The 57671-nt window shown below is 35.1% G+C and carries 47 protein-coding genes and 1 pseudogene (2 of these 48 only partly in view); 19 read left to right on the plus strand and 29 right to left on the minus strand.

Annotated elements, in window-relative coordinates:
• From ACKXGU_RS13800 to ACKXGU_RS13815, 4 genes are all read left to right on the plus strand, one after another.
• Positions 1 to 860 carry the 3' portion of a peptide-N-glycosidase F-related protein gene (locus ACKXGU_RS13800; protein WP_463465849.1) on the plus strand. The gene continues 829 nt to the left of window position 1, outside the view, so only the last 860 of its 1689 coding nucleotides appear in the window; the start codon falls outside the window, past its left edge; its stop codon occupies positions 858 to 860.
• Positions 861 to 940: 80 nt separating this feature from the next.
• On the plus strand, positions 941 to 2947 hold the full coding sequence (locus ACKXGU_RS13805; RefSeq protein ID WP_463465850.1) for a M1 family metallopeptidase: 2007 nt from the start codon (positions 941 to 943) through the stop codon (positions 2945 to 2947).
• 1 nt (position 2948) lies between these two features.
• Positions 2949 to 3857, plus strand: coding sequence for a patatin-like phospholipase family protein (locus ACKXGU_RS13810; RefSeq protein ID WP_463467440.1), 909 nt, complete (start codon positions 2949 to 2951; stop codon positions 3855 to 3857).
• Position 3858: 1 nt separating this feature from the next.
• Positions 3859 to 4758, plus strand: coding sequence for a patatin-like phospholipase family protein (locus tag ACKXGU_RS13815; RefSeq protein ID WP_463465851.1), 900 nt, complete (start codon positions 3859 to 3861; stop codon positions 4756 to 4758).
• Here the strand turns inward: ACKXGU_RS13815 and ACKXGU_RS13820 are convergent.
• A complete protein-coding gene (locus ACKXGU_RS13820) occupies positions 4742 to 5263 on the minus strand; it encodes a DUF7935 family protein (protein WP_463465852.1) in 522 nt (173 codons plus the stop codon). The genes ACKXGU_RS13815 and ACKXGU_RS13820 overlap by 17 nt on opposite strands.
• Positions 5264 to 5496: 233 nt before the next feature.
• Between ACKXGU_RS13820 and ACKXGU_RS13825 the strand changes: the two genes are divergently transcribed.
• Together ACKXGU_RS13825 and ACKXGU_RS13830 are read left to right on the plus strand one after the other, a co-directional pair.
• Positions 5497 to 6819 (plus strand): leucine-rich repeat domain-containing protein, encoded by a 1323-nt coding sequence (locus ACKXGU_RS13825; protein ID WP_463465853.1) that lies wholly within the window; start codon positions 5497 to 5499, stop codon positions 6817 to 6819.
• Positions 6779 to 7102 (plus strand): T9SS type A sorting domain-containing protein, encoded by a 324-nt coding sequence (locus ACKXGU_RS13830; RefSeq protein ID WP_463465854.1) that lies wholly within the window; start codon positions 6779 to 6781, stop codon positions 7100 to 7102. The genes ACKXGU_RS13825 and ACKXGU_RS13830 overlap by 41 nt, the downstream gene beginning before the upstream one ends.
• 67 nt (positions 7103 to 7169) lie before the next feature.
• Here ACKXGU_RS13830 and ACKXGU_RS13835 read toward each other — a convergent pair whose 3' ends face one another.
• Positions 7170 to 8726: an FMN-binding glutamate synthase family protein gene (locus tag ACKXGU_RS13835; RefSeq protein ID WP_463465855.1), complete on the minus strand. Its 1557-nt coding sequence runs from the start codon at positions 8724 to 8726 to the stop codon at positions 7170 to 7172.
• An 87-nt stretch (positions 8727 to 8813) separates the two neighbouring features.
• On the opposite strand from ACKXGU_RS13835, the gene ACKXGU_RS13840 reads away from it, so the two are divergent.
• Both ACKXGU_RS13840 and ACKXGU_RS13845 read left to right on the plus strand, forming a co-directional pair.
• Entirely contained in the window at positions 8814 to 10337 is a 1524-nt protein-coding gene (locus tag ACKXGU_RS13840) for a hypothetical protein (RefSeq protein ID WP_463465856.1), read from the plus strand.
• A 91-nt stretch (positions 10338 to 10428) separates the two neighbouring features.
• Positions 10429 to 12762 carry an ATP-dependent helicase gene (locus ACKXGU_RS13845; protein ID WP_463465857.1) on the plus strand — a complete coding sequence of 778 codons (2334 nt, stop codon included), beginning with the start codon at positions 10429 to 10431 and terminating at the stop codon, positions 12760 to 12762.
• Positions 12763 to 12765: 3 nt separating this feature from the next.
• On the opposite strand, the gene ACKXGU_RS13850 is transcribed toward ACKXGU_RS13845, so the two are convergent.
• Together ACKXGU_RS13850 and ACKXGU_RS13855 are read right to left on the minus strand one after the other, a co-directional pair.
• On the minus strand, positions 12766 to 13734 hold the full coding sequence (locus ACKXGU_RS13850; RefSeq protein WP_463465858.1) for a hypothetical protein: 969 nt from the start codon (positions 13732 to 13734) through the stop codon (positions 12766 to 12768).
• Entirely contained in the window at positions 13731 to 14696 is a 966-nt protein-coding gene (locus tag ACKXGU_RS13855; protein ID WP_463465859.1) for an aspartyl protease family protein, read from the minus strand. The genes ACKXGU_RS13850 and ACKXGU_RS13855 overlap by 4 nt, the downstream gene beginning before the upstream one ends.
• Before the next feature lie 137 nt (positions 14697 to 14833).
• Here ACKXGU_RS13855 and ACKXGU_RS13860 point away from each other — a divergent pair, with 137 nt between their 5' ends.
• Positions 14834 to 15454 carry an L-threonylcarbamoyladenylate synthase gene (locus ACKXGU_RS13860; protein WP_463465860.1) on the plus strand — a complete coding sequence of 207 codons (621 nt, stop codon included), beginning with the start codon at positions 14834 to 14836 and terminating at the stop codon, positions 15452 to 15454.
• A 550-nt stretch (positions 15455 to 16004) separates the two neighbouring features.
• On the opposite strand, the gene ACKXGU_RS13865 is transcribed toward ACKXGU_RS13860, so the two are convergent.
• The 3 genes from ACKXGU_RS13865 to ACKXGU_RS13875 all read right to left on the minus strand — a co-directional run bounded on the left by ACKXGU_RS13865 (position 16005) and on the right by ACKXGU_RS13875 (position 18394).
• Complete coding sequence (locus ACKXGU_RS13865; RefSeq protein WP_463465861.1) at positions 16005 to 16865, minus strand: OmpA/MotB family protein; 861 nt, start codon at positions 16863 to 16865, stop codon at positions 16005 to 16007.
• A gap of 96 nt (positions 16866 to 16961) precedes the next feature.
• Complete coding sequence (locus tag ACKXGU_RS13870) at positions 16962 to 17951, minus strand: glycosyltransferase family 2 protein (protein ID WP_463465862.1); 990 nt, start codon at positions 17949 to 17951, stop codon at positions 16962 to 16964.
• On the minus strand, positions 17948 to 18394 hold the full coding sequence (locus tag ACKXGU_RS13875) for a type I restriction enzyme HsdR N-terminal domain-containing protein (RefSeq protein ID WP_463465863.1): 447 nt from the start codon (positions 18392 to 18394) through the stop codon (positions 17948 to 17950). The genes ACKXGU_RS13870 and ACKXGU_RS13875 overlap by 4 nt, the downstream gene beginning before the upstream one ends.
• A 26-nt stretch (positions 18395 to 18420) precedes the next feature.
• On the opposite strand from ACKXGU_RS13875, the gene holA reads away from it, so the two are divergent.
• Positions 18421 to 19425: a DNA polymerase III subunit delta gene (holA, locus tag ACKXGU_RS13880; protein WP_463465864.1), complete on the plus strand. Its 1005-nt coding sequence runs from the start codon at positions 18421 to 18423 to the stop codon at positions 19423 to 19425.
• 3 nt (positions 19426 to 19428) lie between these two features.
• Here holA and ACKXGU_RS13885 read toward each other — a convergent pair whose 3' ends face one another.
• From ACKXGU_RS13885 to uvrA, 11 genes are all read right to left on the minus strand, one after another.
• Positions 19429 to 19758 carry a hypothetical protein gene (locus ACKXGU_RS13885; RefSeq protein WP_463465865.1) on the minus strand — a complete coding sequence of 110 codons (330 nt, stop codon included), beginning with the start codon at positions 19756 to 19758 and terminating at the stop codon, positions 19429 to 19431.
• A gap of 2 nt (positions 19759 to 19760) precedes the next feature.
• Positions 19761 to 20339: a hypothetical protein gene (locus tag ACKXGU_RS13890; RefSeq protein WP_463465866.1), complete on the minus strand. Its 579-nt coding sequence runs from the start codon at positions 20337 to 20339 to the stop codon at positions 19761 to 19763.
• 13 nt (positions 20340 to 20352) lie between these two features.
• Entirely contained in the window at positions 20353 to 20832 is a 480-nt protein-coding gene (locus ACKXGU_RS13895) for a hypothetical protein (RefSeq protein WP_463465867.1), read from the minus strand.
• Positions 20833 to 21096 carry a DUF202 domain-containing protein gene (locus tag ACKXGU_RS13900; RefSeq protein WP_463465868.1) on the minus strand — a complete coding sequence of 88 codons (264 nt, stop codon included), beginning with the start codon at positions 21094 to 21096 and terminating at the stop codon, positions 20833 to 20835.
• Position 21097: 1 nt separating this feature from the next.
• The gene (locus ACKXGU_RS13905; protein WP_463465869.1) at positions 21098 to 22699 is read right to left on the minus strand and encodes a class I SAM-dependent methyltransferase; all 1602 of its coding nucleotides are present in this window, start codon (positions 22697 to 22699) and stop codon (positions 21098 to 21100) included.
• A gap of 81 nt (positions 22700 to 22780) precedes the next feature.
• On the minus strand, positions 22781 to 25192 hold the full coding sequence (locus ACKXGU_RS13910; protein WP_463465870.1) for an alpha-ketoacid dehydrogenase subunit alpha/beta: 2412 nt from the start codon (positions 25190 to 25192) through the stop codon (positions 22781 to 22783).
• Between the two features lie 171 nt (positions 25193 to 25363).
• Positions 25364 to 28156, minus strand: coding sequence for a gluzincin family metallopeptidase (locus tag ACKXGU_RS13915; protein ID WP_463465871.1), 2793 nt, complete (start codon positions 28154 to 28156; stop codon positions 25364 to 25366).
• 41 nt (positions 28157 to 28197) lie between these two features.
• Complete coding sequence (locus ACKXGU_RS13920) at positions 28198 to 29469, minus strand: T9SS type A sorting domain-containing protein (protein ID WP_463465872.1); 1272 nt, start codon at positions 29467 to 29469, stop codon at positions 28198 to 28200.
• 21 nt (positions 29470 to 29490) lie between these two features.
• Positions 29491 to 30180 (minus strand): LOG family protein, encoded by a 690-nt coding sequence (locus ACKXGU_RS13925; RefSeq protein WP_463465873.1) that lies wholly within the window; start codon positions 30178 to 30180, stop codon positions 29491 to 29493.
• A 167-nt stretch (positions 30181 to 30347) separates the two neighbouring features.
• On the minus strand, positions 30348 to 30518 hold the full coding sequence (locus tag ACKXGU_RS13930; protein WP_123912667.1) for a lmo0937 family membrane protein: 171 nt from the start codon (positions 30516 to 30518) through the stop codon (positions 30348 to 30350).
• A 53-nt stretch (positions 30519 to 30571) separates the two neighbouring features.
• The gene (gene uvrA / locus ACKXGU_RS13935; RefSeq protein WP_463465874.1) at positions 30572 to 33406 is read right to left on the minus strand and encodes an excinuclease ABC subunit UvrA; all 2835 of its coding nucleotides are present in this window, start codon (positions 33404 to 33406) and stop codon (positions 30572 to 30574) included.
• A gap of 112 nt (positions 33407 to 33518) precedes the next feature.
• Between uvrA and ACKXGU_RS13940 the strand changes: the two genes are divergently transcribed.
• Positions 33519 to 35009 (plus strand): T9SS type A sorting domain-containing protein, encoded by a 1491-nt coding sequence (locus tag ACKXGU_RS13940; protein WP_463465875.1) that lies wholly within the window; start codon positions 33519 to 33521, stop codon positions 35007 to 35009.
• Positions 35010 to 35015: 6 nt separating this feature from the next.
• A complete protein-coding gene (locus ACKXGU_RS13945; protein WP_463465876.1) occupies positions 35016 to 35543 on the plus strand; it encodes a hypothetical protein in 528 nt (175 codons plus the stop codon).
• 1 nt (position 35544) lies between these two features.
• Here ACKXGU_RS13945 and ACKXGU_RS13950 read toward each other — a convergent pair whose 3' ends face one another.
• From ACKXGU_RS13950 to ACKXGU_RS13970, 5 genes are read right to left on the minus strand one after another with little or no spacing between them, the layout of a single operon-like run.
• Complete coding sequence (locus tag ACKXGU_RS13950) at positions 35545 to 36261, minus strand: hypothetical protein (RefSeq protein WP_463465877.1); 717 nt, start codon at positions 36259 to 36261, stop codon at positions 35545 to 35547.
• Position 36262: 1 nt separating this feature from the next.
• Positions 36263 to 37165 carry an ATP-grasp domain-containing protein gene (locus tag ACKXGU_RS13955; RefSeq protein WP_463465878.1) on the minus strand — a complete coding sequence of 301 codons (903 nt, stop codon included), beginning with the start codon at positions 37163 to 37165 and terminating at the stop codon, positions 36263 to 36265.
• Positions 37162 to 37830 carry a DNA alkylation repair protein gene (locus ACKXGU_RS13960; RefSeq protein WP_463465879.1) on the minus strand — a complete coding sequence of 223 codons (669 nt, stop codon included), beginning with the start codon at positions 37828 to 37830 and terminating at the stop codon, positions 37162 to 37164. Before ACKXGU_RS13960 ends, ACKXGU_RS13955 begins: the two co-directional genes overlap by 4 nt.
• A gap of 2 nt (positions 37831 to 37832) precedes the next feature.
• Positions 37833 to 39530, minus strand: coding sequence for a gamma-glutamyltransferase (ggt, locus tag ACKXGU_RS13965; RefSeq protein ID WP_463465880.1), 1698 nt, complete (start codon positions 39528 to 39530; stop codon positions 37833 to 37835).
• Positions 39527 to 40135 carry an acyl carrier protein phosphodiesterase gene (locus ACKXGU_RS13970; RefSeq protein ID WP_463465881.1) on the minus strand — a complete coding sequence of 203 codons (609 nt, stop codon included), beginning with the start codon at positions 40133 to 40135 and terminating at the stop codon, positions 39527 to 39529. Before ACKXGU_RS13970 ends, ggt begins: the two co-directional genes overlap by 4 nt.
• Positions 40136 to 40207: 72 nt before the next feature.
• Between ACKXGU_RS13970 and glmM the strand changes: the two are divergent.
• Positions 40208 to 41597 (plus strand): annotated as a pseudogene (glmM, locus tag ACKXGU_RS13975) (phosphoglucosamine mutase).
• 28 nt (positions 41598 to 41625) lie between these two features.
• Positions 41626 to 43131: an aminotransferase class V-fold PLP-dependent enzyme gene (locus ACKXGU_RS13980; RefSeq protein ID WP_463465882.1), complete on the plus strand. Its 1506-nt coding sequence runs from the start codon at positions 41626 to 41628 to the stop codon at positions 43129 to 43131.
• On the opposite strand, the gene ACKXGU_RS13985 is transcribed toward ACKXGU_RS13980, so the two are convergent.
• Positions 43128 to 44009: a lysophospholipid acyltransferase family protein gene (locus tag ACKXGU_RS13985; RefSeq protein ID WP_463465883.1), complete on the minus strand. Its 882-nt coding sequence runs from the start codon at positions 44007 to 44009 to the stop codon at positions 43128 to 43130. The two genes, ACKXGU_RS13980 and ACKXGU_RS13985, sit on opposite strands and share 4 nt — an antisense overlap.
• Positions 44010 to 44071: 62 nt before the next feature.
• Here ACKXGU_RS13985 and ACKXGU_RS13990 point away from each other — a divergent pair, with 62 nt between their 5' ends.
• Positions 44072 to 44722, plus strand: coding sequence for a rhomboid family intramembrane serine protease (locus ACKXGU_RS13990; RefSeq protein WP_463465884.1), 651 nt, complete (start codon positions 44072 to 44074; stop codon positions 44720 to 44722).
• A gap of 11 nt (positions 44723 to 44733) precedes the next feature.
• Here ACKXGU_RS13990 and ACKXGU_RS13995 read toward each other — a convergent pair whose 3' ends face one another.
• The gene (locus ACKXGU_RS13995; protein WP_463465885.1) at positions 44734 to 45861 is read right to left on the minus strand and encodes a redoxin domain-containing protein; all 1128 of its coding nucleotides are present in this window, start codon (positions 45859 to 45861) and stop codon (positions 44734 to 44736) included.
• A gap of 111 nt (positions 45862 to 45972) precedes the next feature.
• On the opposite strand from ACKXGU_RS13995, the gene mnmE reads away from it, so the two are divergent.
• From mnmE to ACKXGU_RS14015, 4 genes are all read left to right on the plus strand, one after another.
• Positions 45973 to 47364 (plus strand): tRNA uridine-5-carboxymethylaminomethyl(34) synthesis GTPase MnmE, encoded by a 1392-nt coding sequence (gene mnmE, locus ACKXGU_RS14000; protein WP_463465886.1) that lies wholly within the window; start codon positions 45973 to 45975, stop codon positions 47362 to 47364.
• A 44-nt stretch (positions 47365 to 47408) separates the two neighbouring features.
• Positions 47409 to 48371 (plus strand): Fic family protein, encoded by a 963-nt coding sequence (locus ACKXGU_RS14005; protein WP_463465887.1) that lies wholly within the window; start codon positions 47409 to 47411, stop codon positions 48369 to 48371.
• Between the two features lie 85 nt (positions 48372 to 48456).
• Positions 48457 to 49017: a 2'-5' RNA ligase family protein gene (locus tag ACKXGU_RS14010; protein WP_463465888.1), complete on the plus strand. Its 561-nt coding sequence runs from the start codon at positions 48457 to 48459 to the stop codon at positions 49015 to 49017.
• Positions 49018 to 49189: 172 nt separating this feature from the next.
• Positions 49190 to 49588: a hypothetical protein gene (locus ACKXGU_RS14015; RefSeq protein WP_463465889.1), complete on the plus strand. Its 399-nt coding sequence runs from the start codon at positions 49190 to 49192 to the stop codon at positions 49586 to 49588.
• Between the two features lie 88 nt (positions 49589 to 49676).
• Here the strand turns inward: ACKXGU_RS14015 and ACKXGU_RS14020 are convergent, their stop codons facing one another.
• The 4 genes from ACKXGU_RS14020 to ACKXGU_RS14035 form a co-directional block, all read right to left on the minus strand.
• The gene (locus ACKXGU_RS14020; protein WP_463465890.1) at positions 49677 to 52274 is read right to left on the minus strand and encodes a DUF7619 domain-containing protein; all 2598 of its coding nucleotides are present in this window, start codon (positions 52272 to 52274) and stop codon (positions 49677 to 49679) included.
• Between the two features lie 247 nt (positions 52275 to 52521).
• Positions 52522 to 55944 (minus strand): 4Fe-4S binding protein, encoded by a 3423-nt coding sequence (locus ACKXGU_RS14025; protein WP_463465891.1) that lies wholly within the window; start codon positions 55942 to 55944, stop codon positions 52522 to 52524.
• Positions 55945 to 56026: 82 nt separating this feature from the next.
• The gene (locus tag ACKXGU_RS14030) at positions 56027 to 56581 is read right to left on the minus strand and encodes an OsmC family protein (RefSeq protein WP_463465892.1); all 555 of its coding nucleotides are present in this window, start codon (positions 56579 to 56581) and stop codon (positions 56027 to 56029) included.
• Between the two features lie 184 nt (positions 56582 to 56765).
• Positions 56766 to 57671, minus strand: the final stretch of a protein-coding gene (locus tag ACKXGU_RS14035) for a sigma 54-interacting transcriptional regulator (RefSeq protein WP_463465893.1). Its footprint extends 945 nt past the window's final position; 906 of the gene's 1851 nt are visible here — the last part of the coding sequence; the start codon falls outside the window, past its right edge — the gene reads right to left on this strand; the stop codon is at positions 56766 to 56768.

A 57671-nucleotide genomic window follows, 5' to 3' on the forward strand; every position in this document is an offset into this window, starting at 1 on the left:
AAGTGTTTAATTTGCATGATGATATATCGAATGTAGCTCAAATTAAAATGTACCTGCAAATAGACTGTCCAAGCACAGGCTGTGATGATTGGGACCGATTTGCAAATATAAAAGTAAAGGATTCGGATACGGGGAATTGGTTTGAAATAGGAAGATATATTACACCTTATTGGGTTGGAACTCAACAATTGGAAAGAGGTTTGGAGTTTGATGTGACTGATTTCAAAAGTTTATTAACTGGATCTGTAGAAGTCCGCATTTACATTGAAAACTGGACTCAAAAGGCCGATTTGATTACGTTGGAATTTGATTATATAGAAGGAACGCCAGATTTCCCTTATTATGCGGTATCTGAAGTACTAGGTTTTCATGCAAATTCTATTAGCGGCGTGCCTTATGGTGTTGCTCACGGGCTTGATTTGGATAAATCAGTATCTATCCCTGCCAATGCCGAAAGCACACACTTAAGGACTATTATTTCAGGTTGGGGACATGCTACACCGGCAGATTCGGACGGCAGGCCATGTGCGGAATGGTGTTATCGTGCTCACGATGTAAAAATCAATGGTGTCAATACTTTTGTTCATGATTTGGGTCCCATAGGTTGTGCGTCAAACCCTGTTAGTAATCAAGATCCGGGGAATTGGCAACCAGATAGAGCAGGTTGGTGTCCGGGTATGGCTGTGCCAGTAAGAACAGACAATTTTGCTGCGTCTATGGCTGGAAGCACCTTTACTTTTGAATATGATTTTGAGGACTGGACCAATAACAACGGTAATGGTGATGCGTATTATGCAACTTCTACTTATGTAGTTGTTAAAAGCAATACAGCTATATCGGCTCCGTCAGTGTCAGATTAAAATATAAGAGTTTTTAATAGAAAGGCACGTTTTTATACGTGCCTTTTGTATTTTGGTACTATCGTTGATAACGCATTAATATGAAATTCACCTTGGTTTTGTCTTTGTTTCTGTGGGCTGCGTCTTTGATGGCGCAACAAACGGATTATGTTGATTTTATTTCTGCAAAAGCTAATGTCTTTGAGATAGGCACTTCCGAAGGGTATATAGGTGGAGAAGTGGTTTATAATTTTACTGTTTTAAGGGACGTGGATTCTATTTTTGTTGATGCGATGAATTTTAAACATTCAGCAGTTTCGTTGGGTGATTTTGAGGCAAAAGAGCATGAATATGATGGAAAGCATATTATTGTGAGAGAGTCCTTCAAATCAGGACAAAGTTATAAGCTATCGGTAAGTTGGGTTGCAAAGCCCTCCAAGGCCTTATATTTTGTGGGTTGGGATAATGATGCGCCTGATCAGGTCTGGACACAAGGACAAGGAAAATACACGAGTAGTTGGTTACCGAGTATTGATGATATGAATGATAAAATTGAGTTTGATCTAACTATCACTTTTGATAATGATTATCAGGTTCTTGCAAATGGTAAGCTGATTGATAAAGATGTGGGGCAAGAGAAAACTATTTGGCATTATGATATGGAGCGCCCAATGTCCAGTTATTTGGTTGCTTTAGCAATTGGAAAGTATGATAAGTATGTTGAGACTTCTGAAAGCGGTATTCCTATTGAAATGTATTATTATCCCGAAGACTCCTTGAAAGTAGAGCCAACTTATCGTTACACAAAGCAAATATTTGATTTTTTGGAACAGGAAATAGGTGTGCCTTATCCATGGCAAAATTACAAGCAGGTGCCTGTGCATGATTTTCTCTATGCTGGTATGGAAAACACCAGTTTAACGATTTTTTCTGATGCTTTTGTAACTGATTCCATTGGTTTTAATGACCGAAACTATGTCAATGTCAATGCGCATGAATTGGCGCATCAGTGGTTTGGTGATCTCGTAACGGAAACATCGGGAACACATCACTGGCTTCAAGAAGGTTTTGCAACCTACTATGCGCTATTGGCTGAAAGGCAGGTGTTTGGTGATAATTATTACTACTGGCGATTGTATGAGTATGCTCAAGAGTTATTCGATCAGGATAATAATGGACAAGGAACATCTTTGTTGGATCCAAAATCCAGTAGCACAACATTTTACAAACGTGGCGCTTGGGTGTTGCATGCTATTAAGGAGCTTGTTGGTACAGAAGTCTTTAAGCAGGCTGTAAAAAACTATTTAAATGAATATCAGTTTAAAAATGTGGAAACTGCGAATTTTATTCAGGAGGTAGAAAGACTACACGAAAAGTCATTAGACGATTTTGTTTCTGAATGGCTTGAGGCTAAATCTTTTCCATATAATCAGGCTATGGCAAGTTTGGAGAAATCGGTTTTTATGCAAGAGTATCTCATGGCAGATTGTGAAGCTAAAACGTCTAAATGTGATTACTTTATGGAAGCTCCTTTGTCTGAAGAGGCTAAATCTAAAATTATATCTCAGGTTCCTGAACGAGTCACTCTAGAGGTTTTTAGGGATGGTTTAAAGGTCAGGCAAGCCATTGCTGAGCATGTTGTGGATATACCCATTTCTTTTAAAACAGCTTACGAATCGCTTTTGCATGATAAATCCTATATCACCATTGAGTATGCGCTCTATAACCTTTGGAATAGTTTTCCAGAAGAGCGTCCAAAGTATTTAAATGAAACAGTGGATATAACAGGTTTAAATGATAAGAATGTACGCTTACTCTGGTTAGTTTTGGCTTTATCGACAGCAGATTATCATGAAAGCGACAAACAGACTTATTTTGATGAGCTGGTCAACTATACGTCTTCGAATTATAGTTTTGAGGTGCGTATGGGTTCATTTTCCTATTTGGAAGCCATTGGATTATTTCCGGAACAGGCTTTGAGGCATTTGGTTGCTGCAAGTAGTCACCATAGTTGGCAGTTTAAACAGTTTGCGAATAGGCTATTGGATAGATTGTCAAATAACGAGACTTATGCCAGGCAAATTCAAAACATTAAAAACCAACAATAATATGAGGGCTTTGGTTATTTCTGGAGGAGGGAGTAAAGGTGCTTTTGCTGGAGGCGTGGCCCAATACCTGATTCAGGAAAAGAACCACCGATATGATATGTTTATTGGAACTTCAACTGGGAGCCTGTTGGTTTCACATTTGGCTTTGGGGCAAGTGGAAGCTATTAAACAGATTTATACAAATGTGACTCAAGATGATATTTTTGATAGTTGTCCGTTTATCATCAAAAAGAAAAAAGGATTGGAAACTATCGCAATCAATCATGTAAATGTGTTACGAAATATCTTAAAAGGTCAAAAAACCTTTGGGGAAAGTCATAATCTAAAGAAATTAATTCAGAACAGCTTTTCGGAAGAATCTTTTTTAGAACTTAAGAATGGAGCAAAAGACGTTGTGGTGACTGTTTCTAATTTATCCTTGAATCAGGTGGAGTATAAATCAATAAAAGATTTTGATTATAACGAATTTTGTGAATGGATATGGATTTCTTGTAACTACACCCCATTTATGACTTTGGTTAAAAAGAATGGTTGTGAATATGCCGATGGAGGACTGGGTTCCATGGTACCCATTGAGGAGGCTATTAGACGTGGAGCTACACATGTAGATGCGGTTATTTTGCAAACTGAAGTCACACAACTAAACCGAATGCCATCGCTCAATGCGTTTTCATTGTTAACAAATATGTTTGCGTTTATGTTGGATAGAATTGAAAGTCAGAATATTAGAATTGGCAAATTTGTGGCATCCAATCACGAAGCTATTATTGATTTTTATTACACGCCAACCGTCTTGACTACAAATTCATTAATTTTTGATAAAGAAAAAATGACCAAGTGGTGGTCCAGTGGCTTTGATTACGCCAAACATAAAAATCAGCAAACGAGTCCATTAGAGATAGCGACATAATATGAGAGCATTAGTAATATCTGGAGGAGGAAGTAAAGGGGCGTATGCAGGAGGTGTAGCTCAATATTTAATGGAAGAACAAGGGAAGGAATATGATATGTTCTTGGGTACATCAACCGGAAGTTTATTAGTGCCTCATTTGGCTGTAAACAATATTCCGAAGCTTTATGACATTTTTACTAACGTGCAACAGCATGACATTTTTAGCGTTAGCCCTTTTGTACAGAGAAAAAAAGGGGATCGCGAGTATGTTTCCATTGATTTTGTAAACTCTTTATGGCAATTTGTTCGTTTAAAAAGAACTTTTGGAGAAAGTAAAGCCTTAAGACGGAATATTAGAAAGAACTTTACGAGAGAGGAGTATGAGGTCATCAAATCAACTAAGCATGATTTAGTGGTAACAGTATCCAACTTGTCTAAAAACAGTGTAGAGTACAAATCCATTCAAGATTGTACTTATGAGGAATTTTGTAATTGGATTTGGATTTCCTGTAACTATATTCCGTTTATGTCCATTGCTAAAGTTAATGGTTATGAGTATGCTGATGGCGGGTTGGGTTGTGTAGTGCCTATCAGGGAGGCTATCAAGCGCGGTGCAACCGAAGTGGATGCTATTGTATTGGAAGCTGAAAACATGGAGCGAAATAAGGTGTTGGGTAAAAATCCATTTTCACTGATGCTCAATTTATTCGGCCATCTTTTGGATCAGGTTGAACGGAATGATATTATCATAGGTCAATTAGCTGCAAAAAATAGAGGTGTCAAGCTTAATTTATACTATACACCGACTGCTCTTACTGAAAACTCATTGATTTTTAGTAGACGGTTAATGGTTAAATGGTGGGAGCAAGGCTATGAATATGCTAAACTTAAACATGGCGATCCTACCACATCTCGCTGACTTCTTGTTTTATAAAAGACAAAGCAGCGTCACTAGGTGCACGCTTCTCCATCATTTCTGTTAATACAACCTCACGTAGTTTATTGGCTGAATCGGTTTTTTCTAAAAGGCCTGCTTTCCGAATTAGCTGAATGGTGGCATTTTTGGCGGCTGTAATAATGTTCCAGCACTCATCACTTAAATAGATTTGCTGTGATAAATTGTGTTCAAACTCCTGTTCAATTGTTTGTATAAGTAATGATTCGTAAATATCTTTATCAGAAGAAGTTGGATGCACTCTAATAAGTAATTTAGAAGGTGTTATTCGCTCTAAAAAAAGCGCCATACGTTCATAAGCTTGTAATCGTAATGGCATGGCATTCACTTGCATCTCCTTTTGCAGCAAAAAACGGCGTCTGCCATCTTCATTTTTGGTGTGTTCCTTAAAAAAATAATATGCAATCGCACCTGTTATCAGCGCTGGAATAGCATATAAAAATAAACCAATAATTTGTTCCGTATCCATAGTTTGTAATTTCAATAACAAACATAATGTGTTTTACAAACTAAACAAAATCATCTATAAACTTTATAATAGTGTAGATTTTCAGAAAAATGACAATTTTGTAAATACTTGAAAAACAGAATAATAAAAAATAAAAACGCATTTTATCGAAAAAATATGCATTTCATAGAGTTGTTTTTTGTATATTAGCACCCTAAAGTCTGAATATTTTAAAATTAGTAACCCCAAATCTAATGAAAAATAGGACCAACCTAAATCGTAGCATGGCTACTTATGTGAAATTGAGACTGCATCATTTTTGTCTCGTCGTTATGATGCTTTCATCCTTTTATGGATTCTCGCAATTTACTGCCATTCCAGATAGTCAATTTGAAACGGCTTTAATACAATTGGGATACGATTCTTATCCATTAGATGGACAGGTGCTATCACAAAACATTGCAACCATTAATTATCTTAATCTTAATGGTCGTGGAATATATGATCTAACTGGCATTGAAGACTTTAGTTCGTTGATTTATTTAAATTGCAGTAGTAACAATCTAACCGAACTGGATTTGACTTCAAATAACAATTTGATACAGGTTAAATGTTATTATAATCAACTTGAAACCATTGACTTCCCAATTAATTCTAATTTAACGAGTTTGATTTGTCATTCTAATGATATCTCGGAATTGGATTTATCAAATTTAGATTTATTAGATGAATTTGATTGTTCCAATAATACCATTCAGCAGATAGACTTGAGCCACAATACACTTTTGGCGAAATTAAACTGTAGTACCAATGAAATATATCAAATTGATGTAAGCAACAACCCTCTTTTAGAAGAGGTTATTTGCAAAAACAATTTGATTGAGGAAATCAATGTTGGCTCTAATAGTTCGCTTGAAATATTGGATTTGTCTTATAACCTTCTACAGGGTATTGATTTAAGTCAAAATGCATGGTTGAAAGAATTTAGCTGTAACAATAATCTATTGTCTGGTTTGGATCTCCAAAGCAATACTGCTCTTGAAGTTTTAAATTGTAATATGAACCGCTTGACGGCCTTACTTGTAGATGAAAACCTTGAACTTTTAAGCTTATCATGTGGACAAAATCAATTAACTGAATTAAATATTACAGCAAATACAAATCTAAATAACTTATCCTTCTATGATAATCAAATAAGTGATATTGATCTTTCAGAAAACACGTATTTAAGACAGTTATACGGATATAATAATTTGCTTGAAGAACTTGATATTACTAATAATGTATCCATTACGCATTTATCGATTGGTAACAATTTTTTGACAGCTTTGGACGTGACTCAAAATAGTATTTTGAATTACTTCAACTGTATCAATAATCAGATTACGAGTTTAGACTTGTCGAATAATGGTCAATTGAGACGATTGCTGTGCGAGAATAATGACCTCGAATTTTTAGATGTTGCTAATGGGAATAATACGGCGATTAGGGATTTCAGTGCTTACAACAATGCTGTTTTAACTTGTGTTATAGTAGATGATCCGGAATATAGCACCCAGTGCTTGGACTTTAATTGATGAGCAGACCGAATATAGTATTGATTGTGCTAGTTTATCGGTTGAAAATTTTGATTCCAACTCTATTTCATTGTTTCCGAATCCTGTAAATGATGTTGTTACAATTTTAACGGATCAGGATTTGAAATTTAATTTAGTAAGCGTCAATGGACAAATTATATTAAATGGGGAATTAATTCGAACGAATAAATCCATTGATCTTTCACAGCTTTCAGATGGTGTTTATTTCTTGAAATTGATTTCGGAATCAGGAAGTACTATTAAAAAAATTATTAAAGAATAAAGATATTTTATTTGAGTGTTAGTTAATGATGCTTCAGATTATTGTTGTAGGATAATTTGAAGCATTTTTAATAGTTACCACCTAAATATGGACATGTTTTTAGAGCGTTCACATTTGAAAATGTCACTTCTGTTTTTTCGTACATGTAGGTTCTATTTAAATTTTCCGATAAGTTGTGGTCATCTACATTCACATCTATATCTTTCATTTTAAACTGACATGGGTGTTCATAACCTGCAGCATGGGTTATCTCAATAAATTCTTTACGAAAGGTTCTAAAATACTGGGCTAATCGTTCAGATTTTAAAGGGATATTGATACCGCTTTGTAACCATTTGCTTTGAGTGGCTACGCCACTAGGACAACGATTCGTATGGCAGACTTGTGCCTGAATACAGCCAATACTCATCATGGCTTCTCGAGCAACATTAATACAATCTGCGCCCATAGCAAAAGCCATTGCCGCTTTAGCTGGAAAACCTAGTTTTCCACTGCCAATAAAAACAATGCGTTCTGTGAGCTGCTTCCTTTGAAATACCTTATAAAGATCACTAAAGCCATAAACCCAGGGTAGAGAAACATGATCCGCAAAACTCGGAGGTGCTGCACCTGTACCACCTTCGCCACCATCAACTGTTATAAAATCAGGTCCTTTGCCAGTTTTAATCATTAAATCTGCCAATTCTTCCCATTCATCCAGTTTGCCAATTGCTGCTTTGATACCAACCGGTAAACCGGTATGTTCTGCAATAGATTCAATGAATTCCATCATTTCGGGGACGTTTGAAAATGCAGAATGGTTGGGAGGTGACAAAACATCTTTTCCTAGAGGGACATGTCTGATATCGGCAATTTCCTTTGTGATTTTTGCTGCTGGTAAAACACCGCCTTTTCCAGGTTTAGCACCCTGTGATAATTTAATTTCTATGGCTTTAATAAATGGATTCTTTTGAACCAATTTAACCAGTTTGTCCATTGAAAAGTTTCCCTCTTCATCACGCACTCCAAAGTAGCCTGTACCAAAATGGAAAATAACATCGCCACCATGACTGTGATAAGGAGATAAGCCGCCTTCGCCTGTATTATGGTAGGCATGAGCAATCTTAACGCCTTTATTAAGCGATTCCACAGCTTTAGCAGAGAGGGAACCAAAACTCATAGCAGATACGTTAATAACGGAAGCTGGACGATATGGTTTTTTACGCTTATTGTAAAGCCCCATGACTTTGGCACACGGTAAAAAGTTTTTGTCTATAGCATTAGGATGATTTTTATCAATTTTATAAGGCATCATGGCATTATTGATAAAAATATGCTGGTGTGCATAAATGTCCCTATCCGTCCCGAAACCTTCATAATTGTTTTCTTTTTTTGCAGAGGCGTAAATCCAGCCTCTTTCAATTCTGTTAAAAGGAAGTTCTTCTCGGTTATTGGCAACAAAGTACTGTCTGATTTCAGGACCAATGCTTTCAAATAGATATCTGATATGGCCAATGATTGGGAAATTATGACTAATGGTGTGCTTTTTCTGAATAAAAATGTCTCGTATCGCTATTAAAAAAAGAATAATAACTAGCCACACCCACCAATTAACTCGCCAAAGAAATTCGAAAAAAGTACCCATTAAGTATTAATTTGAAGTAAATATATTTAAAATAATGGATATATTTAGTGTGTGCACAAGGCTTTAAAAACAATAGTAAAGATATTAATGGCTGCCATATTTGTTGTGGTGCTAACTGTTTTTTTTGGTGAAATGTATCTAAAGGGCAAAATAGAGAATCTGCTTAAAAATAGGTTGCCTGAATCTGTTAATTTGACATACTCCGATTTGCAGTTAAGCTTGATGCGTGATTTTCTTGAAATTCAAAACCTGGAATTTACTCGAATAGGTGAAATAAGCAATAAAACGAATTTGGAAATTAAGGTTAAATCATTGACAGTTGACAATATAAATTATTGGAATTATCTTTTTGGGGATACCATTCAAATTGAAGATTTGAAAATTTCGGAGCCTATAATAACATACTATCATAATAAACAGGTTCACAAAGAGGGGTACAGTGCTGAAAAAGTGATTCAATTAAATGAAAGTGTTTCAATATCCCATTTTAAAATTAGTAATGGATCTCTGGCAATTTATGATTTTGTTACAGATTCCATAAAAACAAATATTAAAGGTTTTAATTTATTATTAAACGAAATGACTTTGAATACTGAAACCCAAAAAGAAATGATACCTGTTAAGGTGGGTTCGTATAATTTGGAGTTAGATAGTTTGTTTTTCAAACTCAATGATTATGAGGATTTAACTACGGGAAAATCAAAGTTTTCCAATACATCATCTACATTAAAAAATATCAAGTTAAAAACAAAGTACTCAAAAAAGGAACTTTCTAAAATCATATCTGTTGAGAGGGACCACTATAATTTGGAAGTAGATTCAGTTAGCTTGCATAAAATGGATTTAGGTTATATGAAGGACAAGGTCTTTTTTGTTAAAATTCCTAAAGCGGTTTTTTATGAACCAGTTTTTGAAGTCTACAGAGATAAACTGGTTGCTGACGACCCCAAAATAAAAAGTTTGTATGGAAAAATGTTAAGGCATCTAGATTTTAAACTATCAATGGACACTATTAAAGTTAAGAATGCAAACATTAAGTACTCTGAAAAGGTTAGAGAAGATAGATCTGCCGGAGAAATTGTTTTTTCCAATTTTAATGCTGATATAGAAAATTTAGGAAATACATATTCAAGTCCTAATGAGACTATTCTACAAATAGATACAAATTTTATGGAACATGCGCCACTTCATGTAATGTGGAAATTCGATGTTAATAATACCCAAGATGAGTTTCTGTTTCAAGCGGAAATGGGCAAATTGAATGCTGACCAACTAAACAAATTTACACAGCCTAACTTTAATAAGCGTTTTGAAGGCGAACTGGATAAGACATATTTTACCATTTTTGGTAATTCGGAAAAATCTCAAATTGATTTTAAAGTAAAATATGATTTTTTTGATATTGTTGCGCTCAAAAAAAATGGTCAAGAAAAAAATCGATTTCTTTCGGACATTTTCAACATATTCATCACAAAAAGCAGTAAAAAAGGGACAGATGGTTTTGTTGAAGTTACACGTCATGACATCCAGCGCAATAAAACAAAATCTGTGTTCAATTATATTTGGATTAATACGAGGGCAGGTTTAGTTAAAGCCATGACAATTGAATAATATGTTTTCTTAAATTGTTTATAATTATTCATAATTCTAACGCCCAAAAACATGTACATTGGTTATTTTCACACTTTAAAAGATTTGAAGTTTGGAGAAGTATTTAAGCCAGCTAAATGATGCGCAATTAGCGCCTACTTTGCAGAAAGAAGGCCCCATGATTGTAATTGCAGGTGCAGGTTCAGGTAAAACGCGGGTATTAACTTATAGAATTGCCTATTTGATGAGTCAGGGTGTTGATGCCTTCAATATTTTGGCATTGACATTTACCAATAAAGCGGCGCGTGAAATGAAAGCCCGTATTGCAACCATTGTTGGTGAAAGTGAAGCCAAGAATTTATGGATGGGCACCTTTCACTCGGTGTTTGCTAAAATTTTGCGATTTGAAGCAGATCGATTGGGTTATCCCAGCAACTTTACTATTTATGACACCCAAGATTCTGATAAATTGATAGCATCCATTATCAAGGAAATGAATCTGGATAAGGATGTATACAAATACAAGCAGATTCGCTCACGCATTTCTTCTTACAAAAATAGTTTAATAACTGTAAAAGCCTATTTTCAAAATCCAGAACTAATAGAGGCTGATGCCATGGCTCGTAGACCCAAAATGGGTGAAATCTACAAAAACTATGTAGAGCGCTGCTTTAAGGCAGGTGTTATGGATTTTGATGACTTGTTGCTAAAAACCAATGAGTTATTGACCCGTTTTCCTGATGTTTTAGCTAAATACCAGGATAAGTTTCGATATATTTTGGTGGATGAGTATCAGGATACCAATCATTCACAATATTTAATAGTAAGAGCCTTGTCTGATAGATTTCAAAATATTTGCGTCGTGGGAGATGATGCGCAAAGTATCTATGCCTTCCGTGGTGCGAATATCAATAATATTTTGAATTTTCAACGGGATTATGACGATGTCAAAGTATTTAGGCTTGAACAGAACTACCGATCTACTAAAAATATCGTTAATGCAGCCAATTCAATTATTGACAAGAATCAAACTAAATTAGATAAAGTTGTATGGACTGCTAATGATGAAGGAAACAAAATTATTGTTAACAGGTCGTTGACGGATGGTGATGAAGGTCGATATGTAGCGAGTTCTATTTTCGAAAATAAAATGCAGAATCAATTACAAAATAGTGATTTTGCCGTTTTATATCGTACCAATGCGCAATCGCGTGCTATTGAGGATGCTTTGAGAAAACGAGATATCCCATATCGTATTTATGGTGGATTGTCGTTTTATCAGCGCAAGGAAATCAAAGATGTATTGTCTTATTTGCGATTGATCATTAATCCAGCGGATGAAGAAGCTTTGAAGCGCGTTATCAATTTCCCGGCTCGCGGTATTGGCCAAACTACCATTGACAGGTTAATTGTAGCTGCAAATGGTTATAATCGATCGATTTTTGAGGTTATGGAGCATATTGACAAACTTGAAATCAATATTAACTCTGGTACACGTAATAAACTCCAAGATTTTGTAACATTGATTAAGAGTTTTCAGGTCTTGAATCAAACGGCTAATGCTTTTGAATTAGCCGATCATGTGGTCAAAGCTAGTGGTCTAATCCGAGAATTTAATAAAGATGCTACACCAGAAGGTGTTGCCAGAATGGAAAATATTGAAGAGTTACTCAATGGGATCAAGGATTTTGTGGAAGGCCAGAAAGAATTGGCTGATGCCACTGCATCATTAGCCGAATTTTTAGAAGATGTGGCTTTAGCAACCGATTTAGATGCCGATAAAGGTGATAGCAATCATGTGGCACTCATGACGATTCATTTGGCAAAAGGGCTGGAGTTTCCATATGTTTATATCGTAGGGTTGGAAGAAGACCTGTTTCCAAGTGCCATGAGTATGAATACCAGAAGTGAACTGGAGGAGGAGCGTCGTTTATTTTATGTGGCATTAACGAGGGCTGAAAAACAAGCGTATTTAACCTATGCATTATCAAGATATCGCTGGGGTAAATTAATTGACTCTGAACCAAGTCGCTTTATTGAAGAAATTGACGATCAATATCTAGATGTTATTACCCCTATTGAGGAACGTCGGTTTAATCCCATGCTTGATGCTGATATTTTTGGAGATATTGAACCCAATAAAATTAGATTTAAAAAACCCGTTCAACCATCATTCAAAAATAAGGGCAAACCTATTGAGAGGATAGAAAAGAAAACGGTCACAACGCCTAAAAATCTGAAGCCGGTGGCTCAAGCAAATGGCAATACCAATTTGTTTGACAATAAGCTTTCAGTTGGAAATGTTGTTGAGCACATGCGATTTGGTAAGGGTGAGGTCTTAAAAATCGAAGGTGCAGGAGGCGATACCAAGGCTGAAATTAAGTTTGATAATGGTGGTGTAAAAAAACTATTACTACGCTTTGCTAAATTAAAGGTGATCAGTTAAGACTTATTTAACCATAATAACTGAATTGATATTGCCGTGACCATCGTATTCTTTTACTGGGTTATTAGGATCAACATACCATTCATCTTCAATAATAAACTTATAATGATGCTTTCCACCTGAAAGCCATAAGTTGTAGGTCCAGCCATAGTCTGTCTTTTTCATTTTATAAGAGTTTTCAGACCAGTCGTTAAAACTTCCAGAAAGAATGACTTTTTGAGCTTCTGTAAATCCTTTCAGATTAATAGTGACGAGTTTGGTAATGTCAATGACTGAATTAAATTCTCCAAATTCATTCTCCACTTTATTTGGATTACCAGGGTCTTCTATCCATTCTCCATCGACAATGTAGCGATACTCATAGACACCCGGATTAATTTGTAATGATAATTCCCAGCCATTTTCTGTTTTAGCCATTTTAAAATGATCTTCATTCCATTTGTTAAAGGAACCAGCAATAATAACTTTTTCGGCATCTTTAAATCCTTTTAGCCTGAAACAGGCATTTCCATTTTGATCTTGGTAGGCAGTGTAAAGCTTGAGATTGTAAACAGGAAGTTCAATTCCATCTTCAGTTTTGGCAGGTACAATGTTTGCAATTTCGTTATTGGGCTCTGCCCAGAATTTCCCATTAACCAAAAACTTAAATTCCCATGAAAATTCATCGGTGAAATCCGTTACTTTCTTTCGTAATTCGAAAATATTTTCATTAATCCGCTGCATTTTCCAATCGTCACGAGTCCAGTTGTTAAACTGACCGGAAACAATGACGTCATGGATTTTAAAGTCTTCAAAATCATCTGCAAACTGATATTTATCAGAGGTTATTTTTTCGTAATCTCGCTTATCAAAAGTAAATACCACATCATCACCATCAATGCGATATCCTTTAATTGTTTTTTCCTGGGAGAAACCTAGAAGCGATAAACAAAAAAAGAAACCAAATACAATATGTATTAAACCTTTTCTCAATGTTGTGTTATAGGATACTCTATAAAATAGAGCATTTCTTTATGATAGTTGATAATTGTTCGTTTTGATTTTAAAAATTCGTACCCTAATATACCATCTAAATCTGTACCAAATGCTTTATTCATTTGATTAAAATTTGTCAAGACCGTATTCATTGGACCGAAAAATAGTGTTTCGCTCAATCGGACTCTGTGCATTTTTCCGGCAATGACTTCAATTTTTTTATTACCAGCACCGACTAAAGTTAATCGTTTTTTAGGAATAAAGTTTTTTAAAATCTCTTTATTGAGATTTTTACTTATTTGATTGAATTCCGCTGCCGTATCCAATCCGAATTTCAACTTTTGGTTATCAACATCACCATAGAGAATGATTGTATGGTTTTTGAGGGTAAAATTGAGACTATCGACTATTTCTTCTAAATAAACATCTTTATCTAGCTTATTTCCATCTCGATCTACTTTTGATAATGTTATTTGATTTAGGTAGAGATCTATAAAAATTTCATATTCTTTGAGAACTGAAAAACCAATAATACCCAAAAGCTTTACTTTTTTACTGTTCTCGATATGAGACAGATCAATAACATCAGAATTTATGGATTCCAGTTTGAAATTCTCAAGAACAAAATCCTTGATTTGTTTTTCGTAGGGATTATCAACGGCTTCTAAAATGCCATAGGACTGATTGTCTTTTTTTTGATGTTTATAAAGGGTTTTAAAGTGAACCTTATTCAGGATCATGGCTTCAGATCCGGTATCAATGATGAAGTTTCCTTTCTGCCCATGAATTTCGGCTTCCACAACAATCAGGTGGTCAACCAGTTTGAAGGGTATTCGGGTAGTATGCTCATTAATTTTTTCGGACTTCGTAAAAATAATAGCCTTTTTCTTAATGACATCATTGGCCCTTAAAAAACAAGAACAGAATACAAGTAAGAGGAATAACAAGAGTCTTGGCATATTATAAAGACTCAAAATGACGGTAAATGTTACATAAATTCAGGCTTTTTTAATCAAAATTTATTTTTATTACCATTTAACCGACCAATTGAAACAAAAATATTTAATTTGTATGGAATCACTTAAAAGAATTGTCAATGGCAGAATTTATTAAGATTTATGAAGAAAACCCTAATCCAAGGGAAATAAAAAAAGTCGTTGAGGTTTTAAAACGTGGCGGATTGATTATTTATCCAACCGATACGGTCTATGGATTGGGATGTGATATTACCAATGTCAAAGCTTTAGAGCGGATAGCTCAAATAAAAGGTGTCAAACTTGAAAAAGCCAATTTTTCTTTTGTGTGTCATGACTTAAGTAACTTGAGTGATTATGTTAAGCAAATAGATAATTCTACGTTTAAAATTCTAAAAAGAGCCTTGCCAGGTCCTTACACGTTTATTTTACCAGGTGCCAAAACGTTACCATCGGTTTTTAAAAAGAAAAAGACTGTTGGGATTCGCGTTCCGGGCAATGCCATTGCACTGGAAATAGTTAGGCAGTTGGGAAACCCCATCATTTCAACATCCATTCATGATGAGGATGATGTTTTGGAGTATACTACCGACCCTGAACTGATTTATGAAAAATGGGATAATTTAGTGGATTTGGTTATTGATGCTGGATATGGTGATAATGTGGCATCAACCATTATTGATTTATCTGAAGATGTGCCTGTAATAGTTAGAGAGGGTAAAGGGAGTTTGGAGATTTTTTAATCTAATAGTTGAATGGATGAAAAATTGAATTTTAGAATTTTTGAAAAGCAGATGCTCTATTTTATTATAGCTTTTTTCTGCATTTTACTCTTATCATCAATTCTATACTATAACACAGTTTATTATGAAAGTATTTTAATCTTCCTTTTCACTCTATATTTTTTTGCAACTTTTTTTTCTAGCCCATACTTTGTTGATAGAAGAGTTTTTGTCAAAGGTTTTTTTTCGGTATGCCTACTGAACATTGGTTCTATTTATATACTAAATCAGTTTGATAATCTAAATAATAGAATTGTTTTTAGTTTATCAATGAGCTCTTTAATGTTTTTAATACTTTATAGAGTTTTATCAGTCATTTTTCATAAAATTTATGGTAGAAATATATCATTTCTCTTCAGGGATGATAATAAGTATAAATTTTTGGGAGCTATGCTGCTTTTTATTTCCTTTATTTTTTCTTTTGGAATATTTGAGTTGTTTGAAAATATTTTGTTCTAAAAAAAAAGCCCAACCTTTCGGTTGAGCTTTATAAACTTTATAGCTTCTGGAATTAGTTTCCGGCAGTTTCTAGATTTTTCATTTCCTTCTCGATCATATCGTAGAACTCATCAATTTTAGGAAGGATCACGATACGTGTACGTCTGTTGGCTGCTTTACCTTCAGCTGTATCATTAGAAGCAATTGGAACGTATTGTGAACGTCCTGCTGCAATTAATTTTCCAGAATTAACCCCTAGGTCTTCTAGTACACGAACAACAGATGTTGCACGCTTAACACTTAAATCCCAGTTATCAATTAGAGGAGGTTTGTTGTAAGGTACTGGATCGGTATGGGCTTCAACCATACACTCAAAATCAGGCTTGCTATTAACAACTTTAGCTACTTTGCCTAATACTTCTTTTGCACGATCGTTTACAACATAGCTACCACTCTTAAATAATAATTTGTCTGCAATAGAAATGAATACAACACCTTTCTCAACATTAACTTCAATGTCTGGATCGTTGATGCCAACTTCCTTCTTCAAACTGGTTACTAAAGCTAACATAACACTATCTTTTTTGGTGATAGCATCTTGTAGGCGCGATATCTTCAAGTCTTTTTCCTTCATGCTTTCCAACGTTTTTTCAACATTGGAAGCACCTTTTGAAGTTAAAATGGTTAGGTCTTTGTTACTTTGAATTAAGTTCTCATTAGATCTCCGTAAGTCAGCTATTCTATCTTCAAGGCTATTGGCTCTTGCTGTAGCAGAGGCTCTTTCTTCCAAACAGGTGTTTAGTTTAACGGTGGCCGTGTTCAATAAATCTTGAGTTTCTTTTTGTTTCGCTTCTAAAGCAGCATATTCTTTTTTAGAAACACAGGACCCTAAAAGAAACATGGCAGAGATACTCAATAAAATTAATTTTTTCATAATGAAATAATATGGTTTAGTTGTTATTAATTAACATACCAAAATTATAGAAAAGAACAATTCGTTTGAAGCTTATTAACAAAAACTTTAACAAATTTATAAACAATTAAATCGCTTATTTCCTTTCAAATAATACTGCCAAACAATAGAGTTTGTTTTAAAGTAGTTTGAACGCTTTTTTAGTTGTTTTCTTTGTTTGATCAATTTTGGTAAATGGCTGTAAAAATAAAGATGTGCTTTTAGAATTGAAGCTATGTGTCTTGGCTTTAAATCAAATAAAAATTTAATACCTGCTAAACCATCTAAAAGTAACCGAACAATTACCAGAACAAAAACGTCTCCTGGGGCATTTTTAACTAGCATAAAAAGACTGTTTCTAAAATTCAAATAGGTTTTTTGTGGATTACTCTCTTGAAGCGTGGCACCTCCAACATGATATACAACAGATTCATGGACAAATTTTGAAGTATATCCTAAATTAAATGCTCTCCAGCATAAATCGATTTCTTCCATATGTGCAAAAAAGGATTCGTCAAATCCATTTAAACTATCAAACACTTCCTTTTTTATGAACATGCAAGCACCAGAAGCCCAAAAGATTTCAGTATTGTCATCATATTGGCCTTCATCTTTTTCAATAGTGTTGAATATGCGACCACGAGAATATGGGTATCCAAATTTATCAATAAATCCTCCGGCAGCACCTGCATATTCAAAGCAGGATTTATTTTTGTAATCCAGAATTTTTGGCTGAATGATACTTGTTGAAGGATCAGCATTAAATTCTTTGATTACTGGGTCTAACCAATTGGGTGTTACTTCAACATCACTGTTGAGTAAGCAAAAAGCTTCCGCATCGACAAATTTCAATGCCTCGTTGTATCCTTTTGCATAACCACCGTTATCTGAATTTTGAATAATCTTTACGCTGGGGAATGTGGATTTTAAAAATTCTACGGAAGTATCGTTGGAGGCATTGTCGGCAACATAAATATCAGCATTTTGAGAATAGGAGAGTACACTAGGCAAAAACTGCTCAAGTAATGCTTTACCATTCCAATTCAATATAACAATAGCTACTTTCATTTGTAATAAACAGGAATATCCTTTAAAAAATTATAGCGTTCCGATTCCGTATCCATTTGACAATAATAATGATTTAATCCGTTGGTGACCATAAGATACGATGCATTCAAAGATAAGTTGTATCGGGCAATTTGATCAAATGTTTCTTGATTTATAAGGATATGGGGAGCTTTACATTCAACAACCAAATGTATGGAGCCGTCTGAATTATAAACCACAATATCATAACGTTTTTTTAAATCGTTGACTCGCAATTCCTTTTCTACATTTACCAGTGAAATAGGATAGCCTTTATCTTGGGTTAGATATTGAATACAATGTTGCCGGACCCATTCTTCAGGCTGCAAAATCACGAATTTTTTACGTATAGGATCAAAAATAGATACTTTATTTTCGTTATTTTTGAAACGAAACGTATATGTAGGAAATTGTAATTCTTGCACTACACAAATTTGGTGATTTTTTTTGAATGGATGAAGTTAAAGCATTAGTTAGTGACATTAAAAACCGAAACCTGAAGCCTATTTATTTTTTAATGGGTGAAGAGCCCTATTACATTGATAGGATATCAGATTATATTCAGGAAACTGTTCTGTCTGAAGAGGAGAAAGGGTTTAATCAAATGGTGTTGTATGGCCGCGATGTTTCCATAGACGACATTATTGCTAATGCCAAGCGATTTCCTATGATGGCAGAATATCAAGTGGTTATTATTAAAGAAGCCCAAGAATTGTCTAGGACTATTGAAAGTCTGGTTGCCTACGCTTCTCAACCGCAACCAACTACTATTCTGGTTATTAACTACAAATATAAAACACTGGATAAACGTAAATCGCTTTACAAAGCACTTAAAAAGAACAGTGTTGTTTTTGAAAGTAAGAAATTATATGATAATCAAGTGCCCAATTGGATTAGCCGTGTTTTGGCTGGGCAGAATTACAGCATTACACCTAAAGCCTCTCAAATGCTCACGGAATTTCTTGGTACTGATTTAAGTAAAATCAGTAATGAATTGAATAAACTCAAAATTGTATTGCCAGAAGGCACTCAAATTACACCCGAATTGATTGAGGAAAACATAGGTATTAGTAAGGATTACAATAATTTTGAATTGCATAAGGCCATAGGAGCGCGCGATGTTTTGAAAGCGCATAAAATAGTCAAGTATTTTGGTGAAAACCCAAAGGACAATCCAATGGTTGTAACAGTTGGGTTCTTACATACCTACTTTGCCAAACTACTTCATCTTCATGGTTTAAATGATAAATCACCTCGAAGTGTTGCTTCGGCATTAAAAATATCTCCTTACTTCACAGAAGAGTATATTGTTGCAGCGAGAAACTATCCTATGAAAAAAGTGAGTAATATTATAGGGCTCTTACGAGAATTTGATGTTAAAAGTAAGGGTGTTGGCGCTAACGCAATTCCGCAGAAGGATTTATTAAAAGAAATGATTGTCAAGGTGATGGCTTAAGCGTTATTTTGCGGGTAAGCTCATAACATATTCATAACTTTTGTTTAATAAGTCTATCATAAAGTTTGTATTATCCATTAATTGTTCTGGTATCAACACATAATCTTTCATGACTGCTCCGTAAGACATAAATTTTGTTGTTTGATGTTCTTCTTTAAAAGTTTCACCATCTTTTTTATCTAATCTAATTCCAAATTCACCTGCTTTATTTAGCAATGAAAACATATAGCCATTAGCTGAAGTATAGGGCATGGTTTTTCCTTTACGTTCAAATTTAGGACATTGTTTTACAATATTGTCATAGACTTTAAGTTTGTCTTCCCACTTACTCAAAATTAATAGTTTATGGTTTCTTCATTACTGTAATTCTCATCAAACAAAATCAATGCATGGCCACTGGGTGCATCGTAAGGAGCTTTGGGTAGTACCGATGGGTTGTTGGGGTAGGATCCATTTTCATAAACAAGTTCCTTAAAAACACCGGAATCTTTAACTAATAAAATGGACCAACCATTCTTATCAGTTTGTTCAACAAATATTGGGGCTCTGGTAACCGAGAATTGGGTTATAATATTCATGTTTGAATCCAATAAAAGAAAAGTACATCCTCCAGTTCCGCAAAAATATGGAGACATAAAACGCACAAATATTTCATTTTGATCATCGTGATTTAAATCAACTTCATGATATTGGAATTTTCGATCGATTTCCTTTAAAAACTTCAAATCGTTTTTTAAGTAATTATCAGTTAAGAATGCTTTTATTTTTTCTGCTGAATTATCTTTTTCTTTAGGTTCTACTATAACAGATTCATCTTTAGTTGGGGAACTTTCGTTGCTTTCTTTGACTTTATCATTTTTACAGTTACTTATTAACAATAAAACTAGAATGATGAAGGGGAATATTTTTTTCATGATACATTGGTATTTACGGTTGGTCAAAAGTGTTTAGTTTCATGTTGAAATCATATTGTAAGTCTTCATGAAGTGAGGATATCAATTTTTTAATAGTTGCAATTTGTCTGTTGAAAATATTGGTTAAGGTAACATTTTGTTTTATGGATGGAGAGAATGCTTGTAATTTTTCGCAAAAATAGATCAGTAATTCGGCTTCGGTTTCTTTTTTAAGGGAATATCTAGCATATTTCTTTATTGTCCTTAAAATCTTTCGTACACTTTTTTTGATATAAAAATAACTGGCTGTATTGATATTGTCAAACTGCTCATCGATTTCAACCTTTATGCTGTTAACGTAATCTTCTTCATTGTGAGCCTCAAACAACAAATAGGTGAGCAGTTCTTTGTTCTCTTTTTTAAACCTTGCCAATCGCAGGCATAACTGCATCAATTCATCATGTGAACGAAATTGCAAATCCTTTTTTATTGTGACTACCGATTCAGCTTTCATTTAATATTTATAGTGTTTCCTAATGGTTCTTTTAACCCTGAACAATCTAAAGACTCCAATAAGCAGGATGATTGGCGAGATTAACAAGAGTATCCATCCAAATGATTTCAAATCACTGAAGAATTCAATTTTTAGAATGGTAATACCCGTTCCCAAAATCACAATGAATGTTCTGAAATAAGCTAAAAAAGTACGTTCATTGGCTAGTTTGGTTCTTTCTATAGCTAACCAGTCACGTGTTATCAATTCATTTTTTTCTTCCATATTAGCCTTTTAATAAGTTAATACTCACTGTGGCCAATTCACTATCAGGAAATTTTGAAAAATAGGTTTCATCAGGAAACAAACCAGCTTCTTTTGCTATTTTAATAAAAACAGCAACTTCAAGAATATACTGGTCGCTGTAGCCATGTGTGGCATCATAAGCTGTGGCTGCGGTGGCACCAATATTTTTGGCTGTTAAATTAGGGTTTAAGGTGTGTAATTCAATGACCAATAAACCAAACCGCTCTACATAGGGTTTCCATTTTATTAAATGTTCCAGAAGGGAATCTTCAACAAGATTGTTGTTGATGCGTTTTCCTTGATACGCATAAGCACCACTTGAAGTACTAATTCTATTGGTTTTGTTTTGGGGTTCTTCCCAAATACGGTTGTGATCCAAAAAGGTCCTTACGTTTAAAAGATCACGAAGCTCTATGTTATAATCTTCCTTAAGGTCTTTGGCTAGTAAATCGGGTCTGCCAATATCTCCCCAGATAACCTTGGCCCAAATATCGGCTTTAATTAAATTGGCTCTTGTGACTTTTAATGCAGCCTTGTTGAAATCGGCACCAACTAGTAATAGGGGATGTTCCTCTAAATGCTTTCCACGTAACGTCTGGTGCTCAATAACATCAAAAATATGTTGGATAAAGGCACCATTTCCGCAGCCCATATCCAATATACCTTTAGGTTGTTCATCTATGGGCTTATTGAATAATTCGATAATGACCTGATCTATGACTTTAAAGTAGGTGGAATGGGCTCCACCACTTCCCCAGACATTCATTTCTCTATGGACGTGTTTTTCAGTGTCTTCGGGATTGTCATTTTTTAGAATCAATGGATCACCAAAAATCAGTTCATCTAATTTTACAAATGTGGGTAGGTAAGAAACCGTAACACCATAGGCTGAAGCTCGCTTGGCAAAAAATAGCCCTTCATCCGTAAACTGGTACGTGTTTTTCTTTTTGTTAAACCAACCTAAATGAGCAAAGAAATCCAATATTTTCTTAAAACTTTCTGGGTTTTTGTGGTATTCTTCAGCTGTAAAGGAAGCCTCCATAAAATACTTGTGAAAAAGACCATTTACACCTAACAGAACTATGATGGGACCTACAATGCAACCTTCAATATGTTTGAGGATTTGATTTTCAAGGGAGTTAATATTAGGTGCTTCTAGACCGAATCGATTGACATAGTTATTAAAAATACGTTCTAAAGCTATAAACGCATCAGTTCCGATTCGTTCGTCAGGAAAGCTTACCGAGTAATTTAATAGTTTAACGGCTTCTTCATATAATGGTGCCATTTCAAAAGCTTTCTTGCTAACACCGTTAATGCTGTATGAAACGGTGTCTTTTTTGTTGTCTAATTCCTGTACGAGCCATCCTTGAGAACAGAGTATACGAAGCGCAACATTCAAGTAACCCTCGTTGGCCCTAAAAGTTTTTGCCAATTCATCTAAAGAAACGGATTTCTGTTCCAATAACGATTTTAAAATACCCTTTTTGTATAAAGTATAGGCTGTTGTGGCGGTTGCAATACCATCTAAATGTTTAAAAATAGTTCCCCGAAGTTGTTCTTTATTGGTTTTTGTGAGCATGAAGCATGTGTTGGCTTATAAATATAAAAAAACCTTTCAACATATAGCTGAAAGGTTTGTAATAATATAATGATTTAAATCTTACCTCAATTTCGGAAAATCCTCTGGGCTAACTTCATGAAATACCTTATAAACGGCCTCAAAAACATCCTCAACAGATGGTTTTGAGAAGTAATCACCATCAGTTCCGTAAGCTGGTCTATGCTGCTGTGCTGTTAATGTTACAGGTTTACTGTCCAAATGCTCGTAAGCATTTTGAGTGTTTAATATGTCATTTAAAATAAATGCAGAAGCACCTCCAGGAACGTCTTCATCAATGACCATTAAACGATTAGTCTTGGAAACGCTTTTGACAATATCGTGATTCAAATCAAATGGCAATAACGATTGTACATCTATAATTTCAGCATCGATGCCCACTTCCATTAATTCTTTGGCTGCTTGCTCAATAATACGAAGCGTTGAACCGTAAGATACCAATGTGATGTCTTCGCCTTCTCTAATGGTTTCTACAACGCCTAGAGGTGTTTTGAATTCACCTAAATTCGTTGGCATTTTTTCCTTTAATCGATAACCATTCAAACATTCCACAATTAAACCGGGTTCATCACCTTCCAACAACGTATTATAAAACCCTGCAGCTTTGGTCATATTTCTAGGCACCAATACGTGGATACCTCTTACTAAATTAATAATACCTCCCATTTGAGAGCCGGAATGCCAAATACCTTCCAATCTGTGTCCACGTGTTCTAATAATGAGCGGTGCTTTTTGGCGACCTTTGGTTCTATATTGCAGGGTAGCCAGATCATCACTCATGATTTGGAGCGCATATAGAATATAATCTAAATACTGTATTTCAGCAATTGGACGTAGTCCTCTCATAGCCATTCCAATACCTTGACCTAGAATAGTTGCTTCACGGATGCCAACATCCGATACACGTAACTCACCATATTTTTCCTGCATGCCTTCCAGACCTTGGTTAACATCACCAATGTGACCAGCATCCTCTCCAAAAACCAATGTTTCTGGGTATTTGCTAAAAATAGCATCAAAATTATCACGAATAACCAATCGCGCATCTACCTCTTCAGCATTGTCATTGTAAGTTGGTTTAACTTCAGCAATATTTAAAGCCGATTTTGTCGACTCTGAATATAAATGTGAGCTGTATTTAGGTTGAATGGTTTCCATGTAATTATTAATCCAGGATACCAGACTAGTTTTAGAAGCAGATGTTTCATTAACAACATAGCGCAGTGCCTTTCTTGCAGTAGACAGTATTTCCTTCCGGATAGGTTCTTTTATTTCGGCTAAATCATTGGTCAGTTTCTCAATAAAAACCTTGTTAGGGCTCGTATTTGCTACTTCTTTTAAGATTGCTACCAGCTCGTTTTGTTCATCTTTTAAGGGTTTGGTAAACGCAGTCCAAGCAGCTTTCTTACCATCTCGAACAGATTTTGCAATATCCTTTTCAATGACTGATAATTCTTCGTCTGTAGCTATGCCATTGGCAATCATCCATTCGCGTAATTTGGCATTACAATCGTATTCAGCCTCCCAAGCCAATCGGTTTTCATCTTTATATCGTTCATGAGAACCAGATGTTGAGTGTCCTTGAGGTTGCGTTAGTTCTTGTACATGAATTAACACAGGAACATGTTCTTCTCGAGCTATCTTTGAGGCTGTTTGATAGGTTTCAATCAATGCTGCATAATCCCAACCTTTAACACATAGTATTTCATAACCATTATGATTCTCATCCCTTTGGAATCCTTTCAGAATTTCTGAAATGTTTTCTTTAGTCGTTTGGTGTCTGGCATGCACTGAAATACCATATTCATCATCCCAAATACTCATGACCATAGGAACTTGTAAAACACCAGCTGCATTGATGGTTTCAAAGAATAAACCTTCACTCGTACTCGCATTACCGATGGTTCCCCAAGCAACTTCATTGCCATTTACCGAGAAATTAGTGGCGTTAATGCCTGCAACATGTCTGTAAATTTTAGAAGCCTGTGCCAAACCCAATAAACGCGGCATTTGGCCAGCAGTAGGAGAGATATCAGCGCTGGAATTCTTCTGTTGTGTCAAATTTTTCCAGTTACCATTTTCATCCAAACTATGTGTTGCAAAATGACCTCCCATTTGTCTTCCGGCTGACATAGGTTCTTCCTTTAAATCGGTATTGGCATATAATCCAGCAAAAAATTGCTCGATCGATAACTCTCCAATAGCCATCATAAAGGTTTGGTCTCTGTAATAACCTGAACGGAAATCACCATTTTCAAAGGCTTTGGCCAATGCTAATTGCGGGACTTCCTTACCATCACCAAAAATACCAAACTTGGCCTTGCCAGTGAGGACTTCACGTCGACCAAGAAGACTACACTCACGAGAAGTTACAGCTATTTTATAGTCGTTAAAAACTTCTGCTTTAAAATCTTCAAAAGACAGGTCTTTTTTTATGGTTGAATTTGTTTGCATATATCGCTAGGTATTTTTGCAAAGGTAGCTAATAATGGTAAGATTTCCAACGTTGAAAAGTGTTATAAAATTGAATATAATTTAAAAAATGAGATTATTTTTTACGATTATTTCAACAATAATTAAATTACGGCAATTTCATTAAGAATAATGTATTGGTGAAACAACTTGTTAATACCATCTTCTGGAGAACAGCCCTAATAGGGTTTTAAAATCCAGAGTAACAATGAATCGGATTTTTTGATCATAATTTGGTTGGGATATTTCCCATCCTAAATTGGAGTAAACAGGAAAGAATATTTCAAAGTAATCTTCTACTAAAATAAATCGAAGACCAGAATCATAGACAAACTCGGCATCAGAACCATGATTTTTTAAAAGACCGATATCTCCATAGGCCATAATATATTTCCAAATAGTGGTACTACCATTTATAGTTGTAATCCATTGATTGGCAAAGCCAGGGTCAAGTTGAGACTTAAATCCGCCTTCGGCAATAATCAATTGTTGACTGAAAAGGCCCGAACTTTCAGAACGACCATAGTAGTTATAATCAAATAAATAGTCGGTTGGTCTATCCAAAGCAAAACTGAAAAAGTCTGAATCCTGATAGGTCTTATTATATAAAAAGGCACCGGCAAAAAGCCTTAAATGATATCTTCGGTTGCGCTCGGTTAATTTTCGGTACTCATAATTGAATGCTGCTTTTCCAAAGTTCTTGGCTATTTGTAAATCGGCAAACCAAGATGAAAAATCAACCAAATCTCTATCAACATGATTAAATCGTGCATTGAATACACTATAGTTTGGCTCTACAGCTTCAGATGTTAAGATGGCATTGGGGTCTTCATCTCTATTTATGCCAATATATCGAAATGACAAATAGTCTCTCTTGTTGGATCTCAAATTGGTATTGTCCCTAAACTGAAATTGAATTCCAGGAGTAAATTTTGTAACGAACAAATCATCAGCATAACTTGAATAGCTGGCACCAACGCCGTAACGAATTAAAAATAGATTATCCGAGTTGTTGATATATTGGTTATACTCCACAGAAGCACCACCCGTTAATGATTTGGACTTTAATCCGTATTGTGGGGCAATTTTATAATTAAAGGCTTTTTTTAATACCGTTTTGTTGTAAGCCTTCACACCCAAGACAATCCCATCGTATATATTGTTAAATTCAACTATAGGCATTAAAAATACCTGATTGTATTTTGGGTCTTCAATGTCTTTTAACAAGCGTATTTGTACTGGTCTATTAAAGAGGCCATTTTTTAATGACTTGGTGTTATTTCTCATGTTAAATTCGGGGACTACGAAGTCTTGATTTAATACAAGTTTGGTGTAACCTTGATTAGGGATGATTATAGTGGCAGAATCTTTTACAGCATCAATCCATATTTTTGATTTCACATCATCGTCTATCATCGCGAAAAGCGAAATTGGAACAATAGCTTCATCCTTATTTTTTATAGTTACTCTTAAGGAATCTCCTTTTAGGGAAACATTTGAAATGGTGTAATCAATAGTTTTGGTTGTTTGCAGATAATCAGTAAAAAACCAATTCAAATCTTTATCGGTTTTTGATTTTAGAAGTTGTTCAAAATCCCTGGTGTTGGTGTTTTTCAAACTTCGGGTTGCTATATATTCCTTGATTGTCAAATCTATAGAATTGTGCCCCAAATAATCTTCCAAATATTTTAACCCAACACCAGCTTTATATTTATTGGCAATATTTTCATTAAATTTCAGTAATGAATCCTTATGCATACTAATTGGTTGATCTATATTTCCACGAGCCATATGCATATATAGAAAGCTATATTGAGAATTAAAGTCCAATTGTGCTGCATGAAATGATTTTAATCCCCAAATACGGGACAATGTGCCAGCCAATTTCATATCCGGATAATATTCATCAACATATTTCATGAGATAATAGGTCTGGATTCCATCCAAAATCCATTGATCTTTTCGAGGATTGATCAAAAGGACATTCTCCAAATAATTGTGTAATGCCGTTTTTAATATTTTTAGTTCATATTGAAAATTGTCTGGGAAAGGCCGAATAAAATCAGGTAATAGGTTTAAGCCATAAATCGGACTTTTTCGATAGTCAATATCACTTAACAATAATTTTTGGTGCGGATATATGTTAAGGTTTTTTGATAGAAAAGATGCAATATTATCAGTAATTAAAGCCTTATTTAGAGGGTTTAGTTCTTCATCATCTATATTGGAAACAACAGTAAAAAAATCAGTTTCAATTTGTCTGAAATTAGAATTTTTGTTAATGAATAACTTGGAGTTGACATGATCTTTTCCTGTGAAAGTAAACACTTGATTGTCATCTATTTGATTGTAGCCTGATTGGTTTAATTCGGATACAGCGTAAAAGTTTTTTGGACATATTAATTCCAAGCTCAAGTTTGATTTTGGAACATATAAGTCGTCTAAATCCTTGTTGCTGTAGTATTGCCAAGCACCATCGTAAACTGCTGGTGTAATAAACCAATAACGCAGATTGTAATCGCCACTTGAGGTTACACCATATCTGGTAAACTTATCATTTGGGATTTGAACAATATAACTTAAATCAATAGAGTAAGAACTATTTGGATTGAGGGGTTTAAGTAAATCAACCTTAATAATATCTATCTGATTTTGTAGTCGTTCGAAATCAATTTCAATATTGTCTTGTTTTATGGCAGTAACAACAGTATAACCTCTGTCTTCATTTTTGGCAAAATGGAATTCTGTTTTGAATTCTTCTGAAAAACGCTTGGCCAAAGGTGTATTTTTCGTTGAGTAACTATGACTCCAATCATTCAAATAAATGGATTGCAAGGTGTCTGAAGTTTCATTGAAGTAGGTAATGGTTTGGGTTATTTTCAACTGATTTTTATCAGTATTTAGCTTGGCCTTCACATCAATTTGATTTTGAGTGAAAGCGACCATATTCATTATGGATAGGACCAGACTTAATAGAAAACGTAATTTCAATGTGTCTTTACAAACTTTAATGGTTCAACTTGGGTGTGTAATGGCCTGATGTAATAAATACCATCAGAAAGACCAGATACATCAACCGTATCATATTCCGATGTGCCTGTAGCAATAGTTTTTACACATTGCCCTAACGCATTGTAAATTTCAAGTTTTTTAATGAAGTTAGATTGGTCTGTCAGGCTAATGGTAATACTATTTTGAACAATGTTTGTGCCAACAATTGCAAAATTGGATTGAACAGTATTTTCATCAACACTCAATAGTGTTTCAGTAGTTTCAATCTGTAATGTAACGGGTAGATGATCACTAAAATTGTGTAAGGCATCACGGATTTCAAAAGAAAATTCGGTACCACTGCATTCGGGATCAATTATGGCATTATTAAAGCAATCTATATTGCCATTGTTACCAAATACTTGATAGGATTCAGGAACATAATAAATGTTTGAATTATCAATCAGGTTGGCAGAACACAATATAAAATCAAACCGATCATCAAAACCTCCGGTTGTGCCACCCATACCAGATTGTGTTCGCGTTGATTGCGTAAAAACATCAATAAAAAGGGTGTTGTTATGCCAGCTTCCTATTTGATTGGCTGGGTCAACAAATACAATGTTGTTAGTAATATCAGTTAATTCCTGAAATGCATCTTCGGAGTACGTATATAAATTGAGATCACCACCCAGAACCACATTACTATCAGAAGGGAATGTATTTAGATAGGCTGTTAAATCTTCGACCATTTCCAATCGGTAAGCTTCATTTTCTATTCCGTCCGATGCTTTCAAGTGGCAGACTATAAAATCAATAATAATTGGATTGGTGTCTTGATTAACGGTATTAATTTTTAATACATAGTGGTTAAAATCCCTAAAAATTGTCGTTACAATACTTTGACTTTCTAAAATGAATTTTGAGCTATTGTAGTATATTAAGTTTTGTAAATCATTTTGGTTTCCAATATTATCATCAGATGTATTTTGAACAAATGTGGCCATTTCAAAATCACTGCTTACGCTAGTTCTTAAACTATTTAAAATATCATTGGCGCCAGTGGCATTGTTTAATTCACAGACCATAAAAACGTCTGGAAGGTAATCGTTGAGGATTGTATTGAGGTATTGAATACGGTTGGGGACTGCATCTTCTAAAGGAAAATTCAACAAATTGTAAAACATCACATTAAAGCTTTCTTGAGAAAGCAAAAGTGAAGTGTTTGTTATGGTTAAAAACCATAAAAGAAGAATTTTTCTTTTCATGCTATTATATTAGTTTCCGAATTAAAAATTCGGACTCAATCCGGATTCCTTATAGAAACTATCTAAAATATTAATAACTTCTTCGGCAGTGTCAACCAAATGAATGAGATCCAAATCTTTGGCACTGATATTACTAAATCTGTCTAGGAGCGTTTCTTTTACCCAATCCATCAAACCTGTCCAAAAATCGGTTCCAACTAAAATAATGGGGAATTTTTCAATTTTATTGGTTTGGATGAGTGTGATGGCCTCAAATAACTCATCTAATGTCCCAAATCCACCTGGCATAACTACAAAACCTTGGGAGTATTTTACAAACATAACTTTTCTAACAAAGAAATAATCAAAATCCAAACTCTTGTCTGAATCAATATAAGGATTATCATGTTGTTCAAAAGGCAATTCAATATTGAGTCCCACGGAAGTACCACCTGCTATGTGGGCACCTTTGTTACCAGCTTCCATAATTCCGGGTCCACCTCCTGTAATGACACCATAGCCATGTTCAACAATTTTACAAGCAACATCTTCAGCTAATTGATAATATTTATGGTCAGGTTTGGTTCGAGCCGATCCAAATATAGATACGCAAGGCCCAATACGACTTAACTTTTCATAACCGTTTACAAACTCACCCATAATTTTGAATATGGCCCAAGAATCATTCGTTTTTATTTCATTCCACCGTTTGTGGTGTTGTTCTTTTCTCATTAATTTTCTGTTTAAAAATTAGAAAGGAGCTATTTCAGATTTTTAGCCCGAAGTTCGCAAATTTATGAAGAATTATTGCCTTTCTACAAGCTTAATTCTTAATTATTGGTCAAAGAAAAAGGTAAACATATAGTTTACCTTTAGTATTCTTCATTCTTAAATTTAAATCATTTTAAAGGATTTCTACCAGAAATAATGTTGTAGAGTATTGCTATTACAGCAATTACTAATAAAATGTGAATTAAATTTCCAGTAGCAATTCCTGGGACTACGCCCAAAAAACCTAATAGCCAAACGACTATACAGATTACGGCTACCAACCAAAGTAGACTTCTCATAATTAAAATTATTTAAGATTAGTATCCTAAATATACTAATTAAAATCGAACAACTATGTGTTTAGTTCTTTTTTAAGAAATTGGGCTGTGTAGCTTTTTTTATTTTTAAGTATGTCTTCTGGTGTTCCTTTGGCAACAATTTCGCCGCCATTTTTTCCACCTTCATAACCAATATCAAATATATAGTCAACAGTCTTAATAACATCCAAATTATGTTCAATAATGAGTACGGTATTACCTTTATTGACTAGTTTATTAAGAACAATCATGAGTACTCTAATATCTTCAAAGTGTAGACCTGTAGTAGGTTCATCTAAAATATAAAAGGTGTTTCCAGTATCTCGTTTACTTAATTCAGTTGCTAATTTAATACGTTGCGCTTCACCACCAGAAAGGGTCGTACTTTGTTGCCCTAAAGTAATGTATCCTAGTCCAACGTCTTTAATGGTTTTGAGTTTCTTGTGAATTTTCGGAATATGCTCAAAAAATTCAACTGCCTCATTAATAGTCATTTCTAAAACATCACTTATCGATTTTCCTTTATAGCGAATCTCTAATGTTTCTCTGTTAAAACGCTTTCCTTGACAAGTTTCACATTCTACATAAACATCCGGCAAGAAGTTCATTTCGATAACGCGTAAACCACCTCCTTGACAGGTTTCACAACGGCCACCTTTAACATTAAAACTGAAGCGTCCTGGTTTATAGCCGCGAATCATAGCTTCAGGGATTTTGGCAAAAAGACTACGTATTTCACTAAACGTTCCTGTATAAGTTGCGGGATTACTTCTAGGCGTTCTCCCAATTGGTGATTGGTTGATATCAATTACCTTATCAATGTGTTCCAAGCCCTTTATGCTTTTGTAAGGCATAGGTTTTTTAACGCCATTGAAGTAATGCGCATTCATAATGGGATATAATGTTTCATTAATCAATGTGGATTTACCACTGCCAGAAACACCCGTAATGCCAATCATTTTACCCAATGGAATATCTAGGGAAACATTTTTTAAATTGTTGCCAGTACATCCTTTTAAGGATAGCACTTTACCATTGCCTTCACGTCGTTTTTTGGGAACTTCAATTTCTTTTGAGCCATTTAAGTAGTCGGCTGTGAGTGTATGATGGGTTTTGAGTTCGCTTGGAGAACCTTCGCTTATGATTTCACCTCCGTGCTTACCGGCTTTAGGACCAATATCAATAACATAATCAGCATGTTCAATCATGTCCTTGTCGTGTTCTACCACAATAACGGAATTCCCGATATCTCGCAAGGAAACCAACGATTTGATTAGTTTTTCATTGTCTCTTTGATGCAATCCGATGCTAGGTTCATCTAAAATATATAACACACCTACCAATTGTGAACCTATTTGTGTTGCTAGCCTTATGCGCTGTGCCTCACCACCAGAAAGCGATTTGGAACTTCTGTTTAAGGATAAATAGTCCAAGCCAACATCCAATAAAAACTGTAGACGTGCTTTGATCTCTTTAGTGATTTCTTCCGAAATCTTTAATTGCATGTCAGATAAATGGCTGTCCAATTCTTGAAACCATTGATATAAATCAATAATGTCTTTTTGGGCTAATTCGGCTATATTCAATCCGTTTACTTTAAAATATAGCGATTCTTTTCTCAAACGCGAACCATGACATTCGGAACAATTGACCTTATCCATATAGTCTTTAGCCCAACGCTTTAGTGAGGTCGATTCAGCCGACTTGTACTGACTTTCTATGAAGTTAGCAACCCCTTCAAAATCGATTTTATAATCCCGAGTAACACCAAGTGTTTTACTTTCAACTGAAAATTTCTCATTGCCACCGTACAAAATGGTTTGTTTGGCTTCTTCAGGAATGGATTTGTAAGGGTCGTTCAATGAAAAGCCATAGCGTTGCGCAATGGTTTCAAACTGTTTGAAAATCCAGCTTTTCTTTTCAGGGCCATGTGGCGCTAATGCTCCAGCATTTATGGATAAATTAGGATTGGGTATTATTTTGTCTTCATTTATTTCATAAAGGGTTCCAATACCGTTGCATTTTGGACAAGCTCCTTTGGGTGAATTAAATGAGAAATTATTGGGTTCTGGATTCGGATACGAAATACCAGTTGATGGACACATCAAGTTCCGGCTAAAATATCGCACTTCTTGCGTATCTTGATCAATAACCATCAGGACATCTTCACCATGATACATGGCTGTATTGATTGTTTCCATCAGACGCTTATCATTATCGGAATTGTTGTCAATCTTTAATCGGTCAATAACAATTTCAATATCATGAGTTTTGTAGCGATCCAATTTCATGCCCTTTACAAGGTCACGTATCTCACCATCTGTTCTAACCTTTACAAATCCTTGTTTGGCAATTTGCTCAAACAATTCCCGATAATGTCCTTTTCTAGATCGTATTATAGGAGATAGAATGTTGATTCGTTTACCAGCAAATGATTCTTTGATGAGGTCCTTAATCTGCTCGTCATTATAGCTCACCATTTTCTCACCTGTGTTGTAACTGTAAGCATCACTGGCGCGAGCGTACAACAGACGAAGAAAATCATAAATTTCAGTAATGGTTCCAACAGTTGAACGTGGTGATTTGCTGGTAGTCTTTTGCTCTATGGCGATAACGGGTGAGAGGCCATCAATTTTGTCAACATCCGGACGTTCCAGGCCACCTAAAAATTGTCTGGCGTAAGCCGAAAATGTTTCAATGTAGCGTCTTTGGCCTTCAGCATAAATGGTATCGAAAGCCAACGATGACTTGCCGCTTCCAGATAAACCTGTTATAACAACCAGTTTTTCCCTTGGAATGGAGACATCAATGTTTTTCAGGTTGTGTACCCGAGCACCTTTTACCTCAATATTTTCTTCAAATTGACTCATAGCATCGCAAAGTTGCAAAGGTACAATTTTAGATGTTAATTTTTTGTGAAGCGTTAATGCAGATTTTGTTACTTTTACAATAGAATTAAACTTTAAAAACTTGATTTGTAAGATGAAGATATTTTTTTCATTACTCTTTATATTGTCTCCTTTTTTTAGTCTAGGACAATGGATTCAATTAGGTCAAGATATTGATGGGGAAAGTGCTCAAGATTATTCAGGTTTATCAGTAGCCATATCTTCAAATGGTGATGTTGTAGCTATCGGTGCTTATGGAAATGACGGTAATGGTAATGTTAGTGGGCATGTGCGTGTATATCAGTATTACGAAGACTCTTGGCAACAAATCGGAGAAGATATTGATGGTGAAGCTGCTGAAGATCAATCTGGCAGATCGGTAGCTTTATCTTCAAATGGTTTTGTATTAGCTATTGGAACAGGTTATAATGATGGGAATGGCAATGAAAGTGGTCACGTAAGAGTTTATGAATATAATAATGGTGGATGGCAACAAATAGGTCAAGATATTGACGGTGAGGCTCCAGAAGACTATTCTGGTGAATCTGTAAGTTTATCATCAGATGGAAATATTGTTGCTATAGGTGCTCCTTATAATGATGGTAATGGTATTATTAGTGGTCAGGTAAGAGTTTTTGAGAATCACGAAGGTTCTTGGCAACAAATAGGCCAAGACATAGATGGTGAATTGATTGGGGATACTTCTGGTAATTCGGTTAGTTTATCATCTAATGGAAGAATAATTGCAATTGGAGCTCGGTATAATGATGGTAATGGTGAAAACAGTGGTCACGTTCGAGTCTATGAATATGATAATGGTTTTTGGGAGCAAGTTGGTCAGGATATTAATGGTGAGTCAAGTGAAGATTTGTCAGGTACATCTTTGAGTTTGTCTTCTAATGGTAGAATAGTTGCAATTGGAGCTTATGCAAATGATGGTAATGGTAATGAAAGTGGTCATGTAAGAATTTTTGAGAACAATGAAGACGTTTGGGAACAAGTTGGTCAAGATATTGATGGTGAATCTAGTTTAGACCGTTCGGGGTACTCAATAAGTTTATCATCTGATGGAAGCATTATTGCAATTGGTGCTCCAACTAATTTTGGAAGTAGTGCTAGTTCAGGTCATGTAAGAGTATATGAAAATAATGATGGTTTTTGGCAACAAAAAGGTCAAGATATTGATGGAGAAGGGTTTCATGATCAATCAGGTAATTCTATAAGTTTATCATCTGATGGAAGTATAGTTGCCATTGGTGCTTGGATCAATAATGGAAGTGGAGATGCAAGCGGACATGTTCGAGTTTATCAGTATTCAACTTTAAGCATTGAAGATAATAATTTTGGTATTCATTTTAAAGTTTATCCTAACCCTGTTTCCGATAAAGCAATGATAGTGTTAGGTAGTAATTATGACCAAGTCAATATTCAAACTTTTGATACTTTTAGCAAACAAATTAGTGTTTCAAATTATGAAAACGTTGATGAAATAGCTTTAGATATTAAAAACTTAAAAACTGGAGTTTATTTTGTAAAAGTTACATCAAAAATGAAACATGCTACAATAAAATTAATAAAGAAATAAATAACTATGAAATTATTAGGAATCAGCTCTAGAATAAATCATCCAAAATATGGTAAAGGTGTTGTGACCAATGTAAGCTCCAATCAGTATTGGGTGACTTTTATTGAAGGTGGCTTGGAGACCATTGATATAGACTCGGAATTTGAAGTGATAGAAGCTGCCCAAGACGATGTGGACACCGTTAGTTTCTTTGATGTAGAAAGTAGTTTGGTAGAGATTTTAAAAAAATACAGTGATATTAGTGAAGTGGTTCACATTGCGGACAAATGGAAAGGCGGGAAGTTGATTTTGGAACCTGGCGATACCGCATTGCAGAGCAAAGAAGTTCCTATCGATAGTTTTTTTCATAAGATAACTATGGTGCGTGATCGCTTACGTGTCATGGAGCAGAAAATAAATTCAAGCACGAATTTAGATGAGCAGGAAAAGATTGATTTACAACAATATATCACCCGTAGCTATGGTAGTTTGACCACCTTTAATGTGTTGTTTAAATTGAAGGATCAGCAATTTGTAGGGCAGAAGTCATCCTAATCTATGGGGTTCCTTTGATATCCTGTAGTTGTATGCCGAAAAATAAAAACTCATGAAATGTGGGTAACTGGGCACCACTTTCCGTGGTAGTCCAATCGGTCCATGAGGCTTCCAGCCCACCAATGGGTAAATCATCAACCCACATTTTGAATTTGGTGGGTTTATAATTCTCATCTAATATCCACAAAAACGATTCATCAGGATTGTTACTATCGGGTGCGTAAGTTACGAGCAGAGCTTCTTGATCATTTTCAAGAGTAACAACTTTTCTGGAGACATCAGAATCCATGACCTCATAAGGAGCCACTAACCAAAAGGAATCATTATTAAAATAGTCCATGGCTTTTTTTATCAGGTTTTGTGATTCCTCGTTATCCATTTCTTGATTATCAATATATACCTTGGAGCCAGTTGGATTATCTAATTTTAGGTTTACTTGAATATTTTTCCAAAAAACCGAACATGTACCTTGATCTTTTTTCCATTTATAATGCCGTTTACTTTTAAAAGTCCATTCAATGTAGGCGGTGTTTTTATAGGCTTCATAACCTAATGAATTTAGCATCGATAAGGCTAAAGCATTTGCTTGTTCGCCCGTTTCGCCTTGAGGTAAATCTTCATGATAATTGAAATAAACAAAACCGAAAAATAAGAGACTGGGCAATGTTAGAAAAATCAACAAACCAATAATGATTTTAAATGTTCTTTTTAGGGCCATATTAAAGATTTTTCAGTTGATGTTGAATACCTGAAGCTAGTTTCTTGGCTGCGTCAGGATAGCGCCTAAACCATAGTTCTGGTTCTATCAGTTCCAACTCTGAAAGCGCTGTGTTTCCATCGTTATCGGTAAATATATCAACTCTGGCGTAAATGGGCAATTGTGGACACGCTTTTATAGTATTTTCGGCAAATAATATTTCATCATTTGTTGGTTCATAGGTGTGAACAGATCCACCAAAATCATCCTGAACCCGAAAATCTCCTGCTTTTGCTTTTTTTAGGACAGCATGGGTAAACTGACCATTAAAAACCATCATAGATACTTCTCCTTGGGTCACGATATGGTGTTGAAACGGCTGTAGCATCATCGGTTCTTCAGAAATTAATTCTGAATAAATGTTTTCATAGTTATTCAAATGATCCATATTTAATTTATAAGTATGTCTGGCCGCTCCAGATATACAAGGCTTTAATACGGTTTCTTGCCATCCCAGGCTTTTATGAATATCAATAAGTGACATATGACTTCCTTTCTCAATAAAATGAGTTTCAGCGATATGAACACCATGTTTTTTAAGATCCAAGAGATAGTGTTTGTCAATATTCCACCTAATAAGTTTTTCTGAATTGAAAAGCGTCGTAACCCTAGAAATTTTTTCTAACCATTTTGAAAATTCTGTAAACCTATCAAAATAGTCCCAGGTAGTTCTAAAAAGTACGGCTGTCGTACTGCTCCAATCAAATGTGGCATCATCCCAAGCTAATCGAAGGGTATTCAATCCGAGTTTATTTAAAGCTTCCTGTATCAGAAAATCTTCGTAGTACACGTTATGTTTATAGTTATCGCTTTTTGAATCATTCAGATAACGCCTGTCTGTTAAAATTACAATATCATAGGTCATATTAGATTTCTAATTGCTTCTCGTTTACTTAATGGCTTTAAGGTGTTAGTTTCAACAAAATTTAATACAGCATCGGGATTTGTTTTACCGTACTCCCTTAAGGCCCAACCAATAGCTTTTTGAATAAAAAACTCCTTGGAGTTTTTGTGAATTAAACATTGTTTAAACAGTAATTGCTCATCCGTTTTTTCTTTATACCCTAATTGAAAGATGATTGTACTGCGATTTAGCCACAGATTCTCTGCTTCAGAAAACCGAGAAATAATTTCTGGTATTTCCTCCGAATAGATTTGCAGGTACCTTCCAAGTATGTTCTTGGCAATAAAATCGACTGAATCCCACCATGAATTGAGAGTAATCAGATTTTCAATGAGATGAATGTCCCTCTTTTCATAGGACTTCCTAAATTGTTTTTCAAATATTTCTATGGCTACCATGTGGAGTTCACGATATGGTAAATCGTATAGGTCAAACACAAGACTTCTAAACGTATCTCTAATTTCAAGGTTGTATTTGTCTAACAAAGGTTTTGTGAGTTCTCGTCTTAACGGTGTTTTAATTCCATAGAATTTGGACTGATTCAACATATAAGCTGACATTTGTTCAGAAAATGTTCTGTTAGCATGCATTTGAAACGATTCTTGAATATCTGTAATGAATCCCATAATTAAAAACCGACTGCTGTATCGTCACCTCTTTTATCGGCTCCACCTTCTAAATGGCCATTTTTTAAAACTAAAATACCAACCATATTCCCAAGACTAGGATTATCATAATCTGTAACTTGGTAACCCAAACCTTCAATCTCACGTTTAAAAGTATTTGAAAATTTTTTTTCTTCAAATTGAACAACATCTGGTAACCATTGATGGTGAAATCGTGGTGCATCTACAGCGTCCTGCATGCTCATGTCAAATTCATGCACATTCAAAATTGTTTGCAGAACAGAAGTAATTATGGTTGAACCACCTCTCGTTCCAAGTACCATATAAAGCATGCCATTTTTTTCTACAATCGTAGGTGTCATGCTACTTAACATACGTTTTTCTGGAGCTATGCTGTTGGCTTCAGCTCCAACAAGACCAAACATATTGGGCTCTCCAGGTTTAGAACTAAAATCGTCCATTTCATTATTTAGAAAAAAACCTAACTCGCTGCAATACAACTTGCTACCATAAGCGCCATTTATAGTTGTAGTAACAGAAACAGCATTTCCAAAAGAATCTATAATTGAAAAATGAGTAGTTTCATTGCTTTCTGAAAATTCTATGCTACCATGAGATATATCTGTTGAAGGTGTTGGTTTAGTAAAGGTAAATGTATCCATGCGATTTTGTAAATATAAACTATCGGTGATTTTATCTAATGGGATATCAACAAAATCAGGATCACCTAAATAATAACTGCGGTCTGCAAACGCTCTACGCTCGGCTTCAACAATAACTTGTAGAGTTTTTTTTGAATTGTGCCCATATTCATGAATATCATAGGGTTCAATCATTTTCATAATTTGGGCTAAACAAACCCCACCGCTTGATGGCGGAGACATAGAAATGATTTTTAAGCTATCGTATTTAAAAACAATTGGTTTTCGCCAGACAGGTTTATATTTTTTAAGATCTTCCATAGTAAAGGAACCACCATTCTCATTAATGAAATCAACTAATTTTTTAGCTGTTTCTCCTTCATAAAATTCAGTAGAGCCATTTATTTTTATACGTTCAAGAGTGGAGGCTAATGCAGAGTAGTAAATGGTATCTCCAGTCTTCCAAATTTTATCAAATATTATGGAATCCTTATTCACTTCGCGAAAGAGAGGCTGATATTTTTTTATGCGTTGTTCTTGTTTTTTGGTAACCACAACACCTCTCTTGGCTAAATCTATAGCTGGCTGAATAATGTCTTCTATAGGTAACGTTCCAAAGCGCTGATGTGTTTCAAAAATCCCAGCAATACTTCCAGGGACACCTACTGCCAATGCACCTAAAGTGCTTTTATTTGGAACAACGTTGCCCTTTTCATCTAAATACATATTTTTTGATGCGGCTAATGGTGCTTTTTCTCGATAGTCTAATGCTCCAATTTCACCTGAATTTAGACGATATACCATGAAACCACCACCACCAATATTACCAGCATAGGGAAATGCAACGGCTAAAGCTAATTCTGTTGCCGCCAAAGCATCAAAAGCATTACCGCCTTTTTTTAAGATGTCAGATCCAATTTGGGATGCTTCTTCGCGAGCGGAAACAACCATAGCTTGTTGGGTAATCAATCCATGAGTTTTGGTATGGGTTGAAGGTGAATGATCTTTGCAGGCTATTAACGTTGCCAAAAGACAGAAAAAAATTAAATATTTTTTCATGGATTGGTCTTCAATTTTTGGGTTATCTCGGCTAATTTATTTTTTGAAAAGGTTATCAATTCCTCAAAGAAAGTTGAGAATTCTTCTTCAAATTCTGAATAGTAGGTAATGAGTTCAGTTGTAGCCATATTCATTTTCGATTTGTTTTTTGTGCGTCTATTCATACCATTCAATACTTGCTGAATACCATCAATGTTGGCATAGTTCAACAACCAATTTTCCGAAATCATAAAGGGCATCATTTTTTGTATTCTTGCAGGAAGTATATCAAAGTGCTTTTCCAAAGAGCAATAAAAATTCTCAACATAGCTGTCTAATGCAGTTTCAGAATACACTTTCCAGTTTTTGGCCAGAAAATGATCGTAAAGAATATCAACAATCACACCACTGTAATGGCTATAGTTTTTGTGCAACCGTTTGGTGCTTTGTCTCACAATGGGATGCGAATCCGTAAAGGTGTCAATTTCCCGATGTAATAAGATACCTATTTGCAGATCAACAGGGTAGTTTTTATACTTTTTACCGCGAATACCATCCGCCATGAAATTCCCAATGGTAACCAGCTCATTATTGCCAGAAAGATAAATATGCGCAAGAAAATTCATTATTCGAATTTACGAATTCGTATCATAGAAAACATACAGAAAACTTATATTTGTTCAAATTTAAAAAATCGTATGACGCTTATAAAATCAATTTCAGGAATTAGAGGGACCATTGGAGGTCAGGTAGGAGATAATTTAACACCTATTGATGCTGTAAAGTTTGCTTCTGCTTATGGGGTGTGGCTTAAACAGCAACGCAATAAGGAGAACTATCGTGTGGTTGTTGGCAGAGATGCCCGCATATCTGGCGAAATGATACAAAATTTGGTAATGAACACCTTGGTCGGTCTTGGAATTCATGTTATTGATTTAGGATTGTCAACCACTCCTACTGTTGAAGTGGCTGTGCCTATGGAGCATGCTGATGGTGGTATCATTCTGACAGCCAGTCATAATCCCAAACAATGGAATGCCCTAAAGTTATTGAATAGTGAAGGTGAATTTTTGGATGGTGTTGAAGGGTCTAAAATTTTAGAAATTGCCGAACAGGAAAATATGACGTTTTCCGATGTGGATAGTTTAGGAAAGATTACCAAAAATCAGGCTTATATTGATATGCACATTGATGAGGTCTTAAAAATGCCTTTGGTTAATAAAAAAGCCATAGAGCATGCTAATTTTAAAGTGGTTGTTGATGGTGTCAATTCTACGGGCGGAATCGCTATTCCGCTATTATTAGACCGTTTGGGAGTGCACACCGTTAAATTGTATTGCGAACCTAATGGTCATTTTCCTCATAACCCAGAGCCCCTGAAGGAGCATTTGTCAGATTTATCACAAATGGTTGTCAAGGAGCGTGCTGATTTAGGGATTGTGGTAGACCCTGATGTTCGATAGACTGGCATTCATGGATGAAAAGGGTGAGATGTTTGGTGAGGAATATACCTTGGTGGCCTGTGCAGACTATGTGTTGAGTAAAACACCAGGGAATACAGTGAGTAATATGAGCTCTACAAGAGCTTTACGCGATGTAACCGAAAAACACGGAGGGTCGTATCAAGCCAGTGCTGTTGGAGAGGTGAATGTAGTGGCTTTAATGAAGCAGAATCATGCCATTATTGGTGGAGAAGGAAATGGTGGTATTATTTATCCAGAACTACATTATGGGCGTGACGCTTTAGTTGGAGTAGCCTTATTTTTAAGTTTACTGGCTGAAAAGAAAATGACTACCAGTGAACTTCGCGCAACATACCCCAATTACTTTATGAGTAAAAAGAAGATTGAGTTAACGCCGAGTTTGGATGTAGATGCACTACTTAAAACCATGAAGGCCAAATACGCTCATGAGAACCTAACCACCATAGATGGTGTTAAAATTGATTTTTCTGATAGTTGGGTGCATTTAAGAAAAAGTAATACCGAACCCATTATCAGAGTCTATACGGAAGCACCATCGCAGCATGAAGCAGATAGTTTAGCAGATAAAATCATATCTGAAATTAAAGCAGTGGCTAATATTTAGTATTTTTGTAGCGTTCAAATTCGTCAGTATGTCCTTAACAATACCAAATACCAAGCAGTCGATAGATTTAGAGGCTTATTTCAATGACTTTCGAAATAATATTATTGGAATAGACCAAGAGTTTGAATCGCCTTTTGGAAAGAAAAAAATCGTTTACACAGACTGGACAGCTTCAGGGAGATTATATAGGCCTATTGAAGAAAAACTTTGTAATGAATTTGGACCTTTCGTGGCCAATACGCATACAGAAACAACGGTTTCTGGAACCGCAATGACGAAAGCTTATCACGAAGCTAAACATATCATAAAATCCCACGTCAACTGCAATGAAGATGATGTATTAATTGTTTCTGGTAACGGAATGACTGGTGTCGTCAACAAATTCCAAAGAATTTTAGGTTTAAAAGTCCCTGAAAACCTTAAAAAATTTACAGAAATACCAGCAGAGTTGTGTCCTGTTGTTTTTGTTTCTCATATGGAGCATCACTCAAACCAAACAACATGGTTAGAAACCATTGCAAAAGTAGAGGTCATTCCACCGGGTGAAGATGGTTTATTCAGTCTTGATAATTTAGAGAAATTGCTGGTTGAATATAAGGACCGTACTATAAAAATAGCTTCCATTGTTCATGGTTCCAATGTAACAGGTATTCAAAATCCTGTACATGAGGTTGCTGAATTAATGCACAATCATGGTGGCGTATGTTTCGTTGATTATGCTTGCTCGGCTCCCTATGTCAATATCAATATGCACCCAAAAAATGAAAAACAGGCTTTGGATGCCATTTTCTTTTCACCTCATAAGTTTTTAGGTGGTCCTGGGTCATCTGGTGTACTTATTTTCAACAAGAAATTGTACAAAAACATGATTCCCGATTGTCCCGGAGGCGGAACTGTAAGTTGGACCAATCCTTGGGGTGAGCATAAGTATATTGATAATATTGAGGATCGTGAGGATGGTGGGACACCAGGTTTTTTACAAACGATCAGAACAGCTCTGGCCATCAAACTTAAAGAGCAAATGGGTGTCAAAAACATGTTGGATCGTGAACACCAAATCATAGACTATATTTTCAATAAACTAAAACCTATTGAAAACATTAATATTTTGGCTGGGCAACACCAAGACCGTTTGGGCGTTATTTCTTTTTATATTGACGATTTGCATTATAATTTAGGGGTCAAACTTTTGAACGACCGATTCGGCATTCAAACCAGGGGAGGTTGTAGTTGTGCCGGAACTTATGGGCACTATTTATTGCATGTGGACTATGAAACGTCACACGAATTGACACAAGAAATTTCATTGGGCGAATTAACCCGAAAGCCGGGTTGGATACGGCTATCCATACATCCTACAACTACCGATGCTGAAGTTGAAAAGGTATGCGAGAGCATTATTGAATTAGCTCAAAACCATCAGGAATGGGCAAAGGAATATGATTATGATAGGTGTTCCAATGAATTCAATCATCGATCTTTAGTAAATACAACTGAAGAAGACCAGACCTTGAAAAACTGGTTTAAGCTCTAGTTAGGCTTTTTACCCCGATGTTTCCAGCGTTTATGAGTCCAGAGATAATATTCTGGAGCTTTACGGATTTGTTTTTCTAATTCCCGTGTAAATTTATCCGTTATTTCATAATCAGGATATTCTCTGGCGTTTTCTGCTAGTGTGATGAATTCAGCTTCGTAATAACCGCGTTTTACTTTTTCAATTTTTAAATATGCTACCGACAAATCCAGTTCTTTGGCTGTTTTTTCAGCACCTGTAAAACAAGGTACTTCAATACCCATAAATTTAGTCCAGTAATATTTTTTAAAGTTTTTAGGGGATTGATCACTTAAAAAAGCTATCACAGATTTTATATTTTGCTTTTCATAATCTGTTATCTTAACAATGGCTTTTTTAGTATCGATGAGCTCGGTATTATAACGCGATCGTATTTTGCGAACCAGATTGTCAAAATATTTATTTGCAATGGTTTTATAAATGCCAATCCCTTTCATTGAAATATGATTCTCAACCACAAAAGACCATTCGTAGCTGGCATAATGACCGTACATAACTACAATACTTTTATTTAGAGCCTCAAGTTGTTGAAGTCGTTCGGGATTCTTGATTATGAAACGCTTGTTTAACTGTTTTCGTGATATGGTCAATGTTTTGATCATTTCTAAAAACATATCACACATGTGGTGATAAAACTTTTTGGAAATGGTTTTAAGTTCGTGGTCGGACTTTTCTGGAAATACCAGTTTCAGGTTTTCCTTTACCGTTTTTCGACGATATCCAATGATGTAAAAAAGCAGGATGTAAACAAAATCCGAAAACAAGTATAATAACCTAAACGGCAATAGCGATATCAGCCACAAAAAAGGATAAATTAGAATGTAAGCAAGAAATTGCATGAATAAGTTATAGATTTGCACTGACAAATATAGACTATATTCTATTTAAACATTTACTATTTATGGGCAATTTAAGTTTGATTACCATCATTATTATAGCAGCTAATGTCATTATTTCATTTAAGGCTTTTGGTGATTATGGTTTCTTTGAAAAGTATAAGTTTAATGTTGGTGCGGTCAGGAGAGGTGAGCAGGTCCGTATGTTTAGTTCAGGGTTTCTACATGTGGACAATGCGCACTTATTTTTTAACATGTTCACCTTGTATTTCTTTGCCGATGTGGTTATTGATTATCTAGGTAGTTTTAAATTTTTAATTATTTATTTAGGCAGTTTACTGTTGGGAAATTTATTATCGCTCTATTTTCACAAGGATGAATACCATTACAGTGCTGTTGGTGCCAGTGGTGCAGTTACAGGCATTATATACTCGGCTATTTTATTACAACCAGATATGAGCTTGTATATGTTTTTTATTCCTATACCGATACCAGCCTATATTTTTGGAGTTGGCTATTTATTGTATTCAATTTATGGCATGAAAAACCGAATTGGTAATATAGGCCATGATGCCCATTTTGGAGGGGCGTTAGGTGGATATATTATCACACTGATATTGGCTTCCTGGTTATTTGAAACCCATTTGTTTATGATAGGTCTATTGGCATTGCCCATCGTTCTGCTATTTCTATTAAAGAAGATGGGAAAAATATAAACTATAGCAACTTAATCCAATAATTCTGAAATCTTCTGTTCCAAGGCAGGTCCTCGCAAGTTTTTAGCTAGAATTTTGCCCTCACTGTCCAAAATAAACGTTGCAGGTATTGAATTGATATTGTATTGCTTGGCCACAGGATCGTTAAAGTAATTCAAGTTGGAAACGTGATGCCAATTTAAACTATCGTTTGCAATAGCATTCAACCAGGCTTCTTTGGGATTATTTTGTCTGTCACTACCATCTAACGATACGCCTATTATTTCTAATCCTTTACCATGGTATTTATTGTAAACTTTGACCACATTAGGATTTTCCCTTCTACATGGACCACACCATGATGCCCAAAAGTCCACTATGGTTACTTTTCCCATAATATCGTTTAATGCAATGATGTTACCATCCGGATCAGGCGCCGAAAATTTAGGGGCTACACTACCTATTTCAGTGGCTAGCGAGGCATCTATATTCCGTTTGATTTCTTTGGCCGCACGACTATCTTTTACTTCGGCAGTGAAATTATTATAGATTTCTTCAGCATTTTTTAAAGTTATGGATTTGGACCTCAAGTAGTCTTCCAGCATGATGGCACTAACAACGCTTCCGTTGTTTTTTGTTATTTTTTTAATGCCGTTATCTGTGTTGGCTTTAAGCAAGCTGTCATACTTTTTTCTGATATTTTGCATGGCGGCCATATCGTTTTTGGCCTGTGCTTCACGAAACTGGTTTCCAAAAAGAACACCTTGTTTACGTATGGGTTTGGACATATCAATAAAGGACTTGAAAATATCATTTTCTTTACTTCCGGAAACAATGGAACTTTGAATACTGTCCATATAGAGCGTGATGTCCAAAGATTCATTTTCGATAATTACTGGTAAGGGGTTCGTAAGACCTTCTACTGTCAATAAGTATATGTCTGGTTGATCAACTTTTCCTGTTAGGGTCAATCTACCATCATCAATTCTAGCAGAATCCAATAATATTGGATTGGACCTGTCAACACCTGTAAGCTTGGCCAGTTTACCATTAGCTGATTGCTCAATGTTGGCATTAATCACAAAACCATCGGGTTTACTTTCTTTTTTACAGGATATAAAACCAATTGCCAATACTAGAATTAAAAGTTTTTTGAACATGATATGCTTTTTTAGTTGTGCAAATATAATAGTTAAAGCCAAAATGGGATGTTAAGATTAACCTAATATCTAGCATGAATTTATGTGCCTACTATTTACTATTTTTGTGCCATGATACAAAATGATACCATAGTTGCTTTGGCGACAGCTTCTGGGGCAGGAGCTATAGCTGTTATTCGATTGTCTGGAAATGAGGCTATCAGTATGGTTTCAGATTGTTTTCAATCGGTTACCAGTAAGAAGCAATTATCACAACAAAAAACACATACCATTCATTTAGGACATATTGTAGATAGCCAAAAAACCATAGATGAGGTGTTGGTATCTATTTTTAAAAACCCACACTCATACACGGGTGAAGATGTGGTTGAAATCAGTTGTCATGGTTCACCATACATTCAGCAGGAAATTATTCAATTATTCTTGCGAAAAGGTTGTCGTATGGCTGATGCCGGCGAATTTACCTTACGGGCTTTCTTAAATGGAAAACTGGATTTAAGTCAGGCTGAAGCGGTTGCTGACCTCATTGCCAGTGATAATGAAGCTTCCCATCAAATAGCTATGCAACAAATGCGTGGTGGATTTTCTTCTGAGATAGCCAAACTTCGTGAGGAACTCTTGAATTTTGCTTCCCTGATTGAATTGGAATTGGATTTTGCTGAAGAAGATGTGGAGTTTGCAGACAGAACCCAATTTAAAGCCTTAATTGACCGAATTACTTTTGTTCTTAAGCGGTTGATAGATTCCTTTGCAGTTGGCAATGTCATTAAAAATGGCATTCCGGTTGCTATTGTTGGAGAACCCAATGTTGGAAAATCTACGCTTTTGAATGCCCTGTTAAATGAAGAACGGGCTATTGTTTCGGAAATTGCTGGAACGACACGAGATACCATAGAGGATGAGATTTCCATTGGTGGTATTGGATTTCGATTTATAGACACGGCAGGTATTCGAGAAACAAAAGATGTTGTGGAAAGTATTGGTATTAAAAAGACCTTTGAAAAAATAGAGCAATCGCAAGTCACCATTTATTTGTTTGATAGTTTTAAGGGTGTTTCCAATTTAAAGGCCATCAAATTGGAGATTGAAAAAATAAAAAACAAGTATCCTCAAAAGCCGCTGCTCATCATTGCCAATAAGATAGATAAACTGGATGATGTTCAGTTGGCAGAACTGCAAAACCAGATTGATGGTGTACAATTACTATCAGCAAAAACAGGATTTGGTGTGGAGCAACTCACTAACTCCCTCCTAAATTTAATTAACACAGGTGCACTTCGTAACAATGAAACCATAGTAACCAATACACGGCATTATGATGCGCTTCTTAAAGCCTTTGAAGAAATACAAAAAGTGAAGCATGGTCTGGAATCCGGATTATCTGGTGATTTGATGGCCATTGATATTCGCCAGGCTTTATACCACTTTGGTGAAATTACCGGTGAGATTACCAATGATGACCTGTTGGGTAATATTTTTGCCAATTTCTGCATCGGGAAGTAAGTAATGACTTATATTTGTGATACTATCAAATGATACTATCATAAATGAAACCGCCTTATCAGATTACCGATACCATTTTACAATTAGTCTTAGCCATTTCGGAACGTTTGGGGGAAATAAATGCTACCCACTTATATAAGCCACCAACAGAATTGCGAAAAAAGAACCGTATTATAACTATACAATCTTCATTGGAGATTGAGGGCAATACACTTACAGAAGAGCAGATTACAGCACTTTTAAACCATAAACGAGTTATTGCACCACAAAAAGATATTTTAGAGGTTCAGAACGCCATAAAAGTGTATGAGCAATTGCGAGCGTTTAATCCTAATAAGTTAAAGGATTTAGAAAAGGCACACGCAATCCTTATGAAAGGATTGATTGATGATGCTGGAAAACTGCGTACTAAAAATGTTGGTATTGTAAAAGGTTCAAAGGTTGAACACGTTGCGCCAAGTGGAAGTATGATAAAAGGTTTGATGAATGATTTATTTGATTATTTAAGAACTGATAAAGATATATTGCTAATTAAAAGTTGTGTGTTTCATTATGAATTTGAGTTTATACATCCGTTTTTAGATGGCAATGGGCGAATTGGCAGACTGTGGCAAACATTAATTTTGATGCAGAAATATCCTGTTTTTGAATATCTTCCAGTTGAAAGTCTAATAAAAAAAAACCAAGATGCTTATTATAAAGCATTGAGTATGTCGGATAAAATGGCAACTTCTACACCATTTGTAGAGTTTATGCTAAATATAATACTTCAAGCATTAGAAAACCTTTTTAGAACCCAAAACAGAACCCTTACAGTAGAAGATAGGATAGAACTTTACAAGGATATTATTGGAGATAGTAATTTTAGTCGCAAAGATTATTTGTTAAAGTATAAAGATATTAGTCAAGCAACAGCAAGTCGAGATTTGAAATGGGCTGTCGAGCAACAGATTTTAATAAAAACTGGAGATAAAAGGCTGACAAAATATAAGTTCAATTTAACCTAAAAAAATATGTAAAATCACTTATTTGTCTCTTAAATCCCATGAAATCTTATAAACAGTATATTCTCTTTTTTGTATTTGTAAATAAATGAAAAGATACTCTATAGTTATTCAACCAAGTAATTTAGTTATTGAAGAAGTAAAGCAGATGAAAGAATTGTTGGCTTCAAAAATTGGGTGGTATAACAGTAAAAATTCTTTAGCACATATTACAATAAATGAATTTGAACGAGACGAAATAGAATTAGATAATATAAAAAGTAAGTTAACAAAGATTACTACTTATTTAAAATCTCAAGAAGTTCAGTTTACCAGTTTTGATGTTTTCCCAAATGGCGCTTTCTTTTTGAAACCCAATGTGTATTCAAGGCATTATTTGAAACAAATTATGACTTCGATTCATCAAAAATTTTCTTATCCTACAAATATCAAAAGTTACGAACCCCATATGTCAATCGGTAGAAGAATTAAACCCGAAAACATTGAAATCACAAAAAGTTTATTTTCAAAAGATCCAAATATTAGCTTTACTTGCGATACAATTGCGTTACGTTGTTTTAATGTGGAACGAAAACAATTTGATGTCATTACTACTTTTCCATTTTTAGGAGAAGAATCACAAGATGCAATACAAGGGCGTCTTTTTTAATTACTTAACATTGTGGCTCAAAAAAAATCATGTGGGAAATTTCCAAATTGTTAATAACTGATAGGGTGTTAACAATTTTTTTTGTGGATATAATTGATAAATAATTTCAGCTTTCTCATCCAGTATATACTAATTTTAATTTCGAAAAACAAGAATATTAAATTGGTGTTTTATGGTATTTGACAAACGAGAGAATGCTTACTTTGAGTTTAAATTGCAGGAATGGATCAGGAATAATCCCAACAAGGATTTTTATGGAGAAGTGGTTAAACGTGTCATTGCAAAACGTGATTTAGTAGCGATAGAGAAAGATGCCATTTTCTTGAAGTCATTGGGTTTATACATGCCTAATAGTATCCTAAATATAATGACGGAAATAATGACGAATGTCAAGGCGTCAGGTGGTACTAAATATGCCATGTATAGGGCATCAGAAGATTATCTATACAAAACGGATTGGTTTGTTGCTTTGGACAATAGGGTTAAAATGTTAATACGATTTGATTTTAATAGGCATATCATCCATGAAGTCCATGATTTTTTCTGTAGACAAAAGTATAATTTAAGATAATTCTTTAGAGTAGGAAAGAGATAGCTAGGTAAGAGAGACGACCTAATACCTAGCTTTTTATAATATTATTAAATTCCCTTATAGGCTCTTATCTTTTAACAAATTTCTTGATGCCTTTTTTGGAATCAGTTTGTATTTCGATGATATACATACCTTGTTTTAAATCTGTAACATTGATATCTAAATTGTAATTGTTAGGCTGTATACTTTTAATGATTGTCCCCAGAGGACTATAAATTTGAATTTTCTGAATGTTATAATGTGAGTTAATCGTCAGGTTATTTGTGACAGGATTTGGGTAAATCATAAAATCATCAACTATCGTGTTTTCAGAGACGCTCAAATTAACAACCACAGCAGTCTCATAATTATTGGTTTCAATTGGGAAATTGTAATCAAAGTATATTTCAGCATTATTATTGAATATATCACCCTCAATTAAGGTCGGTAGGGTTTTTATTTTATAAATTACAAAGCCGTCGTTATTTGCATCATCAAAGGGTAAATTCACGCCTTCAAAAATAAATTCTATTTGATTATCAGTAATTTGGGTTACAAATTCATGGCTGCCATTTAAAACTTGAAAAGTAGATAGGTCAAATTTATTGGAATCAAGTACATTTTTTACTACGATGTTTTCAGCTGGAAATGTTCCAGTATTTTCAAAACGGATTCGGTAATGTACAAATTTACCAACATCACTTACTGGAATACTTTCACCTTCTAAACATAAAATGTCATTGGGGTCAAAGGAACCAACTACCGTTTGGTTTAACACAAAAATATTGTCATCAGGATTGATATCTCCAACTATGGGGTTGACTGTGGCTGTATAAGTTAATACATCATCTATATTTACCGGGAAGTTGGCATCTGTTGGTGGGTTAATGTTAAATGTTACAATGGTTGAAAAGGATTGGAACGGAGCTAAATCAGTAAAACTCCACGTGAAACTATCGGTATTTGATAAATCAAAAGGAATATCCGAGTTTAAAAACTCCATAAAGTCGGAAGGATACTGTAAAGTTACATCGCCATCCATAACTTGATTTCCGACATTATTTACTAAAAGTTCATAATCAGCATCAAAACCAGGTCTGGCAGGTGTAAGTGGAGTCAAAATAACCTGTAGATCATTGGCAACTGAATTGGGAATAAAACAGATATCTTGCTCATAAGGGTCACTGTCTCCTGGGAACGTCACTGAAAAACTACTGGGCGTGACGTCAAAAAGAGCAGGGTCAGGTGAAATGGGTGTTATGGTATACGTGCCTGCTTGTACCGGTAAATAGTAAAATCCTGTATTATTGGCTACACCTGATGCCGTTACTGTACCATCATCAATAGTGTAACTCATAAAGGGAACAATAGGATCTGTTTCAGAACATCCATCAACATTATAATCGAATCGGGATTGGCCTAATATTTCATAAATTTTTCCGCCTGGCGTAAATGAGCAATACGTATTCACATTAACATTACCATAACCATTATTAGCTAACCAATTTTGAACATCGACCATCTGCTCGGCATCTGCACATACATATTGAAGATTTGGCAAATTATTGATATTCATATTGAATAGAGATTCAAGACTTCCATTTTTAATTAGAAGATTTTGCAAGTTGGGGTTGTCGTTGAATGAACCCCAATTTAAATTGATACAGTTGTTTAAGTCTATTTCGGTAAATAGGTTATTGGCCAATTGAATTTGAACAATATTATTTTCTGGAGCCAAAATTAAATTTTCTAGAACATTATTTCTGGCTTCAACAATAGTCGTGTTAGGTGCATTTGATAAATCCAAGGTCGTTAGTTGATTGTTATTAATAACCAACGTGAAAAAAAGTGGACAATTTTGAATATCCAAAAAACTTATCAAATTGCTATCAGCACTAATGGATTGCAAAACAGGAAGGTCATGCACGATTAATGATGTTATTTCATTAGATGCTATATTTAAATTACCCAAACTAGTAGCACCAGTCACGTCAATACTTGCTATGGCATTATTTTCAGCAAACATGGTTGATAGGTTTGATAGTCCGCTTAAGTCTAAACTGGTAAGAGCACCATATTGACAATTTAGATCTTCCAAAGCGGCACATCCACTTACATTTAAAGAAGTCATAGTGTCATTACTGCTACAGCTTAAATCTGTCAGGTTGCTTAAATTGCTTACATCCAAACTTCCAAGGTTATCGCAATAGTCAATATTTAAAAGTGTCAATGCGCTCAAACTACTGACATCAATAGATGTAAATGGATTGCCAAAGGCCCAAAATATCTGTAAATTTGATAATCCTGTTAAGTTCGTTGAGGTTAGACTATTGTTGCTAAAATCTAGATATTCCAAATTGGAGTAAGCTGTACCATCAAAGGTTGTAATATTGTTTAGGTTAATTTCTAATCTGGTAAGGTTGCTGAAATTTTCCAAACCTGTGAGATCCGTAATACTACTAGAACTAATATCCAATTCAAATATAAGTTGCGCTTCATTAATATCAATTTCATTATCTGAATTGGTGTCAATGGATACATAATTTCCATTACTATCTTTAGCTATGTAAGTTGTTGGACTGGCTTCCAATAGTTTGTTTTTTAGTGTCGCATCTGTAAATGAGATAATTTGGGACTGAATAAAAAAGGGAATAAGGAAAAACGAAATAATGTAAAGCTTTTTCATGATCAAATGATGATTAGTTAAACACAGTTTGTTTAATGGTAATAATCTGAAAAAGACTTGGGGGTATTTCTTTTAAAGATAATGCGGTATATCTTCATAAAGAAAACAGTTATTCTGCCATTATATGTATATAACAATCGACTGCTTTAAATTCCTGAAAATATTTTCTACAATTCCATTATGAGCTAACTAATGACTGGATTTCTTAATTGATTTTGCTGAAACTGTCTTAAAATTGAAAAAGCAATTAGTTTAACCCAAACTCTTTTTTGTTTTCTGTAATAGCCATAGCCTGAAATTTTTCAAATCTGGTATTGATGTTATTTTGTAAATGGGCTATCATGTTCTTGTCGTTGGAAGTCGGTTTAAATCGATTTTCTAATTTTAAATAGTCTTCAATGGGTATCGTTGGATCATTTGAATCCAGTTGTAAAGTGTTGAGGTTACGCTTTTTTCTTCTGGGATCATTTCTGTACAAAAGCCATTGCCCCGAATCTACTGCTGCTTTATGGTATTTGCTAGGGCTTTTCATATCGATACCATGATTACTACTGTGACAATAGGCTATAATTATGGATGGTCCGTCAAAACTTTCAGCTTCGTTAAAGACTTTTAACGTGTGCTCCTGATTGGCTCCAATGGACACTGATGCTACATATACATGGTCATAATTCATGGCATGCCAGCCTAAATCCTTTTTTTGTTTTTGTTTACCAGCAAAGGCGAACTTGGCTTTGGCACCCAATGGGGTGGCTCTTGAAGCTTGACCTCCTGTATTGTCATACACTTCATTGTCCAAAATAAGGATGTTGACGTTTTCACCAGATGCTATAACATGGTCCAATCCGCCAAAACCAATATCGTAAGCCCAACCATCACCACCTACAATCCATACGCTCTTTTTGACCAGGTTATCGGCTACGTTCAGTAGTCTTTTTGCATCTTGTGAATTGATTTCCTGCAGTTTTTCTTTTAGAATTTCTACACGTTCACGTTGTTCATTAATTTCTTTTTCATTGTTTTGAGTTGCTTTTAAAATATCGTAAGCCAAATCGAAATCCAAAACAGGTAGTAAGGATTCCAATAGGATTTTGGCTTGTTTTTCTAATTGGTTAATGGACATTCTAAACCCTAGTCCAAATTCTGCATTGTCTTCAAAAAGCGAGTTAGACCAGGCTGGACCTCGCCCTTTATTATTTGTTGACCATGGTGTTGTAGGCAAAGCACCACCAAAGATGGAACTGGAACCTGTAGCATTGGCAACTAGTAAGCGATCACCGAATAATTGAGACATTACTTTTAGGTAAGCCATTTCGCCACAGCCTTTGTCGCCATTGGCATATTTGAACAAAGGTTCCTGTAATTGTTGCTGACTGACTTTTTCTGTATTGATCTTTAATCTGTCAAATTCTGGAATGGTTTCAAAATGTTTCCAATTGGATAATTCTCTTGCATATAAATTGGTTTCTGAAAGCGCATTTGACGGACAAGCATCCAAGCAGTTATTGCAATTATTACATTGGGATGGATTTACTTGAATGGTATAGTTTAATAAATCAAATTCATTGGATGTCGCCTGATTAAAAGTTTCAGGTTTTCCTATGAGGTTTGTATCATCATATACTTTAATACGCAAAGCTGATGAGGGGCAAGCCACACTACAAGCACCACATTGGGTGCAAGTATCAGCATGCCATGAAATGGTTTTCTGGTTGTCTACTGGAAGATTGAATTGTGAGGTGTTTGTTGGATAGGTACCATCAGTAGGGAGCAGGCTTACTGGAACCTCGTTGCCTTTGTTTAGTAATAGTTGGCCTAGCAGTGTTTGGTTGAAGTTTGAGTCAAAATCTGCTGTAATATCATTAAAGTTGAGATCTATTGTTTTATCTACTTTATAGATGAAATCCTTATATTTTGAAAATTCATTTCTAAATGCATAATCAGATTTTAACGCGAGAAAGCAGGCATGTAAAACAGAAACCGAATTGTTTTTTAGTTTATTGGAAACTTTTATTTCTTCCGTATTAACTGTCAATAGATTGATGTTTCTTTCAATGATTTGATATTGCTTATTGGCTGATAGCATTTGCCAGAGCCCTTTTGTGGATTGCCGTGTATTGACCAAGATTGTTCCGCCTATTTTGGTTTTTGAAATGATGGAATCATTTTGGGTGATTTGCTTGTCAGTACAGCTTATAAAGTTGGCTTTATTTATGAGAAAAGGCAAGTTAATAGGGTTGTTGCCTATTCTTAAATGTGCTTCATTGTAAGTGTTTGATTTTTTATAGCTTGTAGTTGTGTAGCTTTGAACAAAGTCGTTTTTTTGATAGCCTAAAAGCTTGGTTATGATATTGAAGCTATGGATTTCATCTTTAGTTTTTTCCTGATAGAAGATAGCTTCGTAATAGTTGTTATTTAAATCAAAGGTTTTTGTATAATCCAGGCTTAAGTGGGTTACATCATCATAGATGCCTATTGTAAAATTATTTTTAGGCTGGTTCTGTCTTAAGTTTTGATAAATAGCCTCAATCATATTGGGTGTAAGTTCTTTGGAAGATAGCCCATAACGACCTCCAACCACTTTAGGCATTATTGTGATGTTATTCTCTTGATAAGCTTGATTTACGGCTTGAACAATATCTAAATAAAGAGGTTCGCCGGTTGCGCCTGGTTCTTTGGTTCTATCCAAAACAGCAATGGATTTTACAGTTTTGGGTAGGGCTTTTAAGAGATGTTTTGTGCTGAAAGGTCTGAACAAACGCACTTTAATCAGTCCTAATTTGTTACCACTGTTGTTTAATTGGTTTATAGTTGCTTCGATTGTAGAACATGATGAAGCCATGGTGATGATTATATGTTCTGCTTGGGGATGACCTACGTAGTCAAAAAGTTTGTACTGTCTGCCAGTTAAATGGGCCAATGTGTCCATATGTTTTTGGACTATTTCAGGACATCGATTATAATATGTGTTTATTGCTTCTCGGCTTTGAAAAAACACATCGGGACCTTGAGATGTGCCTTTAATAACGGGCTTGTTGGGGTTTAAAGCCCTGTTTTTATGTTGTTTTATATGGTCATTGTCCATCATGCTCTGAATAACATTATCCGATATTAAGGTTATTTTATTCATTTCATGGGATGTTCTGAAACCATCAAAAAAATGCACGAAAGGAATTCTGGATTCTAATGTTGCTGCCTGTGCTATGAGGGAAAAATCATGGGCTTCTTGAACTGTTGAGCTACCTAATAGGGCATAACCAGACTGACGTACAGCCATAATATCACTATGGTCACCAAAAACAGAAAGTGCATGGGTTGCAATGCTTCTTGTGGCAACATGAATAACATTTGGAGTTAATTCACCAGCTATTTTGTACATATTGGGAAGCATTAATAGTAAACCTTGTGACGATGTAAAAGTTGTTGCTAATGATCCCGTTTGCAGCACACCATGCATGGCGCCAGCAACACCAGCTTCACTCTGCATTTGGAACGCTGAAGGTGTGTTATTAAACAGGTTTACTTTATTTTCTGCGCACCATTGTTCAACCATTTCGCTCATTTCTGAAGCAGGCGTAATTGGGTATATTGGAAATACATCGTTTGTTTTAAAAGCTATCTGTGCTACAGCTTGATTGGCATTTAATATCGCTTGAGGTGCGGTTTTCATTTTTTCGAATTATGGAATGACTGAAGATTAAAACAAAAAATGGCTGATCAATGTCTCGATTCAGCCATTTTTTAGAGATTTGTTACTCCTTGACAATTTCAATTGAAACTGGAGTTGGATTGGTGATCATGTCGAACACTGGAGAAAATTTTGCTAAATTTTCTAATTGTTCAGCTGTAGCATCAGATTTAACCTTTAATTTAAAAGTAATACCGTTAAATCCTGTACGAACTTCAGGGTCTAATCCTAAAAATCCATGTAAGTCGGCATTACCTTCTAAAGTAGAAGAAGCACTCTCGATATCAATTCCGTTTGCTGCAGCATGGTAAACCATGGCACCAGTTAAACAAGAACCTAAAGCATGTAGCACAACTTCTGGAGGTGTTGCAGCTTCATCTTGACCTAAAAGAACTTGAGGATGACTGCATTCCATGGTGAAGGTTTCTTCGCGAGATGAGTCTTCGGCACCTGCACCATAAAATCCTTTAATACTTGATACACAATGACCGCCATCGATCCAGTTGTTTTTGGCTCTAAATTGGAACTTTGCCAATTCAGGTTGTTCTTGAATGTGACTAATTGTTTCTACTAATTGGTCAACGTTTACTCCGTTTTTAACATTTGCTGTTGTAATCATTTTTTTAATTTTAATTGTTAAACATTTTTGTTGCCAATATATAAGCAGTTGTCGTGCCAAACTATTTAAATATCTGAAAATCAATTAATTAAATTGTATTTGTTTGAATAGATTTCTCACGATATTTCGTTAATTAACGAATTATCGTAAAAATATTTCCGAGATTTCGTGAATTTTGTAAGCTTTAGACTGGTCTTTCGATACCTAAAGCCTTTATTCTTGATGAGAGTGTTGTAGGCGGTAATTTTAAAAGCTTGGCAGCACCATTCTCGCCAGATATTTTCCATTTAGTGAGTTTAAGTGCTCGTTCAATGTTAGCTTTTTCAATTTCTAAAAGTTCTGGTGCTGTATAGATTGTATTGGATGTTTGGGAAATGGTAGCTTCCTGTCCCCCTTGACTATGAGGAATAATGGATTGCCATGAAACCGTATTATTTTGCGAAATAATTATGGCGCGTTCAATTAAATTTTGAAGCTCTCTAACATTACCTGGCCATTCGTAATTCATTAAAGAAATCTTATCATCTTCGGACAAGAGATTGATGGATCTATTCAATTCACGAGAAAATTCTGTAATCATATGATTGGCTATAAGGCAGATATCATTACCACGATCCCGAAGTGGGGGAACGGTAATAGGAAACACATTTAATCTGTAAAATAGGTCTTCCCTGAACTTCTTATCTTTAACGTGTTGCATTAAATCACGATGTGTAGCTGCAATGATACGAACATCAACCTTTATGGTTTCTGAACTACCTACAGGATCAAACTCACCTTCCTGAATAACCCGTAATAATTTAGGTTGTAGTTCCAAGGGTAATTCTCCAATCTCATCTAAAAAGATGGTTCCTTTGTCGGCTAAAAGAAAACGCCCCTTCCTGGTTGCTGTAGCACCTGTAAAAGCCCCTTTTTCGTGGCCAAAGAGCTCGCTTTCAATTAAATTGTTTGGTATGGCACCACAATTAATACGTATTAATGGTTTATCTTTTCTATCACTTAATTGATGTATGGCTCGCGCAACCAGTTCTTTTCCTGTGCCAGTTTCGCCATTAATGAGGACCGTAGCATGGGTGCTGGCTACTTTGTT

The sequence above is a fragment of the Hanstruepera sp. CR43 genome (assembly GCF_055227665.1).

Coding starts and splice junctions, on each gene's coding strand:
- ACKXGU_RS13990 (WP_463465884.1), top strand. CDS start 44,072: ATGGGCAATTTAAGTTTGATTACCATCATTATTATAGCAGCTAATGTC.
- ACKXGU_RS13840 (WP_463465856.1), top strand. CDS start 8,814: ATGGCTGCCATATTTGTTGTGGTGCTAACTGTTTTTTTTGGTGAAATG.
- ACKXGU_RS13960 (WP_463465879.1), bottom strand. CDS start 37,830: ATGGGATTCATTACAGATATTCAAGAATCGTTTCAAATGCATGCTAAC.
- ACKXGU_RS13930 (WP_123912667.1), bottom strand. CDS start 30,518: ATGAGAAGTCTACTTTGGTTGGTAGCCGTAATCTGTATAGTCGTTTGG.
- ACKXGU_RS14030 (WP_463465892.1), bottom strand. CDS start 56,581: ATGATTACAACAGCAAATGTTAAAAACGGAGTAAACGTTGACCAATTA.
- ACKXGU_RS13970 (WP_463465881.1), bottom strand. CDS start 40,135: ATGAATTTTCTTGCGCATATTTATCTTTCTGGCAATAATGAGCTGGTT.
- ACKXGU_RS14025 (WP_463465891.1), bottom strand. CDS start 55,944: ATGAAAACCGCACCTCAAGCGATATTAAATGCCAATCAAGCTGTAGCA.
- ACKXGU_RS14020 (WP_463465890.1), bottom strand. CDS start 52,274: ATGAAAAAGCTTTACATTATTTCGTTTTTCCTTATTCCCTTTTTTATT.
- holA (WP_463465864.1), top strand. CDS start 18,421: ATGGATGAAGTTAAAGCATTAGTTAGTGACATTAAAAACCGAAACCTG.
- ACKXGU_RS13980 (WP_463465882.1), top strand. CDS start 41,626: ATGTCCTTAACAATACCAAATACCAAGCAGTCGATAGATTTAGAGGCT.
- ACKXGU_RS13905 (WP_463465869.1), bottom strand. CDS start 22,699: ATGCTCACAAAAACCAATAAAGAACAACTTCGGGGAACTATTTTTAAA.
- ACKXGU_RS13865 (WP_463465861.1), bottom strand. CDS start 16,865: ATGAAAAAATTAATTTTATTGAGTATCTCTGCCATGTTTCTTTTAGGG.
- ACKXGU_RS13870 (WP_463465862.1), bottom strand. CDS start 17,951: ATGAAAGTAGCTATTGTTATATTGAATTGGAATGGTAAAGCATTACTT.
- ACKXGU_RS13805 (WP_463465850.1), top strand. CDS start 941: ATGAAATTCACCTTGGTTTTGTCTTTGTTTCTGTGGGCTGCGTCTTTG.
- ACKXGU_RS13890 (WP_463465866.1), bottom strand. CDS start 20,339: ATGAAAAAAATATTCCCCTTCATCATTCTAGTTTTATTGTTAATAAGT.
- ACKXGU_RS13910 (WP_463465870.1), bottom strand. CDS start 25,192: ATGCAAACAAATTCAACCATAAAAAAAGACCTGTCTTTTGAAGATTTT.
- ACKXGU_RS13950 (WP_463465877.1), bottom strand. CDS start 36,261: ATGGCCCTAAAAAGAACATTTAAAATCATTATTGGTTTGTTGATTTTT.
- ACKXGU_RS13920 (WP_463465872.1), bottom strand. CDS start 29,469: ATGAAAAGAAAAATTCTTCTTTTATGGTTTTTAACCATAACAAACACT.
- ACKXGU_RS13820 (WP_463465852.1), bottom strand. CDS start 5,263: ATGGATACGGAACAAATTATTGGTTTATTTTTATATGCTATTCCAGCG.
- uvrA (WP_463465874.1), bottom strand. CDS start 33,406: ATGAGTCAATTTGAAGAAAATATTGAGGTAAAAGGTGCTCGGGTACAC.
- ACKXGU_RS13995 (WP_463465885.1), bottom strand. CDS start 45,861: ATGTTCAAAAAACTTTTAATTCTAGTATTGGCAATTGGTTTTATATCC.
- ACKXGU_RS14010 (WP_463465888.1), top strand. CDS start 48,457: ATGAAAAGATACTCTATAGTTATTCAACCAAGTAATTTAGTTATTGAA.
- ACKXGU_RS13955 (WP_463465878.1), bottom strand. CDS start 37,165: ATGACCTATGATATTGTAATTTTAACAGACAGGCGTTATCTGAATGAT.
- ACKXGU_RS13900 (WP_463465868.1), bottom strand. CDS start 21,096: ATGGAAGAAAAAAATGAATTGATAACACGTGACTGGTTAGCTATAGAA.
- ACKXGU_RS13835 (WP_463465855.1), bottom strand. CDS start 8,726: ATGGGTACTTTTTTCGAATTTCTTTGGCGAGTTAATTGGTGGGTGTGG.
- ACKXGU_RS13825 (WP_463465853.1), top strand. CDS start 5,497: ATGAAAAATAGGACCAACCTAAATCGTAGCATGGCTACTTATGTGAAA.
- ACKXGU_RS13940 (WP_463465875.1), top strand. CDS start 33,519: ATGAAGATATTTTTTTCATTACTCTTTATATTGTCTCCTTTTTTTAGT.
- ACKXGU_RS13855 (WP_463465859.1), bottom strand. CDS start 14,696: ATGCCAAGACTCTTGTTATTCCTCTTACTTGTATTCTGTTCTTGTTTT.
- ACKXGU_RS13985 (WP_463465883.1), bottom strand. CDS start 44,009: ATGCAATTTCTTGCTTACATTCTAATTTATCCTTTTTTGTGGCTGATA.
- ACKXGU_RS13830 (WP_463465854.1), top strand. CDS start 6,779: ATGATCCGGAATATAGCACCCAGTGCTTGGACTTTAATTGATGAGCAG.
- ACKXGU_RS14005 (WP_463465887.1), top strand. CDS start 47,409: ATGAAACCGCCTTATCAGATTACCGATACCATTTTACAATTAGTCTTA.
- ACKXGU_RS13815 (WP_463465851.1), top strand. CDS start 3,859: ATGAGAGCATTAGTAATATCTGGAGGAGGAAGTAAAGGGGCGTATGCA.
- ACKXGU_RS13860 (WP_463465860.1), top strand. CDS start 14,834: ATGGCAGAATTTATTAAGATTTATGAAGAAAACCCTAATCCAAGGGAA.
- ggt (WP_463465880.1), bottom strand. CDS start 39,530: ATGAAAAAATATTTAATTTTTTTCTGTCTTTTGGCAACGTTAATAGCC.
- ACKXGU_RS13810 (WP_463467440.1), top strand. CDS start 2,949: ATGAGGGCTTTGGTTATTTCTGGAGGAGGGAGTAAAGGTGCTTTTGCT.
- ACKXGU_RS13895 (WP_463465867.1), bottom strand. CDS start 20,832: ATGAAAGCTGAATCGGTAGTCACAATAAAAAAGGATTTGCAATTTCGT.
- ACKXGU_RS13915 (WP_463465871.1), bottom strand. CDS start 28,156: ATGGTCGCTTTCACTCAAAATCAAATTGATGTGAAGGCCAAGCTAAAT.
- ACKXGU_RS13945 (WP_463465876.1), top strand. CDS start 35,016: ATGAAATTATTAGGAATCAGCTCTAGAATAAATCATCCAAAATATGGT.
- mnmE (WP_463465886.1), top strand. CDS start 45,973: ATGATACAAAATGATACCATAGTTGCTTTGGCGACAGCTTCTGGGGCA.
- ACKXGU_RS13925 (WP_463465873.1), bottom strand. CDS start 30,180: ATGAGAAAAGAACAACACCACAAACGGTGGAATGAAATAAAAACGAAT.
- ACKXGU_RS14015 (WP_463465889.1), top strand. CDS start 49,190: ATGGTATTTGACAAACGAGAGAATGCTTACTTTGAGTTTAAATTGCAG.